The 57,671-nt window shown below is 40.6% G+C and carries 54 protein-coding genes and 3 tRNA genes (2 of these 57 cut by a window edge); 8 read left to right on the top strand and 49 right to left on the bottom strand.

Going from position 1 to position 57,671, the window contains the following annotated elements:
* A protein-coding gene (locus tag J3L16_RS10845) for an efflux RND transporter permease subunit (protein ID WP_207613002.1) crosses the window boundary here: on the top strand, positions 1-543 show its 3' portion. It extends 2,616 nt beyond the left edge of the window; 543 of the gene's 3,159 nt are visible here — the last part of the coding sequence; its start codon lies beyond the left edge, outside the window; its stop codon occupies positions 541-543.
* Positions 544-636: 93 nt separating this feature from the next.
* A complete protein-coding gene (locus J3L16_RS10840) occupies positions 637-2,229 on the top strand; it encodes a response regulator (RefSeq protein ID WP_207613001.1) in 1,593 nt (530 codons plus the stop codon).
* A gap of 34 nt (positions 2,230-2,263) precedes the next feature.
* On the opposite strand, the gene J3L16_RS10835 is transcribed toward J3L16_RS10840, so the two are convergent.
* The 27 genes from J3L16_RS10835 to J3L16_RS10705 form a co-directional block, all read right to left on the bottom strand.
* On the bottom strand, positions 2,264-3,889 hold the full coding sequence (locus tag J3L16_RS10835) for an ATP-binding SpoIIE family protein phosphatase (protein WP_207613000.1): 1,626 nt from the start codon (positions 3,887-3,889) through the stop codon (positions 2,264-2,266).
* A gap of 11 nt (positions 3,890-3,900) precedes the next feature.
* A complete protein-coding gene (locus J3L16_RS10830) occupies positions 3,901-4,176 on the bottom strand; it encodes an STAS domain-containing protein (RefSeq protein ID WP_207612999.1) in 276 nt (91 codons plus the stop codon).
* A 17-nt stretch (positions 4,177-4,193) separates the two neighbouring features.
* Positions 4,194-4,352: a YqaE/Pmp3 family membrane protein gene (locus tag J3L16_RS10825; protein ID WP_207612998.1), complete on the bottom strand. Its 159-nt coding sequence runs from the start codon at positions 4,350-4,352 to the stop codon at positions 4,194-4,196.
* 158 nt (positions 4,353-4,510) lie between these two features.
* On the bottom strand, positions 4,511-5,239 hold the full coding sequence (locus J3L16_RS10820; RefSeq protein ID WP_207612997.1) for a manganese efflux pump: 729 nt from the start codon (positions 5,237-5,239) through the stop codon (positions 4,511-4,513).
* Positions 5,239-6,981 carry a hypothetical protein gene (locus J3L16_RS10815; protein WP_207612996.1) on the bottom strand — a complete coding sequence of 581 codons (1,743 nt, stop codon included), beginning with the start codon at positions 6,979-6,981 and terminating at the stop codon, positions 5,239-5,241. Before J3L16_RS10815 ends, J3L16_RS10820 begins: the two co-directional genes overlap by 1 nt.
* A gap of 111 nt (positions 6,982-7,092) precedes the next feature.
* Complete coding sequence (locus J3L16_RS10810) at positions 7,093-9,627, bottom strand: alkaline phosphatase PhoX (protein WP_207612995.1); 2,535 nt, start codon at positions 9,625-9,627, stop codon at positions 7,093-7,095.
* A gap of 290 nt (positions 9,628-9,917) precedes the next feature.
* Positions 9,918-11,345 (bottom strand): DUF1501 domain-containing protein, encoded by a 1,428-nt coding sequence (locus J3L16_RS10805; RefSeq protein WP_207612994.1) that lies wholly within the window; start codon positions 11,343-11,345, stop codon positions 9,918-9,920.
* A gap of 64 nt (positions 11,346-11,409) precedes the next feature.
* Positions 11,410-14,043, bottom strand: a complete 2,634-nt coding sequence (locus tag J3L16_RS10800) for a DUF1800 family protein (RefSeq protein ID WP_207612993.1) — start codon at positions 14,041-14,043, stop codon at positions 11,410-11,412.
* Between the two features lie 256 nt (positions 14,044-14,299).
* Positions 14,300-14,842: a hypothetical protein gene (locus tag J3L16_RS10795; RefSeq protein WP_207612992.1), complete on the bottom strand. Its 543-nt coding sequence runs from the start codon at positions 14,840-14,842 to the stop codon at positions 14,300-14,302.
* A 10-nt stretch (positions 14,843-14,852) separates the two neighbouring features.
* Positions 14,853-16,763, bottom strand: a complete 1,911-nt coding sequence (locus J3L16_RS10790) for a carboxypeptidase regulatory-like domain-containing protein (protein ID WP_207612991.1) — start codon at positions 16,761-16,763, stop codon at positions 14,853-14,855.
* A gap of 129 nt (positions 16,764-16,892) precedes the next feature.
* The gene (locus J3L16_RS10785; RefSeq protein WP_207612990.1) at positions 16,893-17,966 is read right to left on the bottom strand and encodes a phospholipase A; all 1,074 of its coding nucleotides are present in this window, start codon (positions 17,964-17,966) and stop codon (positions 16,893-16,895) included.
* 87 nt (positions 17,967-18,053) lie between these two features.
* A complete protein-coding gene (locus tag J3L16_RS10780; RefSeq protein WP_207612989.1) occupies positions 18,054-19,085 on the bottom strand; it encodes a hypothetical protein in 1,032 nt (343 codons plus the stop codon).
* 325 nt (positions 19,086-19,410) lie between these two features.
* A complete protein-coding gene (locus tag J3L16_RS10775; RefSeq protein WP_207612988.1) occupies positions 19,411-20,673 on the bottom strand; it encodes a DUF819 family protein in 1,263 nt (420 codons plus the stop codon).
* Between the two features lie 174 nt (positions 20,674-20,847).
* On the bottom strand, positions 20,848-21,567 hold the full coding sequence (locus J3L16_RS10770) for a LytTR family DNA-binding domain-containing protein (protein ID WP_207612987.1): 720 nt from the start codon (positions 21,565-21,567) through the stop codon (positions 20,848-20,850).
* A gap of 332 nt (positions 21,568-21,899) precedes the next feature.
* Positions 21,900-22,391, bottom strand: a complete 492-nt coding sequence (locus tag J3L16_RS10765; protein ID WP_207612986.1) for a hypothetical protein — start codon at positions 22,389-22,391, stop codon at positions 21,900-21,902.
* Between the two features lie 100 nt (positions 22,392-22,491).
* Positions 22,492-22,905 carry a Fe-S cluster assembly sulfur transfer protein SufU gene (sufU, locus tag J3L16_RS10760; RefSeq protein WP_207612985.1) on the bottom strand — a complete coding sequence of 138 codons (414 nt, stop codon included), beginning with the start codon at positions 22,903-22,905 and terminating at the stop codon, positions 22,492-22,494.
* Positions 22,906-22,914: 9 nt separating this feature from the next.
* Complete coding sequence (locus tag J3L16_RS10755; protein WP_207612984.1) at positions 22,915-24,135, bottom strand: cysteine desulfurase; 1,221 nt, start codon at positions 24,133-24,135, stop codon at positions 22,915-22,917.
* Positions 24,135-24,959, bottom strand: a complete 825-nt coding sequence (locus J3L16_RS10750; RefSeq protein ID WP_207612983.1) for an XdhC family protein — start codon at positions 24,957-24,959, stop codon at positions 24,135-24,137. Before J3L16_RS10750 ends, J3L16_RS10755 begins: the two co-directional genes overlap by 1 nt.
* A complete protein-coding gene (locus J3L16_RS10745) occupies positions 24,956-25,582 on the bottom strand; it encodes a nucleotidyltransferase family protein (RefSeq protein ID WP_207612982.1) in 627 nt (208 codons plus the stop codon). Before J3L16_RS10745 ends, J3L16_RS10750 begins: the two co-directional genes overlap by 4 nt.
* Positions 25,579-26,385, bottom strand: a complete 807-nt coding sequence (locus tag J3L16_RS10740; RefSeq protein WP_207612981.1) for an XdhC family protein — start codon at positions 26,383-26,385, stop codon at positions 25,579-25,581. The genes J3L16_RS10745 and J3L16_RS10740 overlap by 4 nt, the downstream gene beginning before the upstream one ends.
* On the bottom strand, positions 26,375-27,610 hold the full coding sequence (locus J3L16_RS10735; protein ID WP_207612980.1) for a VWA domain-containing protein: 1,236 nt from the start codon (positions 27,608-27,610) through the stop codon (positions 26,375-26,377). Before J3L16_RS10735 ends, J3L16_RS10740 begins: the two co-directional genes overlap by 11 nt.
* Complete coding sequence (locus tag J3L16_RS10730) at positions 27,607-28,506, bottom strand: MoxR family ATPase (protein WP_207612979.1); 900 nt, start codon at positions 28,504-28,506, stop codon at positions 27,607-27,609. Before J3L16_RS10730 ends, J3L16_RS10735 begins: the two co-directional genes overlap by 4 nt.
* The gene (locus J3L16_RS10725) at positions 28,506-31,652 is read right to left on the bottom strand and encodes an aerobic carbon-monoxide dehydrogenase large subunit (RefSeq protein ID WP_207612978.1); all 3,147 of its coding nucleotides are present in this window, start codon (positions 31,650-31,652) and stop codon (positions 28,506-28,508) included. The genes J3L16_RS10730 and J3L16_RS10725 overlap by 1 nt, the downstream gene beginning before the upstream one ends.
* A 15-nt stretch (positions 31,653-31,667) precedes the next feature.
* The gene (locus J3L16_RS10720) at positions 31,668-32,156 is read right to left on the bottom strand and encodes a (2Fe-2S)-binding protein (RefSeq protein WP_207612977.1); all 489 of its coding nucleotides are present in this window, start codon (positions 32,154-32,156) and stop codon (positions 31,668-31,670) included.
* Between the two features lie 27 nt (positions 32,157-32,183).
* Positions 32,184-33,038 (bottom strand): xanthine dehydrogenase family protein subunit M, encoded by an 855-nt coding sequence (locus J3L16_RS10715; protein WP_207612976.1) that lies wholly within the window; start codon positions 33,036-33,038, stop codon positions 32,184-32,186.
* 365 nt (positions 33,039-33,403) lie between these two features.
* Entirely contained in the window at positions 33,404-34,096 is a 693-nt protein-coding gene (locus J3L16_RS10710; protein ID WP_207612975.1) for a putative 2OG-Fe(II) oxygenase, read from the bottom strand.
* Between the two features lie 167 nt (positions 34,097-34,263).
* Positions 34,264-34,479, bottom strand: coding sequence for a hypothetical protein (locus J3L16_RS10705; RefSeq protein ID WP_207612974.1), 216 nt, complete (start codon positions 34,477-34,479; stop codon positions 34,264-34,266).
* A gap of 196 nt (positions 34,480-34,675) precedes the next feature.
* On the opposite strand from J3L16_RS10705, the gene J3L16_RS10700 reads away from it, so the two are divergent.
* From J3L16_RS10700 to J3L16_RS10690, 3 genes are all read left to right on the top strand, one after another.
* Positions 34,676-34,969 (top strand): helix-turn-helix transcriptional regulator, encoded by a 294-nt coding sequence (locus tag J3L16_RS10700; protein WP_207612973.1) that lies wholly within the window; start codon positions 34,676-34,678, stop codon positions 34,967-34,969.
* Positions 34,970-35,165: 196 nt separating this feature from the next.
* A complete protein-coding gene (locus J3L16_RS10695) occupies positions 35,166-35,390 on the top strand; it encodes a hypothetical protein (RefSeq protein ID WP_207612972.1) in 225 nt (74 codons plus the stop codon).
* A gap of 16 nt (positions 35,391-35,406) precedes the next feature.
* Positions 35,407-37,311: an EAL domain-containing protein gene (locus J3L16_RS10690; RefSeq protein ID WP_242698795.1), complete on the top strand. Its 1,905-nt coding sequence runs from the start codon at positions 35,407-35,409 to the stop codon at positions 37,309-37,311.
* Positions 37,312-37,374: 63 nt separating this feature from the next.
* Here J3L16_RS10690 and J3L16_RS10685 read toward each other — a convergent pair.
* The 22 genes from J3L16_RS10685 to J3L16_RS10580 form a co-directional block, all read right to left on the bottom strand.
* Positions 37,375-37,465, bottom strand: a tRNA-Ser gene (locus J3L16_RS10685).
* A gap of 88 nt (positions 37,466-37,553) precedes the next feature.
* Entirely contained in the window at positions 37,554-38,585 is a 1,032-nt protein-coding gene (nadA, locus tag J3L16_RS10680; protein WP_207612970.1) for a quinolinate synthase NadA, read from the bottom strand.
* A 120-nt stretch (positions 38,586-38,705) separates the two neighbouring features.
* Positions 38,706-38,781 (bottom strand) — tRNA-Lys (locus tag J3L16_RS10675).
* 30 nt (positions 38,782-38,811) lie between these two features.
* Positions 38,812-38,887 (bottom strand) — tRNA-Lys (locus tag J3L16_RS10670).
* Positions 38,888-39,035: 148 nt separating this feature from the next.
* The gene (gene ybgF / locus J3L16_RS10665; RefSeq protein ID WP_207612969.1) at positions 39,036-39,824 is read right to left on the bottom strand and encodes a tol-pal system protein YbgF; all 789 of its coding nucleotides are present in this window, start codon (positions 39,822-39,824) and stop codon (positions 39,036-39,038) included.
* 13 nt (positions 39,825-39,837) lie between these two features.
* Positions 39,838-40,404, bottom strand: a complete 567-nt coding sequence (pal, locus tag J3L16_RS10660; RefSeq protein ID WP_207612968.1) for a peptidoglycan-associated lipoprotein Pal — start codon at positions 40,402-40,404, stop codon at positions 39,838-39,840.
* Between the two features lie 84 nt (positions 40,405-40,488).
* Positions 40,489-41,817 (bottom strand): Tol-Pal system beta propeller repeat protein TolB, encoded by a 1,329-nt coding sequence (gene tolB / locus J3L16_RS10655; protein WP_207613037.1) that lies wholly within the window; start codon positions 41,815-41,817, stop codon positions 40,489-40,491.
* Positions 41,818-41,858: 41 nt separating this feature from the next.
* Positions 41,859-42,635 carry a cell envelope integrity protein TolA gene (tolA, locus tag J3L16_RS10650; RefSeq protein ID WP_207612967.1) on the bottom strand — a complete coding sequence of 259 codons (777 nt, stop codon included), beginning with the start codon at positions 42,633-42,635 and terminating at the stop codon, positions 41,859-41,861.
* Positions 42,636-42,639: 4 nt separating this feature from the next.
* Positions 42,640-43,062, bottom strand: a complete 423-nt coding sequence (gene tolR, locus J3L16_RS10645; RefSeq protein WP_207612966.1) for a protein TolR — start codon at positions 43,060-43,062, stop codon at positions 42,640-42,642.
* Positions 43,063-43,082: 20 nt separating this feature from the next.
* Positions 43,083-43,769 (bottom strand): protein TolQ, encoded by a 687-nt coding sequence (tolQ, locus tag J3L16_RS10640; RefSeq protein WP_207612965.1) that lies wholly within the window; start codon positions 43,767-43,769, stop codon positions 43,083-43,085.
* On the bottom strand, positions 43,759-44,148 hold the full coding sequence (gene ybgC, locus J3L16_RS10635; protein WP_207612964.1) for a tol-pal system-associated acyl-CoA thioesterase: 390 nt from the start codon (positions 44,146-44,148) through the stop codon (positions 43,759-43,761). Before ybgC ends, tolQ begins: the two co-directional genes overlap by 11 nt.
* Before the next feature lie 266 nt (positions 44,149-44,414).
* Positions 44,415-45,416: a Holliday junction branch migration DNA helicase RuvB gene (gene ruvB / locus J3L16_RS10630; RefSeq protein ID WP_207612963.1), complete on the bottom strand. Its 1,002-nt coding sequence runs from the start codon at positions 45,414-45,416 to the stop codon at positions 44,415-44,417.
* 9 nt (positions 45,417-45,425) lie between these two features.
* The gene (gene ruvA, locus J3L16_RS10625) at positions 45,426-46,037 is read right to left on the bottom strand and encodes a Holliday junction branch migration protein RuvA (protein WP_207612962.1); all 612 of its coding nucleotides are present in this window, start codon (positions 46,035-46,037) and stop codon (positions 45,426-45,428) included.
* A gap of 40 nt (positions 46,038-46,077) precedes the next feature.
* Positions 46,078-46,596 (bottom strand): crossover junction endodeoxyribonuclease RuvC, encoded by a 519-nt coding sequence (gene ruvC, locus J3L16_RS10620; RefSeq protein WP_207612961.1) that lies wholly within the window; start codon positions 46,594-46,596, stop codon positions 46,078-46,080.
* Positions 46,593-47,033 carry a dihydroneopterin triphosphate diphosphatase gene (nudB, locus tag J3L16_RS10615; RefSeq protein ID WP_207612960.1) on the bottom strand — a complete coding sequence of 147 codons (441 nt, stop codon included), beginning with the start codon at positions 47,031-47,033 and terminating at the stop codon, positions 46,593-46,595. Before nudB ends, ruvC begins: the two co-directional genes overlap by 4 nt.
* Positions 47,034-48,800: an aspartate--tRNA ligase gene (gene aspS, locus J3L16_RS10610; RefSeq protein ID WP_207612959.1), complete on the bottom strand. Its 1,767-nt coding sequence runs from the start codon at positions 48,798-48,800 to the stop codon at positions 47,034-47,036.
* 153 nt (positions 48,801-48,953) lie between these two features.
* The gene (locus tag J3L16_RS10605) at positions 48,954-49,391 is read right to left on the bottom strand and encodes a TerB family tellurite resistance protein (RefSeq protein WP_207612958.1); all 438 of its coding nucleotides are present in this window, start codon (positions 49,389-49,391) and stop codon (positions 48,954-48,956) included.
* A gap of 10 nt (positions 49,392-49,401) precedes the next feature.
* The gene (locus tag J3L16_RS10600) at positions 49,402-50,385 is read right to left on the bottom strand and encodes an ABC transporter ATP-binding protein (protein WP_207612957.1); all 984 of its coding nucleotides are present in this window, start codon (positions 50,383-50,385) and stop codon (positions 49,402-49,404) included.
* Positions 50,357-51,976: an iron ABC transporter permease gene (locus J3L16_RS10595; RefSeq protein WP_207612956.1), complete on the bottom strand. Its 1,620-nt coding sequence runs from the start codon at positions 51,974-51,976 to the stop codon at positions 50,357-50,359. Before J3L16_RS10595 ends, J3L16_RS10600 begins: the two co-directional genes overlap by 29 nt.
* The gene (locus J3L16_RS10590; RefSeq protein WP_207612955.1) at positions 51,977-52,999 is read right to left on the bottom strand and encodes an extracellular solute-binding protein; all 1,023 of its coding nucleotides are present in this window, start codon (positions 52,997-52,999) and stop codon (positions 51,977-51,979) included. It abuts the gene before it with no gap.
* A gap of 65 nt (positions 53,000-53,064) precedes the next feature.
* Positions 53,065-54,738 (bottom strand): fused response regulator/phosphatase, encoded by a 1,674-nt coding sequence (locus J3L16_RS10585; RefSeq protein WP_207612954.1) that lies wholly within the window; start codon positions 54,736-54,738, stop codon positions 53,065-53,067.
* Positions 54,739-54,742: 4 nt separating this feature from the next.
* On the bottom strand, positions 54,743-55,048 hold the full coding sequence (locus J3L16_RS10580) for an STAS domain-containing protein (protein ID WP_207613036.1): 306 nt from the start codon (positions 55,046-55,048) through the stop codon (positions 54,743-54,745).
* 154 nt (positions 55,049-55,202) lie between these two features.
* On the opposite strand from J3L16_RS10580, the gene J3L16_RS10575 reads away from it, so the two are divergent.
* From J3L16_RS10575 to pheA, 3 genes are all read left to right on the top strand, one after another.
* Entirely contained in the window at positions 55,203-55,526 is a 324-nt protein-coding gene (locus J3L16_RS10575; protein ID WP_207612953.1) for a stress response translation initiation inhibitor YciH, read from the top strand.
* A gap of 36 nt (positions 55,527-55,562) precedes the next feature.
* Positions 55,563-56,363 carry a response regulator gene (locus J3L16_RS10570; RefSeq protein WP_207612952.1) on the top strand — a complete coding sequence of 267 codons (801 nt, stop codon included), beginning with the start codon at positions 55,563-55,565 and terminating at the stop codon, positions 56,361-56,363.
* Positions 56,364-56,529: 166 nt separating this feature from the next.
* Positions 56,530-57,671, top strand: partial view of a prephenate dehydratase gene (gene pheA, locus J3L16_RS10565; RefSeq protein WP_207612951.1) — the 5' portion only. The gene runs 37 nt beyond the window's last position; 1,142 of the gene's 1,179 nt are visible here — the first part of the coding sequence; it begins with the start codon at positions 56,530-56,532; its stop codon lies off the right edge, out of view.

The raw sequence follows: 57,671 nt of genomic DNA, 5'->3' as shown, positions 1-57,671 counted from the left end.
GCCATGCTAATGGTATTTATTCTTCTTGCTGTACCCCTTAAAAGTTATTCTCAACCTTTAATTATCATGTCAGTAATTCCGTTCAGCTTTACGGGGGCTGTCGCTGGACATTTCCTATTAGGGTTAGATATGAGTTTGTTCTCTTCTTTCGGACTTATTGCCGCTGCAGGTGTCGTAATTAACGACTCCTTGGTAATGACTGATTTTGTTAATCAGCGCAGGAAGCAAGGTTACAGTGTTAGGGACGCGGTTTCAGAGGCTGGACGGGCAAGATTCAGAGCTATTACCTTGACCTCCATTACAACCTTTGCTGGCGTACTTCCAATTATGTTTGAAACCAGCTTGCAAGCTGCCTTTGTTATTCCCATGGCAGTAGCATTAGGCTTCGCAGTTTTATATGCCACCATGGTTACTCTTGTTTTGGTTCCATGTCAGTATTTGATTTTGGTGGATATTAAACAATTTTTCCGGCTCTTGTTTACCTCAATAAGTCAAAAAAGCAAATCGAAAGCGACTCCCTCCTCTGAGCTCAAAGCAGAATAAACACAAAAGACCCCAGTAAAAAACTGGGGTCTTGGTTTTGTATTCCATCGAAGGTGATCTAAACTAATTAAAAAGACTTCCACATGGACTAATATGTCGTCTCTACAAGTTTTACGACAAGAATTTAGACAACACTTTTCTTATGTCATAATGCGTTGGGGAGTAGTTAAACAAAATATAAACTCAGAAGAACTCATTGCCATTCATGAGGTGCTTGGAAAATGGATTGAATGGACTCAAAAAGAAGGATTAAACCGCTTAGAGAAATTTTTAAATGAAATTTTAAATCTACTACCAAATGAATACCCTTTAAGTGCTTCGACAATCGAACAAATATCAGAAAAAATTGACTTACTGATTGAATCAGCAAAGCACCTAGAAAATCCTTACCTGCTAAAACAAGCACTAACTGAATCTAAACCTAAAATACATGGCGGGTCGCTGAATATAGCCCTCATCGATGACAGTGAAATCGCCCGTGTTACCATCAAAGCAATGCTCGACAGGTTTAATTATAACGTGTTGGTATATGAAAGCATTTTTGACTTTGAAGCAGACACTGAAGTTTTAAATACAGTTGACATCATATTGCTAGACGTTGTTATGCCAGATGTAACCGAAGATATGCTGTTTGATTTCGCTCAACGGATAAGACAAAAAAACATTCAAATCATTTTGGTGTCAGGCTCTGATTCATTGGACATTCGATTGAAAGCCGTTCGCGCAGATATAGGTGGATATGTAACTAAACCTTTTGATATCAATGTTTTAGTTGGAAACATTCGTTGGCTCTGTAATATTGATGTTAGACGACCTTATCAAGTGTCATTACTCGATGATCAACCCATGGTAGGGAGCTTTTTCGGTAAATACGCAAAAAACAACGATATTGACTTAACGTTTTACTCTAACAGCACAGAATTTTTTGAAGGCTTAGAGGTTGGTAAACCCGATCTCTTTTTACTCGATGTAAATATGCCTAAAATTTCAGGCATAGAAGTCTGTAAAATACTCCGTCAACAGCAAAGGTTTGAATATGTTCCTATTGTCTTCCTAAGTGCTGATACCAGCTTAAAAACGAAACTAGCGGCACTAGAAGCCGGCGCTGATGACGTCATTATAAAAGATAACCCCCCTGATATTATTTTTAAACAAATCGAACGAAGAATTACTCGAGGCCAACAAATCCGAAATATGGCAATTAAAGACAGCCTTACAGGTTTGTTGAATCATGGACAGATGATGGAAGCTGCTCACTCTGCACATCGTTTGGCAAAACGTAACAACACAAGTCTTGTTGTAGCTATGATAGATATTGATAATTTTAAACAAGTTAACGACAAACGCGGGCATATGATTGGCGACAATGTTATTGTCGGACTCGCTCAATTATTGAAAACATCTGTTAGAGACACCGACGTTGTGGGCAGATACGGTGGTGAAGAATTTTTAATCGTATTTCACTCAGACGATATTGAGAGTATTGAAAAGAAACTTAACGACATCTGTTTTACTTTTAGTAAGTTAAGTTTTAAAGACGGATATGATAACTTTCATTGTACATTCAGCTGCGGTGTCGCAGGGTCTAGCCACGCTGAAGAGTTAAAAGATATGATTCACCTAGCGGATCAAACTATGTACGATGTGAAAAAAGACGGGAAAAATGCTGTTAAAATATATAAATAATGCGGCCTATTTGCATAGGTAGGATTAATTTATATTAATTATCTCTCAATAAAATAGACACTTGATTACCTTTATCATTAATTTCCAAGTGTTCACTCAATTGTCTGACTAAGGCTATTCCTCTGCCGCTTAAAGAGTGCTTGTCAGGATCAACCTTACTGTAGTCATATCCTAATCCAGAGTCCGTTATCGAGGCTCGAATACCTTCTTCACTTCCACAGCTTAAACTTAGCGTTACACTATCTTCATTAGTTAAAGCTTCTAACGCCTTATCACGTTTATTCAGATATTCTTCAAAGCCTGAAAAATCGTTTTTTAAATCTGAATTTAAATTCAACACACCATGATCTAAACCGTTTTGGTAAAGCTCAGCGATAGCGGTAAATGTTTTTCCTGCAATTTTGCCATTAGTGTCAGTCGCATATAGAAACTTAGAAACAAATGCGGGTACATCTACTGTTTTTAAATAGTCCCCTTTAACTTCCAAATTAAAGGTAACTGTGCCATTTCGGCTATCTTGTTCATTCCCACTATCGGGATCCGCAATATTGAATTTGGAGAAATCAATAGCGCATAAAGTCACATCGTCAGATAACGGCATATCACCTTTGTGCTCATCAAATAAAATAGAGATATCATCCCAAGGTTTATTCAATAGAGCATAATCCATAAGGATTTGAGTTAACCCCTCTTTACCTATGGTTTCATTTGTATGGTTTTCTTGTTCAATCAGCCCATCAGTAAACATGAACAGACGAGAAACATCAGCAATTTTAAATGTATAAGGTTCAAAGCTAAAAGCGCTTCCTTCAGCAATGCCCAGAGGCATGCAATGAGATGAGCACGACTCTAGGGAACCATTTTTTAATAACACACATATATCGGGCAGTCCCGCATTAACCAAACTAATCATTTGTGAAAATGGTGATATTTCAAGCCCTGCTAAAGTAACGAAGCGATCATCAGGTAATTCAACATTCAACCTGCGGTTTACTTCATGGACGATAGTCGTAATAGGCATGCTTCGATGAGCCATTGCTTTTACCACATGGATAACAGGCATAATGCTAAGCGCTGCGGCTAAACCATGGCCCATTGCATCAGCAAGAAATACATAACGAATACCCGTTGGGCTGGACATTTCAAATATAAAATCGCCACAGAATCCATCGGCAGAGTGTTGCACAGAAAAGTAATCTTTTGCTTGCTCTAGCGCACCACCAGTTATTTTTTGATAAACATGTCGCGCGAAGCTCTCTTCTTGTCGAATACGCTCTAACACCGCATTGGATTTTGCTTTGTTTTGGGAGAGCTCTTTGTAGGTATTTAACGATGCAGCGAGGCGTTTAATTTTAAGGTTAAGCATATCAGCACTAACAGCTTGTGGTAAGCATTCATCAACACCTGCTTTTAACGCATCTAGAATATCACTTTCGAGTTCGGACTCCATTAGGACGAGTATGGCGATGTCTGTATGGCTATGTCTTAAATGACTCACTTCAAGGTTAAAATCAACAGACCATTTTGAAATCCAAATAACGACAATATCGGTTATTTCAGTTACATCAGTACAAAAATCAACTGCATCACTGATTTTATTTCGAACCGAAACTGGAACGCCATTGCAAAAGCAACTGGGTTTACTCAAAACCTTAGGCATAACCAAAAACTCTATTTAATAGAAAATAAATTCTGAAAATTAGCAATTTTTAAAACGTCTAACGCCGCCCCGTGGGCATTAATAATAGTTACTTCAGTATTCTGGGCATCCGCTTTCTTTTTAAGTAACACCATCATGCCAAGTGCAGCACTATCTAAATATTCAACGTTACTAAAATCTAACGTGATTGCCTTTGAAGGTGCACTTTCAAGGGCTTTTCCATACTGATCAGTGAAATTTTTATGATAACCAAAATTAAATTTACTCGGTAAAACAATAGTACTCATGGCAAATAACCTTATCTCTAACGTTTAGCGATAACCCAAACAGCATGAACAATACCAGGAATATACCCAAATAATGTCAGCAGTATATTTAACCAAAATGCTCCGCCAATACCCACTTGCAAAAATACACCAAGAGGGGGTAACAAAATGGCGACAATAATTCTGATTAAATCCATAGAGGACTCCTTATTCATTAATAATAACGATAGTTATAGTATTGATTATAGATGAAATGAAAAAATATTTCATTTTCACTGAGTCAAACTCTATAGCTTCATTGAAATATAACAAAAAGAATAGAATTACCTACCTGTGTTCTTCTGTATAAGTACATTCATGAATTTTGAATTAATTTAAGCTTATGCCTAACTTGTAGAGTTTCTAACACCAATAAGACTAACACTAAACAAAAAATAAGTACGTGTAACCAGTGCACATTAAGCTGTAGCGTATATCTTAAAATTGCTAGTACTCCGAAGTAAGAAATAACTGAGTACTGTATAAGTACACCGGCATAATGCCACTGACTTTGAATGGAAGCTGACAGTTTTGAAAGACGAAAGTAATTGGACATGACCAATCCGCATACAGCGCAAAAAGCAACGACAACACCGACGAAGATAAACGAGCCCCAAACGAATAATTCTGGCCATCCAATCACTTGCGCAGACTTGGCCGGTCCTGACCAGAGCGCATCCCAACTTACAGCAAGAATTAATCCCATACTCATCATGAGTTGGCGATCATCCGCTTTGGATTCTGGCTCTCCGTCACCGGTGTAATCAGTGAGTTCTAAATACAGAAACCGCGCAATAAAGGCAAATGCAACAACACCAACTATTGGGGTTAAGGCCGGTAGCGTTTCAACGCTAAAGTAGGTCAACACATACCCCAACATTGGGAAGACAGTATGAGTAAAAGACACACCAAACACCCAAAAAACAACGGTTTTTATTGTTTTCATATGTTTAGCTCTTAGCATGGTGGCGACTGCTACATCAGCGCCTATGCCAAGCCCCATAATGATACTTGCTAACGCAAAATCCAACATAGGTAGTGCCATTATGGTGCTCCTTCAGACTGGACTTCAATTAAGCTTAAAACCACTTTTTGAGTCGATTCATCGACATCAAAATCAGTTCCACGCCAATCTAAGAATATAGTGCCGTCTTTAAAGATTTTTTCTTCTGACAGACCAGCAGATATCTCAATTATATTTTTGTGTACGTTTTTAGGCATAGACACCATAGGGTCTCTGCCTTTATCAAAGCGCTGCTGTTTTACCAAAGCCATATAGGACTTGTTTAGCGCGTATGCCCTTTCTCGACTTGGTAAAATTAAATGGCGAATATCTTTGTCACCCTCTACCGATGCTCTGCGTACTTCTTGTTCGTTTAAATGACCATCAACAAAAAAACGTTCAATCATTTCATCGTTGTTACGAAATTCGTCACCGCCACCATTTCTGAGTAAATAGGTCATAATTTCAGGTAAAACATGTCCAAGCTGAGGTACATCCGGTATTCCAGCTAAAGTGAATTCGCCCCATCCATATTCGCCTGGCACTTTTCTTGGGAAACTAAAACTCTGGTCTGCGGTCACGCCAATATTGCCATGACAGCCCATGCAATAATAAGTCTCTTGGTCGGTTTGCGCTCGAAGCCGTCCTTTACCGTCTTCAATGAAACCTTGTAGTTTCCAGCCAATATCTGAGCGCATGCCAGACACTCCATTGCCTGCAAATAGAGGTAAACGCTCTTCTTCTTTGTTTTCTTCTTCGTGGTCGTAATAACGACTCATCGACCAGCGATCCGTTTCTAAATTTTTTACTGAATAGCGCACTTCTTTAATACGCTTAGACAAGAAGTTAGGGGAATCTGGGTCCACATATCTCACGGTATGAAGAAACTCTACGTCTCTCGGGTACAAATTCTTTTTCACCGGATACCTTGATGCACTACCTACATAAAATTTAGGCAGGTTCGCAATCGTAGTGACGCCTTGGGTTAATTTGCCATCTCCATTCAAATCAACATGGGCTATGGTTTCATCTAAGGGTTCAACTTTTCTATTAGTTGGTGTATTTGCGTTGCCGCCCGTGGTCATTGTTGCTTCAACAATAGCCAAATTAATTTTATAAACTTCTTTTGATAACTGCCCATTTTCATCAGTATAAAACGGCTTTGGTAGACGTATCATAGTGTCGTCTGTCGCGCCATTTGTGGGGAAAAAGGTACCTAAAAAGGGCTTATATACAAATGAACGCCACCAGCTTCCATCTAACGCAAAACCTTCGTTATCAAACCCTGCGTGTAGGTCAATGTCAGGTGTCCAGCCTGCGTAATTTACCTGTTTTTCCATTGCAGTTTTAAATTCTGAATAATTGTCTTCACGAATGTAGTCAAGCATCCCTTGATTGGAAATTTTCTGGGTTATACTGGAATGGTCGCTAAACAAGTTATCCCAATTGTTAGTTAACCCAAGGTCGCTAAACGCATATTCACGCTGTAGTGGCCAATCGCTTTTAAGGTTACGCGCGGTTTTGTTGGTGTGACATGCCCAGCAAGGGTTGTTCTTTCCATCTGTTTTGGTATAGCACTGAGGAGGTATTACCGCTTCTGCGTTATAGATATCACCCTGAGTTGCTAACGCTAGCGCCAGAGGTTCGTAATCAATAATCTGTTCATTACTATTAGAAACTGTTGTAATTAAACCAATTTCATCCGTTTCTTTTTTAGAGGAAAGGTTAGTCGCTAAATCACATCCGCCAACTAAAAGTAAAAACAGCAGCCATATTCTTTTCATTATTATTCCTGATACTTTTAAGTATTCGCATACATCAAAGGGAGCCTGATCACAGGCTCCCATATGTATTCACATCATGCTTTTTTCTAACTAGTATTTAATTCTCAATGGCTACAACGCGCCATTTGGGAATGTACTTGGATTTTGCTCTCCAGGATGTTGAACACCAAAGAATATGGTACTCATATCTGAGTTAAACGACGGACCTGTTGCTTCAGAATCACTTGGACCTGTAACAATACGGAAAGGTAATCCGTAAGTAGGGTTAACGATTCCAGGTTGTCCTGCTTGGTGAGCTGGGTCTAAATCGAGGAAATATAGGCCATCGGTTGTACCGCGAGTAGTACTGAAATTACCGTCAGTACCGAACCAAACACCGCCTTCAGCATCAATCATGATGTTATCTGGGTCTTCAAAGCAGAAGTCGCAGTTTCCACGTTGACCTTGCGCCGCAGCCCAAAAAGTAAAGGTATCAGAGGATCCTGGTGTTGCTTGATTGCCTTCTTCTAGAACGAAAATTGCTCCTTCAAAATCAAGACGCTCATCAATACCCGCTACACCACCAAGACCGTTATTTTTCATAACACCTTGTTGATCAAGTGCCGTTGGGCGACCATTATTTGTAAATGCAATATACAAGCGGTCATCAATAGGATTCCATTCAACATCTTCTGGACGGTTTAATTCCATTACGCCTAGCTTCATAGACGCAGTAAACAAGGCTGAATAAATGGTATTGTCATCAGTGAATCCACCAATGAAATTATAATCAACGTCCGCTAATGCATCTGCAACACTGGTATTAGCCGCTAATACAACTTCGCCTTCAGAGTTAGTTGCACCTGCATTTGGCGCTGTTTGCGCAGTATTTGTAGTAGAAAGTAATATCCACTCACCACTACCGCGATTGGCTTCAGTTGGAGATTCACAACCTAAAGCGAATATAGCCGCTTTATCTTCTACTTCACCAGACTCAGATACATCAGATGTTGCACATGTTGAAGTAGGGTCCGTCGGCGCTAAGGTATAACCGGTACGGTTATCCATATCGGCAAAGTGAGCGACGAAAAGGCTCCCTTCGTCCATCAAAGCACGTACTTGCACGCGGGTCATTCCTTCGTTGTATACGCTTTCAGAAACCCATTTATAAATGCGGCCACTACGACGGTCGTTTGCTGCGTACATAACAACAGGTTGGCCATCGACTAATTCGAATTGCTCGTCTGTCGCAAACGTTGCGTTTTCCCAGCGCGCACGACCAACTGAGCCTATTTTTCTATGACCGTTGCCATCACCGCCTTCTGTCACGCTAGAGTACGGCACATTACTGCGTTCACGAATATCGATTTCATTTAAGAATCCATAAACATCTCTTTCATGGTTCAATGATTCATCAGTGAAGGTAAATACTGCTGCACCCGCAGCAACAGGTGAATAGTTAATTGTTACGTTAGCACCTGGTCCCCACACGCTACCATCATTAGTTGGCGATGGGTCGAACTCTTGTCTGCTTCCCCACGCGTCTTCTAAGTCGCCATAACCGCCTTGAACATTTTCTTCAGCACTAATAATCGTGCCCCAAGGCGATGTTCCACCAGAACAGTTACCTAAAATACCACCGATTTGTCCGCTCAATAATGCAGTTCCATCGTCGTTGATATCTAAATTATTCAATGCAAAATCAGTCACTGTCGACAAGGTATTTGAAGACGCATCAAATCTTTCTGCATCGGCAGTTTGCTCTGTTCGCCACTCACCGTTCGCTTGCTGGCTCACGCGAAATACACTTCCGCCCACTTGAGCTTTATGAATAGCGATATAACGTTCAGCTCGCTCCACTGTCCAAGCTGCATCATTGGTCACATCAAAGTTAAGAATGCCTTGTCCCATCGCAAACAACGCATTTGATAAATGCTGACCTGTTGGAGCAGAACCAGGGAAAGGGATACCATTAGAAACAAATTCGTGGTTTGCCCACATTACACCAGAACGAGGATCGCCATTAAACTGTGGTGCACTGCCAACTACATCATCTTCGCCCCAATCAGAATCCCATCCATTACCAAAATAAGAGGTGTAATCTAGATTAGCGCCAAACAAAGGCCCATCTGATTCAGTACTAAGAGGTTGAAACCATTGAGTGACTACATTGTTACCAATACCAGAAATAGTGCGAACAGAATCTGTTACCGCTTGCGACAAAGGGAATCCAGTGGGTGTTGTATCTGACGTAGCAAATGTATTGACTTTATCTCTAACGAAATCAGGAATAGAACCACCTTCAGTGGTAAACGTAGCCACTAAAGACGACATAGGCGCAGGTTGTTGACTGGTTCCGCAACTCGTCACAAAAGAGTCAACTTCAGCGTCTTCTAGTACGCCATCACTATTGTCATCTTGCCCTGTTTGTGTAATTACGAACCCGTTGAAACAAGGTCTAACACCCGGTGCGTCTAATTCGGTTACAACTGTTAGCGTTGCTAAACCTGGAGCACCATTTTGCCCGTTGGCTCCGTCAGCACCGTTGACACCATCTACACCATTTGCTCCTTGAGCACCGTCGTCTCCATCACAGCCACTGAGAGCAACGGCTACCGAAAGTGCGAGCAAAGTTACTTTAACTTTATTTCTTGAAGATATTGCCATGGAATTTCTCATTCTTATGATCATGCGTTAAAAGATTATTAATTTTATGTCCCTCACTAGGGCGAATTAATAATGAGCAGATTAAATGACAAATTGGTTACTCATCTGCGATAAATAGATGAACAAATTATGACGATAAGAATGTTTAAAATGAAAATGACGAAGAAAAAACCACTTTGAAACCAATGCCTTTTTGAACAAGTGGAGATTAGAGTGATGATAAAGGGAATAAAGCGTTTAACGTTGAGGACGCGAAGTCCCCTCGAACTTAAGCCTTAAACTTAGGATTATTAACGAATAAAGCCAATATTAGCATCTTGCCCAAGCGGATCGTCAAAGTTCACTAGCGTTGGGAAGATAGTATTTAAATCAGATGGTTGGACCCCAAGCCAATTCGCCATGACTGCCGCGGTTTGGTATGTTGATGTTTGTGGGATCCAGCGTCCTCTGTCTCGGCTGTCTGCATCTCGTTCTCCCCCCAGGACAAGATCTGGGTAACGCCCAAAGAAGTGCCCTCCATTCACAGGCCCGCCCATAACCATCATATTGCCTCCCCAACCATGGTCGGTGCCCGAACTATTCGACGTAAAAGTTCGGCCAAATTCAGAGCCAACATGGGTTAAGGTATTACCAAAATCGCCTTGCTCCATTAACGTGTCACGAAACGCTTTTAACCCATTGTTAAGTTCTTGCATTCTTTCTGCGTGATCCAATAACAAACTGGTGTGTTGATCAAAACCGCCAATGCGTACAAAATAAATAGGTCTATTATTCGTACTGGCATCTTTACCTGCAATTAATTTAGCAACCGCTTTTAATTGATCGCCTAGGCTTGTATTCCCTGCCCCTGCTGCATCGAAAATTTCGTCATAATTCACAGAAGAATTATTTGCAATATCAAAGGCTTGACCTACAGTTGAATTTGCCAACACGGCGGAATCATAAACGTTGCGATAACGCTGGGAAAATAAATCAAATGAAGGCGCTCTCATAAAGCCATCGAGCATTGTCCGCCTTACATTAGTAGCATTGCGAAGCGCTGACGGTCCTTGTGTGTTTGTAGAGTATGTACTGATTAACCGGTTAAGTGTCAGCTGAAAGGGATTTAATCCAGCAGTTGATAGCAATGGAGAAAGTGAAGTGTCAGAGTTCAATTCTCCTAAAATCTCAGCAATACGGCCCCCCCATCCATAACGAATAGTGCTAGTCGGTTCACTGAGTAGTTGACGTGATTGGTCTGCATGAGAAAATAATTGCGGTGGTAACTGCTGAGATGTATTCGAAAAGCTAGTTCGGTTGGTTGGCTCAATAAGATTACCTACATTACTTAATATTCCCATTTCGCCATTATTAAACATATCGGCCAAATCACCACAGTTGGGGTGCATGCCAAAGCCATTGTAGAACTCGCCACTGGATATTAATGCATCCGAACGCAAGTTCAATGTATGTAATTCATCTGCTGGTATCGCAACCCTTCCTCGGCCACTTTCATAACGACTACGCAGTACACCATCATCCTTCGGCGCGACCATATTAAAGCTGTCATTACCGCCAAACAGGTACACGTATACTAGTGCTTTGTAATCCGACGTTTGTGCTAGCGCTTTACTCGCACTGAGCAAACCTGAGAGCCCAATAGTATTTGCTGCTAATGCACTCAAACCAAGGCTACCAAGGCGTTTCCCAAATTGTCTTCTGGTTAATTTATTGCTCATATTTATGTTCCATATAACAATTATTCGTAAGACACCAAACTGTGCTAATCGTATCCATATTGTGTTATTTCAACACTAAGGATTCTGGCGCATTAACTACGCCATACAATGCAATATCCAGTCGCTCATCATCATTTGAATTAACCACCGCATCAATAATAAAGCCTCGTGTACCGGAAATGTCTTCCGTCAGGGCAATTTGCGAAGCGTTATAATAAAAGTCTAAATAATCCACTAAGGCAGCCGCCTTATCTCGTGTACTACCTGGCGCATTATCATAGATTGCATTTAAATTCTGTCGGTTGATTACAACGGTTTGTTCTGTTCTGCTAAGACTATAGGCATCGGCTCTAGCACCAGAGTCAGCAGTTCCTCGGTCAATTAGCAAAAAGAAATCATTTATCGTGTCGAACAAAGACGTTTCTGTTAACAGTTCCATTTCAGGCGCTACCAAAGAACGATTCGCAAACTCACCTGGCGGAGAATAATCAGGCGAGTAAAAATTAAATACACTGGGTGCCGCTAAATTAATATGGTCAGTACTGAAAGCGCCAACTCGTAGAAAGGTACCATCACTATCAAAACGATCAGCATTGGCGAATTCAATATCATGATTACGTCCATCCAGATAGAACTGACTCGACACGTCTGTCATGCGCATAAATGATGTTAACTGAAAAAGAGGTGACTTTTGCTTACCAAACGATTCGACGTCGATGACATTCGGATTACGGGCTTCTTGATCAAGTAAAATCGCTTTAATCGTAGCACGCATATCTCCATTCTCTCCGAACGCGCTAGCAACACGTTGAATGTATGCTCCACTAGGATTTGATGTCACTAACTGTTGAATTAACAGACCGCTAATCCGTGGAGCTGTTGAAGAATGCCCGACTAGTGCGCTAATGACTTCATCAAGCTCTTGGTCTGCAGATACGATGGATTCAGAACGACCTTCAATAACCCGCTGTTGGCCTTGGTCAGTAAACAAACGTTTTTCACCAAAATCATGGAAATCAGGAAAAAACCGCATAGGATGTGTCCATTGCGCTTGGTTTCCACTTGAATTTCTGTCATCTGCATTAAAATTGGTGTTTTCAACATCCGTGTCCGTATCCCGTACTGACACTCTACTCACACTTAATCCAGTAAAAACACGGGCCATTTCACTAATCACTAGACTGTCATAGGTAGGAATAGGTGCGTTATTTGAATCCAGAACAAGGGATCCATCTTGGTTCAAGTGCACTAAGCCGAAACTGAACAACTGCATAATTTCACGAGCGAAATTTTCGTCGGGAAATATACCTTCTTCTGGATTTTCTTTTTGATTTTGTAAGTGGCTAAGATACGTTCCCATAGTGGTGTGACGCGTTACATTTCCAAGTAAACTTTCATAAGTTCCAGAACCACTAGAAGCAAGCATGTCCCAATAGGTTGTTAAACCAAGATAAGCATTGAAAATAGGATTGACGTCGTCACTGACTACCAAAATTTCACTTAACGATTGTGCCAAACGATGTCGTAACTGATCAGGGCTATTCACAGCAAGTGTCCAAAAGGTATGTAAACGTTCGAAACGCGTAGCGATACCTAACGCCTCGTTGCTTGAAATGCCCGTCATAAGATCTGTCATATTGGTTGGCTGCATATCTAGCTGGCTGTCTATCCACTCTTCATAAATTTGAAGGCGGTTACTTCCACTATCATCAATTTTTTCACGAATTTCGTTATAGGTCTTTTCAGTTGCGCCAAATGTCGATTGATTTAAAAAACGAATAACATCCCTATCTATCTGATCTATTGTTAACTTTTCTTCAAGAATTTCTTGCCCTTTAGATTCTCCAAAGCGTTGAATGGCAGCAATAATTTCCCCTTCGGGAAAATCATCTGACAAAATTCGAACAAAGAAATTACCATTAAATAAAGCGTCGAGTACTTCTTGGTTAACCGTATAAATGCCACCAGGTCTAATTTCAAAAACAAAATTTTCAACCCTATCCTCTTTAGGTAAATCAGCATAAGTAACGCCACTTGGAGCAATGTCTAAAAATTGGTCTTGTTTCTTAGAGCTTAAATTTTGAAAATTATAATTTAAAGTAGCGGTTTGATTGTCACCGCTAAGTGCTAAGCTCAATACGCCAGTAGCAGTTGTAGCTACCCCTTCTACAGGTCTAAATATGCCAACAAAATTCTGCTGATTTTCATCGGTATTTCGCGCATCGACTATCTCAACAGTTTGGCTATTCGGTGTATCAATAACGTAGCCATCGCCTTCTACTAAACGAATAGATAAACTCTGAGGAGCTTCAAAACGTTCATCAACATGAGGGCGAACTTGTATTATTCGTTGATCCTGCCCTTGAAGAAAACTCAAGGTACCAGTCACTACCTCTTTCGTGTCGAGGTAGACCAGATCATAATCGTCTGTGTTTGGCTCTAGTTTGGCAGGGTCTTCTCCCGCACCTAATTCAAAATTAACGCTTAACGCATTATTTGAACTGCTTCGAGTAAAAGTAAAACTCGCGGGTTCTTCTGTTTTTTCATATGCTATGGCTTGAGTAGCCACTAAGTTGACTTGAGGTAAAGGCGTTATTTGTTCTTGCAGAGTTACGGGTGCATTTTCACTGCCACCACCGCCACAACCACTTATTATCCCAATAAATAAAGATACCAAAACAGCTTTGTAGTATTTCAACTTATACAAACCTTTTCCCTCTGATGTGCGTTCGACTATAGAGAGTTTTTGTTTATATAAATAGCTATTGTTTAATTTTAGCTACGAATAATGTAGGTAACTGTGTCAATAAATAATGACAGTAAATGCATTATATTACTGTAAGGGTAATACGCATCTCAATGCATTTACGTCATTCAGATTTCAATTTATTTATATTCTTTTACTTAAAAAGGCGGAGTCATTGCCCGCCTTTTTATATAATAACTAACCTTTATTACTCGCCTTTTTCTGCTTTGTGAACTATCAACTTATTTCCAGATTCATCAACAATGATTTCACCACTTGATTCTAAGTTAACATTACCCTTGCCTACTTTTATAGGTATAACAAAAGGTTTAGATTGTACATTGCCGTCAACTTCAATAGAGGCAACCAAAGTAACATAGTACAAGCCGTCAGCTTGCGCCTTCAATTTTAGATTTGGTAACGATTCAAATTCACCCGATTTAGCTACATGACTTTGCCAACTTGTCTTATCGTTGACTAATGACATATTTTTGAGCGGGTTTAATTTTGTAGATATCGTTGATTTGACAGGTGAATCAAAACTCACTTCAATTTCTACTTCATCTCCCGCTTGAGCTGCCTGCGTTAATACTTTATATGTCATTTCAATCGGCGCACCCGGCTTTTGGTAGTTGTGTTTCAAATCTGCTTTTGATGATTCTTCTGAGCTTGCAACGTCAACACCTGAACCACAGCCCATAAGTAACGAAAACGCACCAAATATAATTATATGTAAATTAAAGTTTTTCATTAAAACGCTCCTAATTAGTGCTAATTGCAATATCAAAACAAAGGTCTGCAGTATTAGCTCCACTTCGATTTCCAAAGTGATAAGCTTCCATTACATACTCTCCACTGGCCAAAGTTTGTGACCTTGACTCATTGCCGGTAGCCTCACTTGTAAACAAACGTTGCCCTTGACGATACACGCTAAAATCAACATCTCCTGATGTTTGCGCTATTGCTGTAAATTGATAATTTCCATTGGTATTAATGCTAAATCGCAAATACTGGTTATTACCCAGCTTATTGAATGTTCCATTAGTACTGAAACTACATATTTCAGTAGGCGCTCCGTTTACAACCAATTGTTTATAAATAGGAAGGTTACGGGAGTCTCCACCGTCGTTTGTTTCTCCGGTCCCAAAATCATCGTTCAATACAATATTGAATGATTCAGCTAACGTATTCAGTTCAGATTCACTCTCAGGACTTTGTGACTTAATTGCAGCCATTAGGGTGTAAATGGAGGTAAAGGCGTTGGTACTGACTTCTTGACCTATTAGCGCCTCATAAATAGGGCCAAACCCTAATGATAACGTATCTTCGGTGGTATCTTGTTCATCATCAAATATATCGTAAAGAATAGATTGTACTGCAGCCTCAGAGTATGAGCCTCGATTATTATTGGCTTGCTCTACGTTTATAAAAAAGCCATTCGCTTGTGCATTACCAAAAGAGTCACGGTAGAAAGGATCAAGAGTCACCATTCCCGATAACGCATTACCAAAACCTTCACCTAAGGCAACTCTGAGATCAAGTAAATCACCACCAGAATGCAGGCCGCCAATTGAATCAGAACGGGATAACTGCCCTTCAAAATAGTGACCCCACTCGTGAATAACAACATGATCATCGTATTCATCAGTATCTGAATTGGCCGCGCCAAGAAGAAAAATCTCGCTTCCATCAAAAAAAGAAGTACCTATTTGCCCTATACTTGAGTTGCCACTAACGGCAACATTATTCACGCTCCAATTGAGTTTAAGTGCTGGGAAAATAACGTCTTCATCAACACCAACCACTGTCTGCAACGCTTGATACACTGAATTCAGAATAGCAAATGGCCCTGCGACTCTAGGCTCAGTATAGCTTGACCCAGTCCAACCTGATGGTGCGTTTAAATTCAAAACCGAGTTATCGTTAGTAAAATCAATATTTGCTTGCATGGTATAAAGCGCTTGGCCATTGGTATTATCAACCACTGTAAAATCCCATGTCGGCGCCACATCATCTTTTTTTAATTCGGCTCTGACGCGAACAGTATAATTGCCCGGTGCTGCCACACTTTCAAACCTGTACTCGCCTGAGGCATTTGTAGTCGTTGTTTGTACAACCGAATTACTTTCTAGTAACTCTACCCTAGCCCCTCTTATTGGTGCTTGTATCGTATTATCATAATCCAGAGCATTTGTTGCAGATAACGGAACCAAATCAAATGTAGCCAAACCGGTTAAGGTTTCGGGTGCGACAGCTACAGGCTCATTATTGGTAACGGTTACAACAACTGTTGCGGTATCGGATTCTCCCTCTGCGTCAATCACTGTCAGACTAAAAGTTAATTGAGTGCTTTCGCCAGCTGCAAGAGTAGGCGCAGTAAACGACGCTATTGATGAAGCTGAATCATTTAAAACAACCGTATCTCCTTCTGTCTGCTGCCACAAAAAGGTATCAATAGCTGAGTCATCCACGCTTGCTGAGCCATCTAATACAACCTCAGATGAAGACGGCGCTGACAGGGTTGAAATCACAACCGCTGTGGGAGCTTCATTTGCTGGAGGAGTTACAACGGGCGGAGTCGCGGAAGGTTCCGAATCTGAAGAGCCGCCACCACCGCAACTGGCAAAAGCCAGAATAAACAAACACGCCAAGTACACTTTATAAAGTTTCAATTTCAATCGTCCTTTTATTTAAACTACTATTTCATTTCCTAGTTTTCATTTACCATGAAATTCATTATTAAATCGTAAAACATTTTTGGTATTGTCTCTCATCTCACCGATAAGTTTTTATCATTAGAACTACAATACATTATTCAACGAAACACCTACACCAAAACGCGTTTGTTTATGATTGTAGTCGATAAGGCTTTCTCCATACCCAGTAAACGCAGTAGCAAAACCACGGAGCTTGCCCCAAAGAGGAAAGGTTAAACCCAGCTCCAACGCCCCCTTGTGAGTAGCAAAATTTTGCCGCCCCAAAAACGTAAATTCATACTCTTCCCAATCGTACGCACCTGAAAGTTCAAAGTGCCCTAAAAACTCGTCAATATCTGGGTTGTCATCGCCTCTCGGATCGTTCTCAAATTCTTTCTCTTCTTCCGGAATTCGATACCAAGGTCTGAATAGTAACGCCATGTTATCCTTTTCCCACAGCAATCCGGTATAGACCCGGTTCCAGCTTCTAGACAAGACTTGTGACCGACCATTTGATTGATGCTCAGCGCCTAAAAGCAATCGGGTGTTTCCTCCAAACGGAGACCAATTTAGGGGGGCCAAATAAAAAAGCTCTGGTTGATAATTTGTTTCCCGAAAAGGCTTAGAGATACTACTCACATAAACTTGCCACCATGCTTGTAGCGTGAAGCCTAAATACAAACCATCTCCCTCCACCAGTAGGCTTTCACGGTTCAAAGGCACCTTTAAACTGATTTGAAATTTAGCTTCAATGTCTTCTAAATTGTCGGCAAACTCTTCTACCGAAGAGTAGGCTTCTTGATTAATTCCACTTGTTACTGTTACAGGTAACGCGTAGTTTTTCTTGTGAGGAGTAATAACAAATTCATTAAACTGAGTTTCACTTTCTTGTCGGGTGCGATAACTTAATTGCAACTCCTGTTTCTGATTGCCATCAATGCCATTGCGTTCGACATCATCAGTGTTTGCAAGCTCTTTTCGGTTTTCACACCGCTCTCGTATTTCCGCTACCGTTAAATCACTATGACCGTTTTTTATTTCATCTAATAAACACAAATCCAATGCTGACTGCGCATAAGCATAATTACATAGAAATAGCTGCAACAATAAAAGAGCATTACGTAATTTAGCGATCTTTGAAAAGGAATATGCGTTAACAGAAATGAAATGAATCGTCATAAGAGATAGGGCTTCCTTGTCAAAACGCTAATGATAAAGCTTCATAGCCTGAATAGCCACAAACTACGACGACTGAAGATGCCAAACCTAACTCTGTTGGTTAACGGGCAATGTTAACGCATCAAGCATATCTATAACTGTACGAGTTACATCAAAAGTCCCTTGATAATGAACTAAACCCGTTTTATCTAAAACAATAACAAAAGGCGCCACTGTGAAACCGATTGTGTCACTTAACGTTTGCTCTTTGTCGTCTAGCAATATGCTGTTAATAAATCCCTTGCTAATTAATTTATTTTCCACTTCGAGCCAATCGGGCCTCAACTCCTTGTTTTCAGTAATTATATCAATTGACTTAAATATTTCAGGTTGTAAACAGGCATAAGCATAATAACGACAAAGAAAGTGCTCATAAGGTTGATTTGAACGGTATGCACCTAAAAAACAAATGGTGTGTAATTCCGTTCCTTTAAGAGATTCAAGCCTTTGGCTAAGGCTAACTATTTCTGTGCTTTTTAATATATTTGGTAAAGAATAATCAGCAGCGAGTACATTCCCGACTAAGTTTAAGTGATAGTCTTTTATCGGTAAATTACGTTTTTGTAACGCAGATAGATATTTAGGTGCATCGTAAAAGTAATACGCTTCATCAAAACAAACATACGCTTCCTTTTCTTCGCCAACCCTTTCGTAAAGCGTCCCCAATATAAAGTGCATCATGGCTCGAGAAACGGACGTGTGATATTTAGACTCTTCATTGATGAATGTTGTTAACAATTTTATCGCATTGAAGGGTTCACCTACCAATGCTTCATGAAACCCGCGCAAGAAAGTAATATTTGGCGAAGTAAATTTAAATGTAAATGCAAAAAGTAACAGGCTTCTAAGCAAACTAGGTTTGATCGCAGCTGTTATCACCTCAAGTAATTCCTCATCTTTCCCATGAAGAAAGAAATTTGCCAAATCCGCAAGCTGAAAGGTGACGCCTTTGGCTGACTTTACCAAAGCACTTGTGGTCAATTTAAAATCAATACCTACTGGCAGGTCTGTCACATAAACGGTAAAAACATTACCTTTCTCTCTCTGCCTAATTTTATAGCCTATAGTCTCATCTGGCACACTAATGTGATTCCCGTCTGTTGGCGGAAATGAATCAATATCAAGAAGGAAATCACCAACACAAACTCCTCGCTGAGCCGCAGGCGAGTCATTTGCAACATATGTAATTAAGGCTCCGTTATCATTAATAATATATTCTCCTCGCCGTAGTTAGCTAAACATGATTGTTTTTAACGTTATTGTCTTGCGTTTCCGTCTATTGGTGTGCTTGTATTCGCTTCCATATTTTCCTCTAAATAATAATAACTCTATCCTTAGATCACATTAAAACCGTGAGACTGCATAGATTATCAAATGTTAAAAAAGAAGAAAGGAAATCTTACACTCAGCCGACAGCTTGCAATATTTGCCCGCAAAACCACGCCATATAGGTACCGACCGTGTAACCCAAAACCGCAAGTAGGACTCCCACAGGGGCCAAAGACGGATGAAAGGCTGCAGCAACAACAGGCGCTGATGCAGCCCCTCCAACATTGGCCTGACTACCTACAGCCATATAAAACAACGGCGCTTTTAATAATTTAGCAACAAGCAGCATTAAACTGGCATGAATAAGCATCCAAATAACGCCAATAACGAAGTAAATAGGCGCATCGACTATCATGGTGACATCCATCTTCATGCCAATAGTCGCAATAAGAATATATAAAAATGCCGAGCCCATTTTCGATGCACCAACACCTTCAAGTTCTCTTGCTCGAGTAAAAGACAAAATAACCCCAACAGTACTGGCGAAAACAATCATCCAAAAGAACTTACTGTGAAAACTCAATCGGTCTAGGTTAGGAAAATGTTCAATAAAATACGGCGTGACATTGTCTGCAAATAGGTGAGCAAAGCCAGTTACACCCAAACCAACACCAAGAATAATCATGGTGTCGGTCAATGTGGGTATACGAGCATGCTTTTTTTGAAACGCTTCAACTTTGGCTTTAAGCAATTCAATTGCAGAGGTATCAGCGCCGGTTTTTGCGTCAATGGCTTTTGCATTGCCAGCCATAATAAGCAATACCGCCATCCAAAGATTGGCAACAATGATATCTACCGTCACCATAACCGAGAACATTTGGTCCCCTGCCCCGTAGATTTCCTTCATCGATGCTTGATTCGCACCTCCGCCAATCCAACTTCCAGCGACAGTCGTCATCCCTCGCCAAACGGCATTAGGGCCTTCTACGCCAATTAATTCGGGAACAAAACTCGATACAATTAACAGCGCAATAGGCCCGCCAATAACAATGCCTAAGGTGCCTGTTAAAAATAAAACAATCGCTTTTTTACCCAGTTTTGCAATGGCTTTTAAATCGACACTTAAGGTGAGTAACACCAAGCACGCAGGTAACAAATAACGAGAAGCCACAAAATACAGTTTCGAGTTTTCACCATCGATTAAACCAAAGGTATTTAACAACGAGGGCAAAAAATAACACACAAGAACAGAAGGAATGAATAGGTAAAACTTTTTCCAAAACGCCGACTGGCTGTTGGCCGTGTAAAACACTAGGGCTAACATTATGGCGATAATGCCCATAACAGTAGCGTCATTAGTAAACAAAGGAGAATGTGTTGATAGAGGATCTGATTGCATATTTAGCTCACTTTTTACCGTATTCCATTGCGGCGGTATTTATAATTATTATTTTGTCGATAATGCTGTGGTCATCCTAACACATTCGCTAATTTCCGTTATGTTCGTAAAGCTTTACTCCACTTAATATTATGTAGATTCATCTTTTTTTTACGTTATTAAGGTCGCGAAAAACTAGACTAGATTTAAATATTGTTTAACCAATGCCTGTTGATTTCGCCCTACTGGGATAGTGAGTTCTTTGTTTGTTTTCACTTTTAAAAGAATGTCTTTATTTTTTCTTTCGATTTCATTCACTTCGTCAAGATTAACAATAAAACTTCGATGTACTCTAGTAAAGCTATCAATATCTAACGTACCTTCCAAATCAGACATCGACAAGTTACACATGTATTCATTGTCTATTGTGTACAAAGAACAGTAGTGTCCTTCCGCTTTGATAAAAACAATGGATTTTAAATCAATTAACAGGATCCTGTTGTTCTTATAAACAGGAATTTTTCTTATTTTTAAGGGCTTATTACCGCTTAAACTATCACTGTTAACGCCCGACGCTATATCAGTCAGATCATAAAAGATCATACAGGTACCAACGACTTCCTTTTCTCCATACATTTTACTGACTTTAATCATTAATAAACGATCAATTGCATTGACCATCATAGAAACAGGCGCGGGAGAGTCCATCGGGCAACGGGATTCTTTCAATAATAGTTTAATTTTTTCATGGCTTTTTTCGGGATGGAAATTAAGTATATTTTCGCCAAGAGCTAACTCTCTTAAATTACCAAGTACGTCCATTGCAACTGAATTTAACGCGCTGATCTGATTGTTGTAATCTAACCAAACAATGCCAGGGTCAAACTGTTGTAGTTTATATTGTAAAGTTTCCATTCAGTATCTCTAATAAAGCACATGTACAAGTTAACTCATTATGAGTGCAAAACATTCCATACTATTGCGCCTAACAAAGGTTATTTTATTTCTACGTTACTGCCAACCCTTTTGATCAGAATCCATAACCTATGGTTATTAATCCAGCTAATGTGCGACTTAAAACGAATTATCTAAAGACACGTCTATTTCAGCATATAACGCAGAATCTAAGATACTAGTAGAGTTGCCATCAAAAAAAGTAGGAGCTCCCATTAATAATTAAGCTTCTTTATTTAAGTGGTGCAGACATAGCGGAACGTAAAAATATAGATGGGCGTAAAACAATAGCCTTACTTATTGATATTATTTTGCTTCCTTTTTAATAAAAAAGAATCAAAGCATTGCAACTTCAGCTTTGTGTAGTAAATTGATGACTCGTAAAGCATATGGAAAATATGCCCAGCGATGATCATCAATGTTAAATGAGCAAACATTTGCAATTGAGCATTAACTACATTTACATCGCTTTTAAGACGCTCAAAAATTAACATTCCAACAAGCATACCTAAATTCAAGCACACTAATTTCGCCCAACTAACTTTCGAACTTCCCGCAACCAACATTCCAAACATGCAGCCAACAAACATACCTTTTACTGTTATTGGAGCAACAACATACATATTCCCTTGCCCACAAAGCTCGTAAAAAATATCGACATTGGTTATTCCAAATTCTAGGTAAAAGCCAATGAAAAGGCCAATAAAGGCAAACGACATTTCCCAGGTAAATAAAATAAGCTTCTTAAACTGCAAAATATGAATGAACGCGATGGCCAGCAACAAAAAAATGCTCGAAAGAAAAAATATAAGCCCTTGTAAATTTGAGTTCAATTGCAATATAAATATACTCAAAAACAATAAACAAGAGGGCTTTGCGTAACCGTTAAAGTTTACATGCGTCACGTAGCGCCTCCCAACTAAGCAAGGCACACTTATGTCGTGATGGCATTTTACTGATATTACTAAGAGGTATTAAAAGCCTATGTGATTCTGCGCTCACGTCATTCTTTTTCAGTATATCGAGTAATTCTTCATAAAAAGAATTTACTTCAGACGTTTTTTTGTTGGTTAATATTTGGGTCATTATTGAAGAAGATGCTATACAAATAGAACATGCCCGTGCTTCAAATTTAATATCAGTAATTGTATTGTTTTCTACAACAACACCGACCCTAATTTCATCGCCGCAAAGTGAGTTAACACCCTTGCCAACAGTATGCTTTTCGTTAATCACACCCAAGCCGTGAGGCGATTTGTAGTGCTCCATTAATATGGCCTGATGTTCTTTGTTGCTCATATTCCCTCTTTAAGCAAAAATGTCAGCAGCAGCATTGATTGATTCAATTAGTGGCTGAATATCGTCACTGTGGTTATAAATGCCTAAACTCAAACGGTTCACTGCCCCGAATTTCAAATAGCTCATTAACAAATGGCTACAGTGACTTCCGGTTCTAATCGAAACATCATTGTCTGCAGCAGTTTGTGCCATATCGTGAGGGTGGACTCCTTCAACCACAAAGGAAACTACTGACGTAGTATTGCCCCCACCAGCAACAGGTAACAATGTGATATTATTTTGTTTTGCCAAAGCTTGGCGAAATTGTTGCCCCAAATTCCCTACATAACACGAAATAGCGCCTTGTGGAAAAGCCTGTAAGAAATCTACCGCTGCGGCAAATCCTAATGCTCCAGACAGGTTTGGGCTTCCAGCTTCAAAACAATGAGGCGCTTCGCGAAGTCGAATCTGTTGCTCACTAACAGATTCAATACTGCCTCCTCCTAATAACAAAGGCGACATTTCCAATTGCCTTTGAGCATCAATATAAAGTGCACCAATACCTTCAGGCCCATACATTTTGTGCGCTGAAAAAGCTAAAAAATCACACCCCAACGCTTTTACATCTATTGGAATATGAGACACAGATTGCGCTGCATCAATTAAGGTGTAAATGCCATGATTACGAGCTTTATCACATACCTCTTGTACAGGTGTTTCGCCACCTAAAATATTTGAACAGTGTGTTAACGCAATTAGAAATGTGCTGTCATCCCACAAACCTGTTTGGTCTATTTGTAAATGCCCTTCGCTATCTATTTCAATGATTTTCAACTCTGCGCCCGTTTCTTTGCACAGCTGAAGCCACGGTAGATAGTTTGCGTTGTGCTCCATTTGGCTTATCCAAATTTTATGGCCTGGCTTAATCTTTGACTTTGCCCAACCTAAAGCAACATGGTTGATTGACTCTGTACAGGATTTAGTAAAAATAAGCTGCTGAGCTGACGCATTGATGAATTGTGCAACCTTACTTCTAGCAGTTTCGTAAGCACTGGATGCGACTTCACTTAAAGGGTAACTCCCGCGATGAACGGGAGCACAAAAGTGGCGATAGCCTTGAGTAACAGCATCAATAACCGAATCGGGTTTTTGAGTTGTCGCAGCACTGTCTAAATAATGATTACCAGAATTCTGGTAATAACTAAATTGACTAATAGCTTTGCTGTGCACATCACGACCCACTCCTGCCATTATTTACTTGCCACACTAACGATTTGAGCGATATGTTGTTTCTCGTCAATTTTCATCAAATTGCCCGTAGCATCGCGACGGTGCATAACCACTTCAGCAATGACACTGAGCGCTATTTCTTGTGGTGTTTTAGCGCCAATATCAACGCCTGCTGGTGTACTAATATAGCTATTTTCTAATTGTTCAGGAGACACTTCTCGTAGGTATTCTAAAACCAATTTAGCCCGCTTTTTACTGGCAACTAAAGCTATGTATTTTGCGCCTGATTTTAATGCTTGTGTCATCGAAAGATGATCGCCTTTGTGCTGGGTAGCAATAATGACAAAATCTTCGTTACTGGGCTGGAGTTGACTGTAATTCAAATCGTCGTTGATGATACTGCTCGCATCAGGATATTGTTCAAAACTTGCTGTGGTGTCATTAATAATGACTTCCAGCCCTACTAGGTTGCCTAACATTGAAAGACTTTTAACAATTTCACCGTGCCCAATTAACCAAAGTTTAGGCTTAGGAATGTAGGGTTCTACATACACGCTCATCGCTCCTCCACAAGGCATACCCACGCCAAGCATTTCGTCGTCTAAATCAATATCAAATACTCGTGTTTCTCGAGCATTTAAAGCTTCTAATGACTGGAAGCAGGTTTCAGACTCAGCACACCCTCCGCCAATCCAACCGAAGATTAGCTCTCCTTTATCGTTAATAACCGCTTTAGAGCCAGTCTTAGCCGACACAGAACCGTGATTACCCACCACTGTTGCCACAATAAAATGCTTCCTTTCATCAATCAGCTGCTGAATTAATTGCTGTATAGATTGATTCATAACACACTGACCTCGCTGATAGCTTTATCTCCAAGTAATTCTTTTACTTCGTTGGCTGTGTCTAAATCGCATGTGAAATGGCTGTTTGTCGCCTCAAAACGAAATACCTTGTCGGGATAGCGGTCAATCAACTTTCTACATCCCAGTCGTATACCATCACTGTCTACGGCTAATGCTTGTTCTGCGGATAATACGATAGGGTTGCCTCTTACACCTTGATAATGAGGAACTAGCATACTTTTTTCAGATTGTTGTAGAAATGAACTTAACAGCTGTTGCAAATCACTCGCAGTTAATAATGGCTGATCGCTTAAGCCTATCAACACTGTTTTTATTTTTTCAGGAAGTGCTGTTAATCCACAGCGAATAGAGGTAATTTGGCCATCGCTAAAATTTTCATTAAATACAATTTTAACATCCAACCCATCCAATGCGTTACGAATCCGTTCTTGCTGATAACCCACAACCACAACAATCTCGCTGATACCTGCATCAACGTATTGTTCAACAACATGGCGTACCATCGGCTTATTGCCAACAGGAATAAGCAATTTATTGATTTCCCCCATGCGCTGCGACAAACCGGCAGCTAAAAGAACGGCACAGGTGCAGGGAAACGTCATTTAACCTTTCCTCCACAACACGAAGAAGTACTCGGCTGCACTTTAGTCTCAATTTTGTTTTCAGTATTTTTAAGCGACGTGCTATTTTTGAGTGACACCACTTTAGCCATAATAGACAGTGCTATTTCTGCTCCGCTTTTCGCTCCAATATCTATTCCAGCAGGCGCAATGATGTTCTCCACATCCTCGGAACACACTCCTGAGTCGATCAGCTTTTGTTTTAATGCACTTGTTTTTTTATGGCTTGCCACAAACAAAATATGCTCAATTTTTTCAGTCAACGCCTGCGATAGCGCCTCGAAATCGCCTTTTCCTTGCGTTGCAATAACTGCCATATTCGCCGGTAACTCAATACTATTATTCGGCTCTACTTCTTCACGCCAATCCAAACGTAAATTCAGCTCATTGCTATAATTCACAATACTTTTAGCAATGGGCGTACTGCCGTATAAGCGAAGCACTTGCTGATTAGCAATAGGCTCTAAAAAAATATCTATTGTGCCTTCACTAGGGCATGTTGATGGATAACACACTTTATCATCAACAAATGCGTTTTCTGGACATATTCTGATAACACATTGAGTATTTCCCTTTAGTAATTCAGGCGCAATTGACTGAACGACTGACTGACAACAACCACCGCCAATCCACCCTTTAATATCGCCATTAGCGTTGATTAACGCTTTATCTCCGACTCTTGCAGATGTTGAATTTTCTGTATAAATGACACTGGCCAACATATGTGGCGAGTGGGAATGAATGACGTCCATTAATTGGGTATAGATACACGATTTATTTAGCATAAGACAAAGACCTAGAATTCACGACAGATGAACGGCTTGTCATCAAAGATGTCAGTTCCCGCAAGCAGTTAATATTATGTACTGGTAGTAATTTATCAATATAAGGCATAGCCGCTTTTAGCGCCCCTGTTTCTACTTTATAGTTCATATCCTTTAGCAATGGCGATAACCAAAATATGTTTTTATATTGCTTTTTCAATATACATAACTGCCCTGCTAACGCCTCTGCTGGATCGGTATCGAGACCATCGCTATGAATAATGAAATGGTGATTTGCTCGTTGACTTAACAACCCTCTCTTACGCAATAGCCCTATACAATACGCAATACGTGTTCCACCGCCCCAACCTTTACTTAACAAGTCTAACTGTTGCTTTATTTTTTCTACCCGGTTGTCTCGTAGCGCGGCCGAAATATCAATAAGTTTAGTATTGAAAATAAACACTCGCGTTTCCGGTAACTCTTTAATCATGGCCAGTGCATAAATTAGGAAGGCGTCACTGTATCCCGACATTGAACGACTGACATCAATAAGTAATGTGAATCGCGGTAACACTTTTGGTTTACGAACCCAAACAAGATCTATTAAGTTTCCTCCGTTTTTCACATTGCTTTGTATGCTTTTTCTTAGGTCTATACGCTCACCTTTGGATGAATGCTGCGTTTTACGCAATTTTTTGGCCAAGCTCATGATTAGCTGTCTACAGCTTTCAGAAAACGCTATGCGCATTTTTTCGTCGTCTAAAAACGCAAAGTCAATGTTATCTATGACTTCATCAGCCGATGCCACATCTGCACGAGATTGACTACTACCGGCCTCATTTTTTGCACTATCGGCTTGGGCATTTTGTCCTTTGCTATTTTTCGATGTCCCTTCTTGCTGTGCGTTTATGGACGTTTTTGCTGGTTGAGGCGAGCGTTTAACCATTGCCATTTTGGGTTTGCGTAGCCAAAAATCACAATAAATTTGGTCAAAGCTACGCCATTGTTCATTATTTTTGCAAAGTAAAGTGCGTAACGAATGTTGCAAGTGTAACTTAACGCTGAAGTCGTTAGCCGCTAGCAACTGCTGAGCGATCACTTGAGAGTCTACATCGATATGAAACCCGTGTTCCACCAAATGGCGAACAAACAAAACCAGCTTTTCTTGCATATTATGAAGTTGTTCATAACCAAAACCGTTGGTTTCTTCGGGCTGTTCACATAGCCCCTCAGTGGCGTTCATAGTACCGAACCGACCATTTTTTTAACCGTCTCAGGGCCTAAGTTGTCCTTGTCTTCTTGGTACTTTAACAAGCAAACTAAAGAAGATTGCAAACTAACAAGGTCTTCGTCTAAGCTTCGAAATCCCAGACACATTAGGGCTTCTGCCCAGTCTAATGTCTCAGCAACACCCGGAACTTTACGTAATTGCATACTGCGTAATTTCTTAACAAAACGGACTAACTGTGAAGCGAGGTCAATATCCATGTTGGGCAATTGCATACGAACAATATGCAACTCTTCATCAATGTTGGGATAATCTATGTAGTTATATAAACAACGTCTACGCAGCGCATCACTGAGCTCCCGTGTTCCGTTCGATGTCAATATAACTCTCGGCTTTGCTTTTGCCTTAATGGAACCGAACTCGGGAATAGTAATTTGAAACTCACCTAATACTTCCAGCAGAAAAGCCTCAAATTCGTCATCTGCTCGGTCAATTTCGTCGATGAGTAAAATCGGCGATTCAGGCTGACGTATCGCTTCAAGTAATGGCCTTTGTAATAGATACTTTTCTGAATAAATTTCATCTTCAATAGTATCTACCGGCTTACCTTCTAGCAATTTAATACTGAGTAATTGGCGCTGATAATTCCATTCGTAAACACTCTGGTTAACACTTAAACCTTCGTGGCATTGCAGCCGAATCAATTTCGAACCATAAATTTTACTTAATGACTTAGCTAGCGAGGTCTTACCCACGCCAGCTTCGCCTTCAAGTAATAATGGTCTATTTAACCCGTACATCAATGACAAACTAAATCCCAAATCTGCCGAAGCCAAATAGCCAACTTCTTTTAATTTATCGCAGATCCCTGTTGCGCTATATGTTTGATCAATTGGGCTTTTATCTGTCATTATTTTTTCCTGCGAAATAAGCCTTTCACCATGTTCACGAATACTGAGAAACCAAAACTCAGTGCATTTACACTTTTTGGTTGTTGCTCTAATCGCGCTCTCGCAGCTTCAGCATCACTATTGCTACCAATGGCCAACACATGATCTTGGTAACGCACACCAAATTGATTTAGCATTTGATCTGCCACTTGACCAATCATTCGTCCACCAAAGGCGGCTAGCTTACCTCTAACTTTAAAAGTAGCGTCTCCTACCAAGTCAAACCCATCAGAAGTTTCAACAATTTCCGCCGTTAAATTCATTTCAGCAGACGATGTACCTTTTGAATCTTGCCCACTGCCACTTATCTGCATTGAACGAGTGTTATCATCCATTTTTAACACGGTAATTTTTCCATCAAACTTCATGGTGATTGGCCCGATAGAAATTTCAACCACTGCTATAAAGTTACTGTCGTCGACTTTCTCTGTTACTCGCCCACCAGGGAAACACCCTGCAAGCAACGAAATATCTTGAAGAATAGTCCAGCCATCATCAGCACTTGCTTTGATAGTGAACTCTTTATGAACCGCCATACCATCATCGGTTTCAACAATAGAATCAGATGCTTTTTTAACTCTTTTTGAAGCATTGACCGATGAGTCATTGCTTACTTCAGGAACAAACCCGTCTTTTGCCTTTTGTATCATTTCTTGAACAGAATCAGAGATACCGGACTCAGGAATATTTAGTTCATTTATCTGTTGCCACACTCGGTATGCTGTGTGGGGCATATCCAAATGTGTTACACCTAAATGAGCAAAGGCATCTGCAACCGCTGAGGTAAAACACGGAATACTTCCTACGTGTGGTGATTCTGCCACTCCTTTAGCACCAAGAGGATGGTGAGGAGATGGTGTCACTGTATAGTCTGTTTCCCACTTTGGCGTTTCAACAGCGGTAGGAATAAAGTAATCCATAAAGGTATTACCCAAAATATTGCCTTCCTTATCAAAAGGTAACTCTTGACCGAAAGCCACGGCAAACCCTTCAGTTAACCCGCCGTGTATCTGTCCATCGATAATCATTGGATTAATACGGGTTCCACAATCATCAAGTGCATAGAAACGCCTTACTTTAGTTTCCCCAGTGCCTTTATCAATATCAACGACGCATAAGTACGCACCAAACGGATAAGTAAAGTTGGGTGGATCATAGTAGTACACAGCTTCTAATCCAGGTTCCATATCATCTGGCAGTGAGTTATAAGACGCTGAAGCAATTTCAGCCATTGTCTTCTCTAAACCCGGAGCACCTTTCACACTGAATTTATTATCATTCCATTCAAGATCATCTTCAGCCACTTCTAATAAATGAGCAGCGATCTTTTTGGCTTTATCTCTAATCAATCGAGACGCTTTCGCTACAGCTGCACCGGCAACAGGTGTTGAACGAGACCCATAAGTCCCTAAACCATAAGGCGCTGTATCGGTATCACCTTCTTCAATGGTAATGAGATCAGAATGAATACCTAGCTCTGACGCAATAATTTGCGCATAGGTTGTCGTGTGCCCTTGGCCTTGAGTGATGGTTCCCATACGAGCAATTATACTGCCGTCGGGATGAACGCGGATTTCCGCGCTATCAAACATACCTACGCCAAGAATGTCGCAATTTCTTGTAGGGCCTGCACCAACCACTTCGGTAAAGGTACAAAGACCAATTCCCATCAATTCGCCTTTTTCCCGTTTTTCCTTTTGCTCTAGCAATAATGCAGGGTAATCAACTGCATCCATCACCTTGCGTAGAGCAGTATGATAATCGCCACTATCGAGCTGCCAACCTAGCGGTGTATCATAAGGAAATTGCTCAGGTTTAACGAAATTACGCATGCGAATTTCAGCGAGGGACACGCCAATTTTACGGGCCAATAAATCGATTGTACGTTCAATGACATAAACCGCTTCTGTTACACGGAAAGAGCAACGATAAGCAACCCCACCCGGTGATTTATTGGTATATACACCAACAACATTTAAGTAGGCTTGTGGAATATCATACGAACCAGTACAAATGCTCATAAAGCCCGCTGGCCATTTGGTTGGTTGAGCTTGAGAGTTAAATGCGCCGTGATCACCTAGTACATTCACTCGTAACGCTTTAATAATACCGTTTTCATCAGCCGCAAGCTCACCTGTCATAAAGTAGTCTCGAGCCCATGCAGTTGTTGATAAATGATCAGTTCTATTCTCAACAAATTTAACCGGCACGCCTAAAACAATCGACGCTACAACAGACAATACATACCCGGGGTATATCCCCACTTTGTTTCCAAAACCACCACCAATGTCTGGCGAAATAACGCGAACCTTACTTTCAGGAATACCTGATAATGAAGACACAATAGTACGAACCACATGAGGCGCTTGAGATGTCACATATAAAGTTAGGGTTTCTTTTACTGGGTCAAACGATGCCACACTACCACAGGTTTCTAATGGCGAAGGATGTACCCTTGGGTAATACATGTCCTCTTTAACAACCACAGGAGCCCGCGAAAAAATATCATCTGTGTCGTCTTTATCACCCACTTCCCATTCAAAGATTTTATTGGGATGATTGTCGTTTGACGCGTCCACCAAGTCATCTCTTACAATCGGAGCATCATCATTTAAACAATCATAAGGGTCGACCATTGGAGATAGAATTTCGTATTCAACTTCTACAAGTTCTAATGCATCTGCTGCAATGTAACGGTCGTCGGCAATAACGGCTGCAACTTCCTGATACTGAAAGTGTACTTTTTTATCGGCCAATACGGCTTGCATATCACCTGCAAGTGTTGGCATCCAATGTAAGTTTAATGGCTTCAAATCGTCTGCGGTCAATACCGCTTGAACGCCTGGAAGTGCAAGCGCTTTTTCTTTGTTGATCGATACAATATTAGCGTGAGCATAAGGACTACGCACCATGTCGATAAACAACATGCCCGGTAGTTTTACATCATCAACGTATTGCCCTTGGCCTCTTACAAACTTTGGATCTTCTTTACGCTTTCTTGAACAGCCTATACCCTGAACATTCTGTGTTGCACTTTTTGCTTCTGGCTCTGCTGTAGATTCTGGGTTCTCTGTTACAACTGCGGTGCTATCAGTACTTGTATTCATTAGTAACCTCGTATTTTATTCTGCTGCGGCAAGATTCTTTAAATTCTCACTTGCGGTCATCACTGCCTTAATGATGTTTTGGTAACCGGTACAGCGACATAGGTTTCCAGATAATCCCCAACGGATCTCTTCTTCTGTTGGTGATGGGTTTTCTTGAAGAAAGCGATACGCACGCATCATCATGCCTGTAGTACAAAAACCACATTGCAAACCATGCTCTTTAATAAACGCAGCTTGTACAGCATGTAGTCCTTTAGTGTCAGCTAGCCCTTCGACGGTAATCACTTTTTTACCCGCAGCTTGAACGGCTAAAACAGTACACGATTTAACTGATTGACCATCGATATCAACAGTACAAACACCACAGTGGGTAGTATCACACCCAATATGAGTACCTGTAAGGTTTAGCTTTTCTCGTAGTGCGTGAACCAGCAAAGTACGGTCTTCAACTTCAACTTCTGTATCTTTACCATTGAGATTAAAATTGATTTTATTATTCGACATTATTCACCTCCTTTATTCTGAACTGCATTATGCAATAGCATCACTAAGTGCTCGTTTTAGCATCTCACCAGCCATTTTTATCTTATATTCACTGTTCCCACGTTGATCTTCTGCAGGTTCACAGTCTTCCATAGCCAAATGTATAGCCGCGTTAATACTGTCGTCAGATAATGGCTGAGAATTGAGTAGCCATTCCGCTCGTTCAGCACGAAATGATTTTGGCCCTAGATTAGTTAACGCAATACGCACATCTCGACACTGTTTCCCTTCAAGAGTCAACGTCAGCGCACATGCAGCTGTGGCAAAATCCCCTGTTTTACGCTTCAATTTTCGGAAACCATAACGCTTCTTGGTTGCGGCACGAGGAATAATGATTTTTGAAAGTAGTTCCCCTGATTGCAATGCTGTTTCATAAGTACCAATAAAAAATTGGTCAGCTTTTAACTTGCGGTTTCCTGAAGAAGAAGAAAGTACAAATGTGGCATCAAGCGCCAGCATTATTGAAGGCTGATCATTCGCGGGATCGCCATGAGCGATATCTCCCCCAATAGTGCCTCTATTTCTGATTTGTGGGTCAGCAATTAATCTGACTGCCTTGTCTAAAAGCGGGCATATGTTAATCATATCAGGGTAGCGCAATAGATCATTTTCCGATGTCATCGCTCCAATGGTGAGTGACTCCTCTGTGACTTCAATCCCTTTAAGCCCTTCAACATTGCCTAAATCAATTAAGTGTGCGGGTTCGGCAAATCGAAATTTCATCATAGGCAATAAACTATGCCCTCCCGCTAACAATTTCGCGTCTGATCCAAACTCGCTCATAAGAGCAAAGACGTCTTGCAAGTTCATTGGTGCATGGTATTTAAAATTGGGAGCTATCATTGTGACCCTCGAAATTCCTTGAATTATTTATCTTATTAGCGTTTTAGCACTTACAAAGGTACTCATGTAAATAATTTAACATAACAAATACACAAGATTAACAATCTGAATAAAAATTTAGCAGATTTAAACTAACACCCTTATTAACAAGCATTCAAACTCTAATTCACGAACAGACCATATGGCAGCTTCAATAGTACCAATCAATACTTAAGTGCTTATTTTGTACAATCAAATTTTAAATAGGAGTACAAAGTCGTCAACATCGACTTCGCTTTTGTATTTATAAAGGAAATAAGAAATAGAGGTAAGTTTTCTTATTTATTCATGTCTTATTTTGGATTTTTTCTAAAATAAGACATGAATTAAACAAAGCTATAATCATATAAAGCATCACCTTTATCGCCATGAACCTGTGCATTAAACGACACAATGATTCGGTCTTTTTCGCCGATATAAGGTAAAGCCATATGTTTAAGGTGGGAAGGAAATATACACAGCACGCCAGCTTCAGGTTTCGAATCAAAGCTAGTTGACTGTAAATAATGATTACCTGAATCCATGTAGCCACCACCAATCAAATCCATATGGTGTCCATAAAAACGTGTCACGCCATTTTTTTCACCCAGTTCTTTATTGGCAATGCGTTTTTTTTCATCATCTACTTGAACATAATAAACACCGGACCAACTGCAGTTACCATGATTGTGAGTTTCATGAAACCCGTGTCCATTTTGTATTTGAAACCACGCCCCAACCACATTCATATTCATTTTTTTTGACGCGCTATGCTTCCACATATCACCATTCATTGTACTTGCTATTTCAAACATTGAATTCGAAATAAAGGCGAATAATTGATTCAGCGCTTCATTATTGTAACGCACTAACAAATCGTCTTTGCTCGAATAGACGGGTGCATCAGGAATATTGTCTGCGCGCATTTGATCGTAAAACAACTTAATTAGTTTAGGGTTAATTAATTCGTGCTTATCAAATTTCTTCCGTAAAATTGGCGTAGGCCAAAGCATGTGAATATGCTCATTCTCTTGTTTCATATTACCCTCTTTGAAGTATTAAATTACGTCCTAGTTTCCCTCATCAGAATTTGGACAAACCCAATTTTTCAGAGCTTAAATATGGGAATTAGAAAGCGCACATAACTTTTATCATCAAGTTCTAAAAGCCAATGTACATTGTCTTAATAAGGTATCAAATTAGGCGCTCAGTATCGTTCTGATGGCGGCTCTACATCGTTTTTAATTACTAACACCATTAAAAATACAATTGCAATTGGCGGAAGAAGTGCACTAAAAAAAGCAATAACGGCTGTTAGCACCGGCGTTTGAGTTTTTCTTTTTCCTAAATAGTAACCAAGCGAAACCATAATAATTGCAAATACGATTACAATTTTTCCGAGTAAACCATTACTGATTGGCATAGTGAAAACCCTTTCCCTCAAAAATGAAAAGCAACATGATATCAGGCAACTATACCGATAAAGAACCAAAAACCAACCTTGATCCCTATTATTTACGCCTAAGCTGTTTATCTTTGTCGCATCGCGCCCGTTTGGGACTAAAGTAAAAAACAATGAACAAACTTGCATACTTGCAAATATATGCAACAATAAACAAATGAAAACTGAACAAATACAAGAAACCGTGGATCTCTTAAAGGCCTTAGGAGAATTTAATAGACTTTCATTAGTTTACAAACTGTGTGAATGCCAAACACCACAAAATGCGATGTGTTTGTGCGACTGTTGTAACGTTGATTCTTCTGTTGTGTCTCGTCACCTTAAGACGCTCACACAAAGCGGCGTTTTAACCTTCAACAAAAAAGGACGAGAAAAGACCTATAGCCTCGACAGAGCGAATGTTGCCAAAGAGCTAAGAGCCCTTGCCGACAAAATCGAGTCCAATACCTAATAGTTTTTTAACCGGAGAGTACCTATGAGCGAAAGTAACTGTAAGTGCGATTGTAAGCAATCTGAATGTTGTCAAAACAAAACATGTGAATGTTGCAAAGAAAGTTGTTGCTGCTAATTTAGTTTAAAACGTTATCAACAACAGATAAAAAGCCTGATATTGCTAGTTTTATATCGGGCTTTTTTTATTTTCATTGGTGTCGAATTTATATGTATTTTCAGATATAAAACAACCTTTACAAAAAGAAAAAGCAAAAGCAAAAGCAAAAGCAAAGAGTATTTTTCAAAAAAATTCGCAAGATTTTGATTACTATCTTATTCTGATCATATCGTTTATTTTTATCAAATCTAATGTACTAGACTGGGGACGTATTCTTGCTGAGTGTATATCAAACGCTGAAGTCAGCTATATGGATTTTTGATGTAGACAACTCAACAATGGTTTGGGGGAATCAAGCTGCATTGGATTTTTGGGGAGAACCCGACTTAACGTCTCTACAAGATAGAGATTTTAAAACTAATATGTCTGAAGCGACTAGACAAACCTTAACTGCTTATAAAGATGGCGTATACAACAACGATACGTATCAAGAAATTTGGTCATTCATTCCCAATGGTGTAGAAATCACTGCATTTAGCCAATTCTCCAGATATCAGCTTGAAGATGGAAGAATGGCACTATTAGTTGAAGCTTTTAGAGTCAATGACGAATTCCAACGGCAATATTTAAGCAAAACCATTATCGTTGCGACTCTTACACAGTCTGGGGATTTAATTAGCTCAAACCCTACGTTTGCAAACGAATTTGGCCTAAATATAAAAAATATTGAGCAGCTATGTGATAACAAGGGAACTGCACTAAACCTTTTATCTAAAATGAAACGCGATGAGCCTTTTTTTGACGATATTATTCTTAAAAGTTTAGCGGGTGAACAGTGGTATCGTTTGCAAACAACCTTGTCTAATAAGGGAAAAGTAGATAGTTCTATATTAATACAGCTCCATAACGTTAATGAACGAAAATCTCTTGAAGTTTCATTAAGGAAACAAGCCTTAACGGATCCTCTCACCCAGTTATTAAACCGCAGAGGATTGACCGAGAAACTGTCAGATCTTATTCATCGTGGTAAGAGCCTTCCCAATTACAACTTTGCTTTGTTGTGTATAGATTTAGACGGATTCAAAATGGTAAATGACTCATTTGGCCATGATATGGGAGACAAAGTGCTATTAGAGGTCACGAAGAGATTACTAAGCCATTGTACTAATGGTTCTATCTTATCTCGTTTTGGTGGGGATGAATTTATTTTCTGTATAGAAGGGGTTTCTGAAAAAGCCCATGTAATAAATTTGTGTAATCAGATTTTAAAAGATTTGTCAGCACCGTTTGAACAAATAATAGGAGGTCAGTCAATTTTATCAGCCAGTATTGGAATTGCTCAATACCCCTACAACGGAAAAGACATTAATTTACTCATTTCTCGCGCAGACGCAGCAATGTTTAACGCGAAGCAAAAAGGGAAAAACAGATGTACCTTTTATCAACCAGGAATGGATGTTGCCTTAAAACGAGTCAGTGATATTTCTAATCGTTTAATGACGGCAATAAAGGAAGATGAACTACAAGTTTTTTACCAACCAATTACCGATGTAAGTTCAAATAAAGTGGTTGCTTTTGAAGCTTTACTTAGGTGGTTCGATGATGAATTAGGGTATATAAATCCTGAAGAGGCTGTAAAAATTGCTGAAAATATGGGGTCCATCGATTGTCTCGAATATTGGGTTTTGAATCGCGCCCTGTCCGACTTATCTGAATTCAGACTTTTTTTTGGTGAAGAACTCAAAATGTCAGTCAATATGTCAGGTATGCATATGAACCAAGAAGGTGCGGCTGAAAAGGTTTCAAATATTATCCAGTCCCACTCGTTACGACCTAATGATCTTACCATTGAGCTAACAGAAGGTGTTTTAGTTGATAATATCCATAACGCAAAGTGCCAAGCAAAAGAGCTTGTAAGTCAGGGTATCAACTTAAGCATTGATGACTTTGGTACAGGCTATTCATCACTGGCTTACCTTCATAAAATGCCTGCGAAAACCGTAAAAGTAGACAAAGCTTTTGTTGAAGATGCCACAAGTCATAGCACGACACTGAAGTGCATTAAAACCATTGCCAATGAGTTTCATATGAACTGCATTATTGAAGGTATAGAGTCCGCTGAACAAAGTGAATTATTGGCCAGTTTGGGCTATGTTTTACAACAAGGTTATTATTTTGGTAAACCTCAATCCCTAAATTACTATCGAGCACAAGAAGAATCTTTCAATAACTCCTTGTCGTAGCAAAGACCCATAATCCAAATACAAAAAAGCCCCGCTAAATCTAGCAGGGCTTTTTCTATAATATGGCGGAGAGAGAGGGATTCGAACCCTCGATACGCTATAAACGTATACACACTTTCCAGGCGTGCGCCTTCAGCCACTCAGCCATCTCTCCGAATTTGATACTTGGGCTTTTGAAGCCGCCGTATATTAGGGAAATTACGTGTTGTAATCAAGTATTGTGTGCTTAATTTTGCGAAAACTTAAGGTTTGTTAAAACTTAGCATTCTGTCAAGTGGAATAAGGGCTTGTTTACGCAATTCGTCGTCTACGTGAATTTCGTGTCCGGTGTCATGCATTAATGAATTATAAATGGCTTTTAAGCCATTCATTGCCATCCACGGACAATGTGCACAGCTTTTACAGGTTGCCCCATTCCCTGCCGTTGGCGCTTCAATAAATGTCTTTCCAGGTGCCAGTTGCTGCATTTTATAGAAAATGCCTTTGTCGGTAGCAACAATGAAAGTACTGTTATCTAAGGTTTGTGACGCTTTAATGAGCTGGCTGGTTGAGCCTACGGCATCGGCCATTTCCACTACACTTGCTGGTGATTCTGGGTGTACCAAAACCGCAGCGTCTGGATAAAGAGTTTTCATATCGTTCAAGGCCGTTGCAGAAAACTCGTCATGAACAATACATTCACCTTGCCACATTAGCATGTCGGCCCCAGTTTTATTGGCAATATAGCTTCCTAAGTGTCTGTCCGGTCCCCAGATTATTTTTTCACCTTGGCTATCTAGGTACTCAACAACTTCCAGCGCAATACTTGAAGTTACAACCCAATCGGCTCTTGCTTTCACCGCTGCCGACGTGTTTGCATACACAACCACAGTGTGGTCGGGATGAGCATCGCAAAAGGCGCTAAATTCGGTTATAGGACACCCTAAATCGAGTGAACAGGTAGCTTCAAGTGTGGGCATTAATACGCGCTTTTCGGGGCTGAGTATTTTTGAGGTTTCCCCCATAAAACGCACACCCGCCACGATAAGGGTTTGCGCGTCGCAATCTCGACCAAAGCGCGCCATTTCCAACGAGTCTGAAATAAAGCCACCGGTTTTTTCTGCCAATGCTTGAATTTCAGGGTCGGTATAATAATGCGCAACCAAGGCCGCGTTTTTTTCAATTAAAAGCCGAGTGATTTCTTTTTCGTACCATTCGCTGTCAGCTGCGGTCAAAGGAATAGGTTTTTGTGGAAACGGATACGCTATTGCATCAACGCGTGAAACTTGGGACATGTAGCATCTCGTGCTTGAAAATCTTTAATGTTCGATAATTATACCTAAAGTATAAAGTGAGTGCATCTGTGTGATGAAGTAATTATTAAATTGATATCGATTAACTGAGAGAAGTATATATGGTGGGTCGTGCTGGATTCGAACCAGCGACCAATTGATTAAAAGTCAACTGCTCTACCAACTGAGCTAACGACCCATATACATATTGTAACGCTTAACTAAATGATGGTGGGTCGTGCTGGATTCGAACCAGCGACCAATTGATTAAAAGTCAACTGCTCTACCAACTGAGCTAACGACCCATCATTTGTTACCTGTGCTAGGCAACGGGCGCATATAATACTCATTTACTGAGACTGCGCAACCTTAATTAGCACTTTATTGTCTTTTTTTCGTAAAAACCGGTTCAAGTGGTCAAAACACACACAAAAACCGGCTTAGCGATAAATATTATTGCTGGCGAGATCTTGCTAACTTAGCAGCAGAAGAATTTGGGTACTCACTAAGTACACGTTCAAACCAAACGTTCGCTTGTGAGCCCTGCCCTAAATTTTGCTTTATAACACCTAATTTGAGCATAGCATCTGCGCGTTTTGTTGAGTCGGCAAAATTATTCACAACTGTAGAGAACGACGATTCAGCATCAGCCCACTCTTTTTTGTTAAAAAGTAACTGCCCTAACCAATAATACGCATTATCGGCAAACTCACTGTTTGGATAAGCTTGCAAAAACTCACGAAATGCAGGTATCGCTTTATCGTATTCTCGCGTTTTCAAAATCAGATTTACGGCTTTATCGTATGATTCCGATTCACCTAACTGTGACTCAACAGACGCTATAGGTTCGTTAATAGTTGGAGTCGTTGTAGGCACTTGTATTTGAGTACTTTTAAGAGACTCTACGCGCTTGTCTATTTCTAAATAGAGCTCTCGTTGTCGCTGTAGTACTTTTTCAAGTTGATTGGTGTGTAACTCTACCGTGCCTCTCAGTTCGTCGACTTCATACTGCATGTCATCTAGCTGAGTTTGTAAGCTTTGTTGCATAACGTTTCTAGATTTAATAATACGCTCTAGTACCGCTACGCGTTCTTCTAGTGAAGAAACAGCTAGGGTTGAATTTACCGCACCGTTATTAGCAGCTGAAGTTTGATTAACATCAGACACTGGCGCTTGTGCGAATACGGATGTAGAGAATAAAAAGGCGAAGCACAATGCTTCGCCTTTAATAAAATAACGCATAAGCTGAGTTACCTTAGTTGTAACGAACGATGCCGCGACGGTTTTGCGCGAAAGCGTATTCAGTTGCACCAGATACTACTGGTTTTTCTTCACCGTAAGATACAACAGAAATTTGGCTAGACGATACGCCTTGGTTACGCAAGTAGGTTTCTACCGACTGCGCTCTACGTTCGCCTAGTGCAATATTGTATTCAGGTGTACCACGGCTATCACAGTGGCCTTCGATAACCACGGTTTGACTAGGGTTCTTAACCAAAAACGCCGCATGCTTATCTAGAATTGGATAAAACTCAGCTTTCACACTTGAACGGTCAAACTCGAAATATACGGTTTGGTCGTTAATCAAAGCTTGTTTTTCTTGTTCAACGATTTCTGCAGCACGGCTTGCTCGAGCAGCCGCTTCTACTTTCACACGAGCTTCTTCTGCAGCTTGCGCTTCAGCAGCAGCTTGTTGCTGAGCTTGCGCTTCGCGATTACGCTCTGCTTCTAACTCTGCTTCCGTAGGGCCTGACTTACACGCCACCATAGTAACCATAGGTATGGCGATAACGAGCGTTTTCATAATTTTGTTTAGCTGCATTTTTGATAATCCTTATTGTTGTACGTTCTTAATGTACTACATGATTCAATTGTTGTTACGAGTAGTAGCTTACCTACTTATATTTTAAAACAGATAGGGCGACCAACTGGGCGATTTAACTTGCCCGTTCGCTGCCGGTAACCTAGCCTTAAAACGGCCATCAAGTGAGACCAACGATAACACTTGGGTACCATTGTATAAGGTACTGTAAATAATCATACTTCCGTTGGGCGCAATACTCGGCGATTCATCTAAATCGGTTCGAGTAAGCACTTGTATCGCTCCGCCTTCTAACGCTTGCTTAGCGATATGGTACTTACCTCGGGTACGATTCACTAACACCATGTCTTGCCCATCAGGCGCGATAGTGGCACCAAGATTCATTTCGCCTTCAAATGTTTGGCGACGAATCTTCCCTGTTTCCAAATTTACGCGATAAATCTGTGGTTTACCACCCCGTTCTGATGTAAATAGTAAGCTTTTTCCATCTGGAGTCCAAGAAGGCTCAGTATCTATGTTTCTATTTCGGGTAATTCTACGTAATTGTTTCGATGCAATATCCATGGTATAGATTTCTGAATTACCATCTTTCGACAATACCATGGCTAATTGTTTACCGTCAGGTGAGAATACCGGGCTGCCGTTTATGCCCGGAAAATCAGTCAACTTTGTCCGTTTAGTTGTGTAAATATTTTGAATGTAAATTTGTGGTCTACGGTTTTCAAATGACACATAAGCCAAGCTTTCACCGTCTGGAGACCAAGACGGTGACATAAGTGGTTCAGGTGAGGACAACAAACGAGTTTCATTTTCACCGTCGTAATCAGCAATCACTAACTGAAAGGGTAAATCATAAACTTTGCTGTCTCTTACAATCACATAAGCGATACGAGTAAGAAAAGCGCCTCGTGTTCCGGTTAGTTTTTCGTAAATGACGTCACTAATTCTGTGACCATGCTGCCTGAAGTCTTGTGCATTAATAATAGCTTTACGAGAATCTATAATGTGATCTTCCGATAACACTAAATTTCCATTTTGTAAGGATTTACTCTTGCCATTGGTTACTTGTGCTCGCAATACATCAATAATTTCAAATTTGACTTCGTATTGACCTGAGGGTGTATCCGAAATACTGCCAACCACTATGGTGTCGGCTCCTGTGGATGCCCATGCACTGTAATTAACTTCACTGTCAGTAGACGGATATTGGGGCATATTCGCCGTGTTAACAGGATTGAATTTTCCACTTCTACGTAAGTCAGCATTGATAACATCGCTTATTTCACCCGGTAGCGCCCCTGAACCTTTCCATTTAAACGGCACAATAGCAACAGGTCTTGCGCTATCCACACCTTCTGTGATCACAATTTCCAGTGCTGCATTGGCCAAAAGCGGGGCGAATAACCCACACATCAGCACTACACCTTGTGCCACTTTCCTTATATCAATCATATTCACAACTTCACCGTTAAATTTATATTTTTTAATTTTTCATAGACAGCAGGATCATCTGACACAGGGAGTTTTTCTTCTCTGACTACTGCGTTTTCAGCTACTCGACACAAAGCAGGATCACCGCCGAGGGTACTTACCTTAATCACAAGACCCGTCGACGCAAGTTTAATATTAAGGCGGCATTCTTTCCCTTTAAATGCCGGATCGTCGATAATATGCCGTTGAATTCTGCTATATATCTCTGCGCGATAACGCTCTACATCATTTAAAATCTGCTGATTACGCTGCTGATTTCTCCGAGCCGCTTGTTCTCGACGCTCTGCTTCAAGTTGCTCTTCTTGTAAACGATCTAGCTCTTTTTGTTTTTTAGCGGCTTCAGCTTTGCGTTTGTTAGCTTCTTCTAACTCTCGTTTGCGCTTTGCTTCTTGTGCCGCTTTTCTCTTTAATTCTTGTTGGCGCTTTTGCTCTTTTAAACGCTTATCTTTCGCCGCTTTTTCTGCTTTTCGTTTTGCTTCAGCCCTACGTTTAGCATCAGCAGCTTTACGTTGTTGAGCTCGCTTTTGATCTTCGATACGTTTTTGCTCAGCTAAAATCCGTTCGTCTTCTTTCTTTTTATCTGCAATAGCTTGCGCATCAATAAAGGTCGCTTCAATAACAGGTACATTTTGAACAGGCATTGCAATAGGGTCTGCGGTAAAATTCACGCTAATCAAAAGCAATGCGATAATTACGCTATGCAAGCCAAAGGACTTAGCTAAAGCTGGGTCGAATTTCATTGCTCTAGCTATCTTCCGGGTCAGTCATTAACCCCACCGAGGGTACGCCAGCATTTTGTAAAAGCACCATTAAGCCAATGACATTTTTATAAGGCACAGCACCGTCGCCCTTTACTACCACAGGGGTATTTTCATTTTGCTTTAATTTAGATTGTACTAATAATGCAAGTGCCTCGGCGTCTAATGCTTGCTCTTGGTTATCACCTACATTTAAATAGTACAAACCATCCGCATCAATAGACGCAATCATGGGAGGGTTATCATCTTGTTCAATTGGTTCTGCACTGGCCTTAGGCAACTCAACTTTTACACCTTGAGTCACTAAAGGCGCGGTAACCATAAAAATGACGAGTAGCACTAACATAACGTCAATGTAAGGAACTACATTAATCTCTGATACAGGACGGCGGCGTTTACGTACAAACATAAGATCCCCTTTTCGCTAAATCAGCTATTTGACTGCTGCGCGGCCATTGCTTGACGATGAAGAATTGCAGAAAATTCTTCCATAAAGTTGCCATATGCGTTCTCGATTTTTTCCACTTGATTGCTAAAACGGTTATAAGCAACAACCGCAGGTATTGCAGCAAACAAACCAATTGCCGTAGCAATTAGTGCTTCAGCTATACCGGGAGCGACCATAGCTAACGTAGCTTGCTGAACTTGCCCAAGTGCAATAAAGGAATTCATAATACCCCAAACCGTACCAAACAACCCCACATAAGGGCTAATAGAACCAGCTGTAGCGAGAAAAGGAAGGCTTGTTTCTAAGCTGTCGATTTCCCGTGACATATTTACACGCATAGCGCGGTAGGTTGCATCGACAATAGCATTGGAAGGTGTACCTGCCTTGCGAAGACGTACAAATTCTTTGAAACCTGAGCAGAAAATATTAGACATACCATCTAAACGAGCACGGGCTGATAGTTCTTGATACAAGGTGTTTAGATCTGCACCAGACCAGAATTTATCTTCAAATGCTTGCATCTCTTTTCGCGCATAAGATAAAGCTTTCGTTCTTTGAAAGATAAAAGTCCATGACGCAATAGATACAGCGACCAGTGCTAACATCACTAGTTTAACAACGACACTGGCTTCCAGAAAAAGACCAAAAAAGGTTATTTCAGATGACACGTTTACATTCCCCTAAAATTGAAGCTGGTATACGAGAGGGCTTTAAAGTGACAGGGTTAATACAGGCTATTTTAACCTCTGCGCAAAAACACTCTTCGTTTTGACTATTAGTTATTATTTGTTTGAACTTCATACTAGCGCCTTTCAATTGTACTATGTGCGTATGAATACTCAATGTTTCGTTAAACCTTGCTGCTTTTACAAAGTCAGCAGTAATCCCTTTGACGACAAAAGCGAGGTTTTGTTCCAATAAATGATCTTGTTCAAAACCCAGTTCACGCAACCACTCTGTTCGCGCACGTTCGATAAACTTAAGATAATTTGCATGATAGACAATTCCACCTGCATCTGTATCTTCGTAATAAACTCTTATCTTCATGTTATGCAAGGCACTTTCAGTTCCTATAATACAGTTTATTATTACTTATTTGCGTTAAAATCGACATTCAATTTGCATTAGTTTTTCTAATGCAAATACAGTACTTTTATTCAGTTGATACGATTCCTAATATCTCTATAATTCGTTTTGTCGCAGTAGGAAGTTATTTAGTTCTCTTCTGCTGATATTAGACATTATTTATCCCTGATATTTCCTACAACATTTTATGTTGCTTATGCCCACACAATTTGTGTGGGCTTTTTTATTTATTCCGTTTGAAATCCAAAATGCAAATAAGCTCGTTGTGACGCAATACGCCCTCTTGGTGTACGTTGCAAAAACCCCTGCTGGATAAGAAAAGGCTCAATCACATCTTCAATGGTGTCTTTTTCTTCACCGATTGCCGCGGCTAGGTTATCTAATCCCACTGGTCCACCGTCAAACTTGTCAATTATGGCCGTCAGTAACTTTCGATCCATAAAATCAAACCCTTCAACGTCAACATCTAACATATCCAAAGCTGCAGCTGCGGTGCTATCATTCACTTTACCTTGAGTTTTAACATCGGCGTAATCCCGGACTCGGCGTAATAATCGGTTCGCAATACGAGGCGTGCCTCGAGAGCGTTTAGCGATTTCTCGTGCGCCTTGTTCGCTAAGATCCACATTTAAGTGATGAGCACTGCGTTTAATAATTGTGGTTAAGTCGTCGATTGAATAAAACTCTAACCTTTGCACTATTCCAAAACGATCTCGTAGCGGTGATGTTAGCGAGCCGGCTCGGGTTGTCGCACCAATTAAGGTAAACGGTGGTAAATCCAGCTTAATTGAACGAGCAGCAGGGCCCTCACCTATCATAATATCGAGCTGATAATCTTCCATTGCGGGATACAAAATTTCTTCAACAACAGGACTTAAGCGGTGTATTTCATCAATAAACAAAACGTCGTGCTCTTCTAAGTTGGTAAGCAGCGCTGCAAGATCACCGGCTTTTTCTAATACTGGGCCTGACGTTGTTTTGATGTTTACGTCCATTTCGTTAGCGACGATATTCGCTAACGTGGTTTTCCCTAATCCGGGAGGACCAAAAATAAGTAAATGATCCAGAGCATCACTGCGTTTTTTAGCCGCTTCAATGAAAATGGCCATTTGTTCTCGAACATGGGGCTGCCCAGTGTAGTCATTCAGTAATTTAGGACGAATAGCGCGATCGACTACTTCTTCGTCTTTCGTTTCATGTGGCGCTATTAGTCTGTCAGCTTCAATCATAACGCTCTCTTACATGCTACTTTTTAATGCATCGCGTATTAACACTTCGCTAGTTGATTCTGGCTTAGCAACCAGCTTCACCATTTTCTCTGCTTGTGCAGGTTTATAGCCTAGCGCAGTGAGTGCTTCAATGGCTTCTTGTTTCGCGTTATTTTCTGCATTTAACGGTAAATCACCATGAGCGGTATCAGGCATAGGAACATCGGTAGATTTAGCAAACTTAGCTAATCTGTCTTTTAGTTCTACAACAAGGCGTTCAGCGGTTTTTTTCCCCACGCCCGGTAACGTCACCAGCGAACTAATATCGCTTTGTTGCACGCAGGTCAGCACTTGTGAAGCCGACATACCCGACAAAATAGTTAAACCTAATTTGGGTCCGACGCCATTGGCTTTGATCAGTTCGCGAAATAGCTCACGTGAAATTTTATCGGTAAATCCAAACAATAATTGCGCGTCTTCTCTCACCACGAAGTGGGTATGCAGAACCACTGACTCACCTTGTTCAGGTAGGGAATAAAAACAAGACATTGGAATTTGTATTTCATACCCTACACCGCCCACATCAATTAATACGTTTGGTGGGGTTCTTTCAATTAAGGTTCCAGAAATTCGGCCTATCATAATTATTTTATTCTCTTATTTTATGGCAGTGCATCATTGATTAACGCAAACGACCTCTTGCTGTACTTTTGGCTTGTCCTGCAAGTTTTAAAAGTGATTGTCTAGAATGTGCATGGCAAATGGCAATTGCTAAGGCATCTGCGGCATCGCTTTGTGGGCGCTTTTTCAAATCGAGTATGTGCATTACCATTTGTTGCACTTGACTCTTTTGCGCCGCACCTTGACCAACAACAGCTTGCTTAATTTGTCTTGCTGCATATTCAGCAACAGGTAATTTGGCTTGAGTAGCCGCGACAATAGCTGCACCTCGAGCTTGTCCTAGCTTTAACGCTGAGTCAGCATTTTTTGCCATGAACACTTGCTCTATCGCAAATTCTTCAGGTTTGTAATCTTCAATAATAGAACTTACACCATCAAAAATAACCGCAAGCCTACCCGGTAAATCATCAGTGGAAGTGCGAATACAACCGCTACCTAAATACTGATAGCGATTAGCATTGTAATCAACAACACCAAAACCAGTAACACGACTACCTGGATCAATACCCAGTATAATCATAATTTAGGTTCAGGTACAAACGAAGCAATCGCCTCTTGATTACTCGGTGACCACGCTTTGTTAATTGCATCTGGTTTAGACAACCATTCAAAGGCCAAATGTTCGGTCAACGTGAGTGCTGCTTCTTTGTCTATTTCCACACAAAAAGCATGTTCAGTGTTCACCGTATGTTCCGGTGCGTATCTATGCTGCCATTCGGGACGAATATGATATTGGCGCACAGTATTACAGTCGACAATGGTGTTGTTGCCACCAGAAAAACTCAAGCCAGTTTCTTCTTCTACTTCTCGATACGCCGTCATTAACGGCGTTTCGTTTTCTTCCATAGTGCCTGTCACTGACTGCCAAAAGTTGGGGTCGTCTTTTCGTTGCAACAAAAGAACATCGGAACCCGAGTACAATACAACTAAAACAGATTCCGGTCTTTTATATGGCATTTACGCCTCGTCTTGTTTTTTAACAGTGGCAATCGCAAGATCAGCCAATTGCTGAGGGTTCGCTGCGCTCGGTGCATTAGTAAGTGGACACGCCGCTGTGGTTGTCTTAGGAAATGCCATTACATCGCGAATAGACGTAGCACCTGTCATTAACATGACCATGCGGTCTAAACCAAATGCTAAACCGGCATGAGGCGGCGCCCCGTAGCGCAATGCTTCTAATAAGAAACCAAATTTAGCTTCAGCTTCTTCCGCTTCAATACCCAATAAATCAAATACTGTCGACTGCATAGCTTGGTCGTGAATACGAACCGAACCACCACCTAGTTCAACACCATTGAGTACCATGTCGTAAGCATTAGACAATGCCGTAGTCGCTTGTGACTTTAACTCTTCAGGGGTTAAGTCGCGCGGTGCAGTAAATGGGTGATGTAATGCGTGCAACTGACCGTCAATTTCTTCAAACATTGGGAAATCAACAACCCAAAGTGGACGCCATTCACCTTCGTTTAATTCGAAGTCTTCGCCTAATTTCAGACGAAGTGCACCCATAGCTTCAGTAACGACATTGATTGAATCGGCACCAAACAGCAGGATATCGCCATCGTTTGCACCGGTAATTTCAAGTAATTGAGCCACAACCTCTTCGTTTAAAAATTTCAAAATAGGCGATTGTAAACCGTCAAGACCATTGGCTTTTTCATTCACTTTAAGCCATGCCAACCCTTTTGCACCATATATACCCGCAAACTTAGTATATTCATCTATGTTTTTACGAGACATTTTGGCCCCGCCAGGTACGCAAATTGTCGCTATACGTCCTTTAGGATCATTGGCAGGTCCGCTGAATACTTTAAATTCCACGTCTTTTAGAATGTGATCAACATCTACCAATTCTAAAGGGTTGCGCAAATCTGGTTTATCACTACCAAAGCGACGCATTGCATCCGCATAAGTCATTGTAGGGAACTCACCTAAATCTACGTCAAGCAGACTAGTAAACAAGCCTCTTACCATACGCTCAGTAATATTCATTACTTCATCGGCATTTAGAAAGGTGGTTTCAATATCGATTTGCGTAAATTCTGGTTGGCGATCAGCGCGTAAATCTTCATCGCGGAAACATTTTACGATTTGGTAATAGCGATCCATTCCCGCCATCATCAATAATTGTTTAAACAACTGAGGTGACTGAGGTAAGGCAAAAAATTCACCTTTGTGGGTACGGCTTGGGACTAGGTAATCTCGTGCGCCTTCAGGTGTAGCTTTGGTAAGAATAGGCGTTTCAATATCCAAAAAGCCTTCTTCTTCTAAGAATCTGCGAACTTGTCCAGTCACTTTTGCTCTGAACTGTAGGCGTTGACTCATAAGCGGTCTACGCAAATCTAAATAGCGGTATTTTAAACGCTGCTCTTCTGAGTTTTCTTGATTCCAATCAAGAGGCAATGGCGCTGAACGGTTGAAAATAGACAAGCCTGTTGCCACTATTTCCACTTCTCCCGTTGCCATACCTTTATTAACTTGACCTTCTGGGCGCAGCCTAACGGTTCCTGTTAATTCAATACAAAACTCGTTTCTAAGACTGTTTGCAAGCTCATGCACATCAGCAACATCGGGTTCAAACACAACTTGAACTATGCCCTCGCGGTCGCGCAAGTCGATAAAGATGAGTCCACCTAAATCTCTACGTTTATTTACCCAACCACATAGCGTGACTTCTTGTCCCGCACGATCTGCATTAATATTTCCACAATAATCCGAGCGCATGCCCACCGACCTTCTTTTACATTATTACTCTATTTCAATGGGGCATAGTATAAACAAATGCACTTGAAACCCCAATGGCAAATACACAGGAATAACAGGCAAATATGAATTAAATAGAAATGAAAGAAGTGAGTTAGGTAACGACCGAGCTAACTAATCTTCGATTACCGCTAATTTAGCCTGAATGTATCGGCTATGAGGAATGTACAATAAATCAGATATTTTGCGAATAATATACTCTTCGTATTTATCTATATTGCCATCAGCAAGAGCAACCTGCCACAGGCTCTCAAGTATTTTCACTCGCTGCTCAAGCTCGAAGGTATCATTGATTACCGATGTAAACTGTATTAAATCAACAGCATGCTCAGATTGTTTTTGTCCGTCGTTTAACAAGGTAGAAAGCTCTTCCTTACTGAGTGAAAAGTGCGTTGTTATTTGTTTTTTCACCGCCTGTAATTCTTGCGCGTCAATCTGATTATCGGCACGGACGACTTCGCTTAACAATGCCGCTGTGGCAAGTTCAACGGTATGTTCGTTTGTTTCACTTGCTTGGCTATTTTCAAATAACGTTAAAAATGTCTTCAGCATGTTTTACTCTTTATTGGTGAATTTTTATTGCTTGGCTAAAATTAATATCAAGTTGTAGCGAGTCATCTATGTCGTAGAGTGTGTCAATACCATGTTGGGCAATAACATGGTGCTCTTCGCCATCATTATTAACCACTTGCATAGAATACATAAAGTGACTGCCTCTGAATTGTCTGGATTTCACAACCCCTTTCCATTGCCCACTCGTTCCCATCACAATATGCTCGGGTCGAACTAAGTAACATGTTGAATTTGCGTCTTTAACAAGGGTTCCTTCGCCAATAAACTCAGCCACAAAGTCGGTTTTTGGAGCGTGATATAGCCCATTAGCATCACCCCATTGATGTAGCTCTCCGTTATTCAAAACCCCTATACTGTCGGCGACTGAAAAGGCTTCTTTTTGATCGTGAGTCACCAATAATCCGGTGATATTTTCTTCTTTTAGTATACGTCGAACATCGGCAGACAAAGACTCTTTCAATGAGACATCTAATGAAGAAAAGGGTTCATCGAGTAATAGTAATCGAGGCTTTGGCGCCATAGCTCTCGCTAACGCCACGCGCTGTTTTTGCCCCCCAGACAATTCATGGGGCATGCGCGAAGACAAGTCATTCAGACCTACCAATTCTAAGCATTTAGCTGCTCTATTCTTGCGCTCATTTGCATTCATCAGATGCAGACCAAAAGCCACATTTTCAAATACGTTTAAATGAGGAAACAAAGCAAAGTCTTGGAACACCATACCTATGTGTCTGTCTTTTACTGCAATGCTTTTATCAACATCCGATACCACTGCATCATCAATGACTATCTTTCCTGCTTGTACAGAATTAAATCCGCAAATTGCCCGTAGCAAAGACGTTTTTCCGCAACCTGAAGGTCCGAGTAGGCATCCAATTTCCCCAGTCGCTAACGAAAAACTGATATCTTCTAATAAACGTGTACTGCCATACCCCAGAGCTAAATTAGTCACGGTTAACATACATGGTCTCATTCTTTCTAATTTGTTTAATTAACAAAAACACTGGCGCAACACCACATAACACAATAGTGATAGAAGGTAATGCTGCCTGCTGTAATCGTTCGTCCATAGCAAATTCATACGCCTTTATTGCCAACGTATTAAAATTAAAAGGCCGTAACACCAAGGTTGCAGGTAGTTCTTTCATAATATCGACGAAAACCAGCAACACAGCCGCAATAATACTGTTTTTCATTAGCGGAAAGTGTATTCGTCGAATAATCTGAAAGCGAGAATGACCTAGGCTTTCAGCGGCATTATCCATACTAGGCGTAATACTCGACAAGCCGCTTTGAGTATGCTGTAACGCCACCGCAAGAAAACGCACTAAATACGCAATTAATAAAGTAAATAAGGTACCTGATAAAATAAGGCCAGGTTGATAATCAAACCAAGCAACTGTGAGCGCATTCACATATTTGTCAAAAAAACCAAAAGGGACTAGTAAACCAACCGCAATAACCACTCCTGGTAGTGCATAACCTAAACTCGCAAAATTCAACGTCCACAATGGTGTAGAGCCTGGATTAAAACGCCTTACGTAACTCAGCAAACACGCAGCTGCGGTAGTAACAACAGCTCCGATGCTCGCAATCATAAGGGTTTGCCCAACTAAGGGTAAATAAGAAGAAAGCTGCCATTCATTTTGACGTAAAAAAGCCCAGTTTATTAATTGGAAAACAGGCAATATAAAACCTAGAACCACAGGCAATAAACACAACAAGAACAATCCCGCACTTTTAAAGCCTGTGACTTTTCTAGGTTGAGTGGCATTTACCTGAGCCTCTTTTAGCATTTTCCTACGGCTGACTTGCTCGACATACACACAACTAAAAACAAACACCACTAGCACTCCAGCAAGCTGTAATGCGGTAGATTGGCTGCCCATACCAAACCAGGTTCTAAAAATACCTGTAGTAAAAGTTGATACGCCAAAAAAGGCAACCGTGCCGTAATCTGCTAATGCTTCCATCATAGTTAGCATCACACCGGCCAAAATTGCCGGTCTAGCCACTGGAAAAATGACCTTCCAAAACACTTGTTTATTATTCATGCCTAGGCTTTGTGCCGCTTGAATTAAATTCGGTGGGGTAAGCACTAACGCATTACGGGCAAGTAAATACACATAAGGAAATAGAACCAATGACAGCATGGCAATAGCGCCGCCAATAGAGCGTATTTCAGGAAACCAATAGTCTCCGTATCCCCACCCAAATAGTGCTCGTAAAGATGTTTGAATTGGGCCACTAAAATCTAAATATCCCGTATAGGTATAAGCAATAATATAGGCCGGAACTGCAAGAGGAAGTACAGCGAGCCAAGCTAGCCATCGGCTCCCAAAGAATTGATAGCGAGTCAAACACCAAGCTAACCCAGTACCTATAGTGCCCGTACCTATCCCAACACCGAGTGCCAGTAACAAGCTATTGGTGACATACTGAGATAAAACAGTGTCGGTTAAGTGTTGCCATAAACCATAATCTAAATGAGTATAGTTAAAGGCAATGACACCAAGAGGCAAGGCTACTACAACAAGCAGTAGCCAAAACAGAATACGTGCCAACTACTTCCAGCCAGCTCGGTCCATTAAACGCAACGCTTCTGCATTTCGCTCGCCTACCAGTTGCAATGAAACTGACTCGGCTTTAAAACGCCCCATCGCTTCTAGTGTTTCACTCCAAGAAACACCTTCTACAACAGGGTACTCACCATTCACTTCTGAATACCATTCTTGGCTACTGTTAGCGAGCATGAAACTGATCAACGCTACCGCTTCGTCGCTGTTTTTTGCATGTTTGGCTAAGGCTACGCCAGAAATATTGACATGAGCACCACGGTCGTCTTGATTTGGCCAAAACACCTTGATTTTGGATGCTACCTCTTTCGTGTCAGCGTCGGCTGATTCACGCATTCCCGCTAAGTAATAAGTATTTGCAATGGCAATATCACACTGCCCTGCCACGACCGCTTTGATTTGATCTCTATCGCCACCAGCAGGAGGGCGAGCAAAGTTTTTAACAAAGCCTTCAGCCCAGCTTTGCGTATTGCCGGCGCCTAATTGCTCAATTAACGATGCTACCATAGACTGGTTATAAATGTTATTGGATGAGCGAATGCAAATTCTTCCTCGCCACTGAGCATCAGCCAACGCTTCTAGTGTTGAAAGTCCGGTTACGTCCACTCGTTCTGGAGAGTACATAATAGGACGAGCTCTTAGCGTTAATGCCGTCCAATGACGGTCTGTATCGAACAAAGCATCATCGACGCGGTCTAGATTAACCAGCGCAGGTATAGGCTTAGTCAAACCTAGTGTTTTAGCCCGAACCAATCGTCCAGCATCTGTGGTAATTAGTATATCTACTGGACTAAGCGCACCTTCGCTTTGCATTCTAGATATTAACCCGTCAGCTTTCCCCGTTACTAAGTTAACATCAATACCGGTTTGCTCAGTGAATTTGTCGAGCAAAGGCTTAATCAATGCTTCTTTACGTGCCGAATACACGTTAATTTCTTTAGACACTGCTGTAAAGCTAGTAACCGTAGTTGCGAACAAACAAGACAACGCAATAACACGAAAGTAGTTCACCCAATAACCTCCAAATAATTAATAATACGTCTCATTTGGATAATATCTGATTTGTGCCAGCGGGGCTATACCGAAAGTTCTACAACAATGCGATTACCGTTTCCTTCAAACCAAACCGAATCACAGATTTCAGACAATAAAAGTAACCCTCGGCCCGAGGACGCGTAATCATGCACCACAGAAACAGACTTATAGTCAAACCCGTTACCACTATCGGTAACGGAAATAGCAACGCTATTCTCAGACGGATATAAATTAATTTCTATTTTAATAAATCCGTCCGTCAAAACATCTAACCTTTGCTGACGTAAGGTGTAATATTCCATAAAGCCATCGGGCGATTCTTTCAATTTTGAATCTAATTTCAAAACGCCATGATCTAATGCATTAGTATACATTTCAGATAACACAGTAAAAATATCAGAGCGAATAGACGCCATACCCTGTTGACTAGCAATCACCTGTAAAATTTGCTCTACACACCCTTCTCCGCGAAATTCATTGGGGCCTAACGCAGTAGAAAAAGAAAAGGGTAAACGGGTTAATACTTGGCTTTTTCGCAGAACACTCAAATCTTTTGAGGTGAATTTTATCAGCGTAACGTCATCGTCAAATTGAGTCCTCGACAAGGTAGATTTGGCTTTATTTACGATATCTGTAACCGATATATCATCACCTTCACCAATCCAAGCTCTAAGTGTATCTTCACCCAACATATCCTGAATTGATAAGCTATCTAGCCCATCTTTAATGGGCGTTGCTTCAATTATGCCATCAGATGAAAGGTATAAACTATCGCCTGATTCTAAATCAATCACAGTGCAGTCTGTTTCAAAATCGTCAGGCTGTAAAATACCCAAAGCCATGTGTTTTGCGGAATATGATTCGACGTCTCCACTAACTCTGCGTTTCAAATAAATGTCGGGAAGCCCGCCGTGCCAAACAATTGCTCGCTCTCCAGATTCATTTATGTGACAAATAATGGCAGAAAAAAAACGGTCTGGTGGCAAAATATTAATCAACGAAGAATTCAATTCAGTGGCAATTTCAACAACGGACATACCATCAGCGGTCATGCTAGCAAATGAACGAAAAACAGGAATTGCACCAATTGTTGATGCTAAGCCATGCCCTGTAAAATCTCCTAGTAGTAAATATACTCCGCCGTTAGGGTGTGGCTGAGTTAAAAACAAGTCTCCGCTAAAGTTATCAGCGGGTGTTTGGTTAACATCAAAAAAAGACAATGCTGGAGCAGGATTTTTTAACGCATGTTTATAAATGTGTTCAATAATCGCGTGTTCTCTATCAACACCAATGCGGTAATTTGATAATTCGAGGTTTTGCATGGCAATTTGCTGAGCCATGGTTCGAATTCGCAAATGCGCTTTTATTTTTGCAGATAGAATAAACTTATCAAAAGGTTTTAATGCAAAGTCATCGCCACCAACGTCTAAGCATTTAATTAATTTACTGCGATCATCTGATGCAGTAATAAAAATAATAGGCAAGTAAGTCTTTGCTCGTGCCTTTAGATATTTAGCAACATCAAACCCGTCCATGCCAGGCATTACTATATCCAAAAGGACAATGTCAGGTTTACATTGCTGCGCTAAATCTATCGCTGATTGACCATCTTCAGCTTCGAAGCACTCACCATACCCCTGCTCCATTAGCATATGTCTTAGAAGCGTCCTATTAATTGGATCGTCATCGACGATCAATATTTTCTGAGACGGCATAACGTTATTTAATATTAAATTTTTTGTCGAAACGAGATATTGTTAAAATACGAAAAATCTGTTGCTGGCAATTTTTAATGTCAAACGTTACCTCTTTACCATCAAAAAACCTCTGCATATTCAAAAGCATCCCCAAAGCAGAGCTGTCCATGTATTCGGTTTTCTGTAAATCAACGACAACCTTGCGAACTTCACTAGCGGTTTCTGAGTAAGCCATTCTAAATTCTTCTACTTTGGTGAAGTCGAATTTACTATCTATTTCAATGGTTAATTCAGTGTTATTTGATGACGTCTTAGCTTCTATAGGCATAGTGTTTTCATTCTCATTATCTAAGTTAGCGTTATTGAGTATAGATCTAACTATAGAAATAACGCTAATTTCGATAACAATTACATCGTCTCTTGAGCTCTGCTTAAGACGTTGCCATAATTCCTTATCAGTGTGTAACAAAGAATAATCAACAATGAGCAACCCTCTAGTCTATTCAACTCAATCTGGAAAAATAGCAACGACTACCAAAAAAAATAATGACATCTCGTTTTCAGCAGACGGTTTTGCACGCATTCACCGAGAAACAAAAGGAAGGAAAGGCGCTGGTGTTTCCGTCATACGAGGTCTAGAGTTAGGGAAGGACGACTTAAAGCCTCTTTGCAAAAAGCTAAAACAGAAGTGTGGATGCGGTGGTGCAATAAAAGAAGGCACAATTGAGCTACAAACTGACGACAGAGAAAAAATACGTTCTATACTAGAAGGAGCTGGTTTTAAATCAAAAATTGCGGGCGGCTAAAAACCGCACCAGAAAATAATAAATTCAGGAAGTTGGATGGAAAAGTTACTTATACCCGATCTAAACATTATGCTGGTGGAACCTTCAGATACGCAGCGTAAAATAATAACGCAGTTGCTTATCAAAGAAAATGTTAGCGAAGTTGACCCTGTGAGTAATTTGGCTGAAGCTAAAGCAGCTCTTACAGCTCATAGTTCAGATGTTATTGTCAGTGCTATGTATTACGATGACGGAACTGCAATAGATTTGCTTAAATTTATAAAAGAACACACTGAGCTTTCAGCAGTTCCTTTCATGCTTGTTTCCAGTGAAAATCGTTTAGCTAAATTAGAAGAATTTAAACAGGCCGGTGTGGCAGCTATTTTACCTAAACCTTTTGAACCATTACATTTGTCTAGAGCTTTAAAAGCCAGTTTAGATTTAATTAACACTGATGAATTAGACTTAGAGTTTTTCGATATCCATACAGTAAGAGTACTATTAGTTGACGATAGCAAACTAGCTAGAAACCACATACGTCGAGTATTAGAAGGTATGGGACTTAAACTTATTACTGAAGCTGTCAATGGCGCAGAAGCATTAACTTATATTAAAGAGAGTGAGTTTGATTTAGTCGTTACCGATTACAATATGCCGGAGATGGACGGCAGAGAACTTGCTGAATATATTCGTTTTAATCCTCAAACAGCCCACATTCCAATCATTATGGTTACCTCTGAATCAGCAGACAGTGCCCATATGACCAATATCCAACAAACTGGTGTCAACGCATTATGCGATAAACCTTTTGAATCCGCTGAAGTTAGAAAAATGCTTGCTGCTTTGTTAAGCGAATAATTCGTTGGAATAAAAATGCGCTTTTTATAATCAATTACGTTGACATAACAAGCGCGACTTCTTAAATTCAGGTACAATATCAAAATATGATAATTGCTAGTAAAACAGCACTCCCGTTACACTAGCAGAATACTCCCTTAGGGGACTTTTTTTTACTAGGCGCACCATGTCCAACCCGTTACACTCAGTTAGAGACGAAATAACCAAATTAGATTCAGATTTGCTTTCCATGCTTGCCAGAAGACGCGAGCTAACAACCCAAGTTGCTGAAACTAAAATTGATCACGGTATTCCTGTTCGCGACCAGAAACGCGAAGAAGAGCTACTAATAAGATTAATAAAAAAAGGCAATGACGTTGGCTTAGATGCCCATTATGTCACTCAGCTTTTTCATGTCATTATTGAAGACTCCGTTCTCAATCAGCAAGCTTTGTTAGCAGCGCGAGCTAACCCTGGTAGCACTTTATCTTTAGCTAGAGTCGCTTTTTTAGGTGATAAGGGCTCATATAGTTATTTAGCGACCCAGAAGTATTTTTCTCGCCGTGCCAGTGAGCTGGTTGAAATGGGTTGCCAAAGTTTTAATGAAATCATCACTAAAGTTGAAAGCGAAGACGCTGATTACGCGGTGTTACCAATCGAAAATACAAGTTCGGGCAGTATCAATGAAGTGTACGACCAACTCCAACATACTCACCTGAGTATTATTGGTGAACTTACTCACCCTATTCGCCATGCGTTACTTGTTGCTGGTGACTGTGAGATTAAAAACATAAAGACTTTGTACGCTCACCCTCAAGTGTTTGCTCAATGTAGCCATTTCCTCGCAGATTTAGGGAATGTTGAAGTAAAAACCTGTGACAGCACATCGTCTGCCATGTTAACGGTAAAAGAATCCAATGATAACACCATTGCTGCAATAGGCAGTGAAGCGGGTGGTGGTTTATATGGCCTAACAGCAATTAAGTCTAATTTGGCCAATCAAAAAGAAAACCATAGCCGTTTTATCGTAGTGGCTAAAGACGCAGTGAAAGTTCCCTTACAAGTACCGGCAAAAACGACACTAATTATGTCAACGGTGCAAACACCGGGTGCCTTACTAGAAGCGCTAACCATATTACGTGATAACAACATTAATATGACAAAGTTAGAGTCTCGTCCTATTACAGGTAACCCTTGGGAAGAAATGTTTTATTTAGACGTTGAAGGGAATGTCGAGGATGGGCCAATGCAAAACGCCCTTGAACAGCTGAGAAAAAGCGCTAGAACCCTCAAAGTACTAGGTTGTTATCCAAGTGAAGAAATTAGCCC

This window comes from Alteromonas sp. 5E99-2 (assembly GCF_017368475.1).
GTDB lineage: Bacteria > Pseudomonadota > Gammaproteobacteria > Enterobacterales > Alteromonadaceae > Alteromonas_F.
Note: the sequence above shows the minus strand (reverse complement) of the source record. Positions and strands in the feature narration are given on the sequence as shown.

What these genes read in the sequence shown, in the direction of transcription:
- J3L16_RS10840 (WP_207613001.1), top strand. Translation starts at nt 637, where the DNA reads ATGTCGTCTCTACAAGTTTTACGACAAGAATTTAGACAACACTTTTCT.
- J3L16_RS10835 (WP_207613000.1), bottom strand. Translation starts at nt 3,889, where the DNA reads ATGCCTAAGGTTTTGAGTAAACCCAGTTGCTTTTGCAATGGCGTTCCA.
- J3L16_RS10830 (WP_207612999.1), bottom strand. Translation starts at nt 4,176, where the DNA reads ATGAGTACTATTGTTTTACCGAGTAAATTTAATTTTGGTTATCATAAA.
- J3L16_RS10825 (WP_207612998.1), bottom strand. Translation starts at nt 4,352, where the DNA reads ATGGATTTAATCAGAATTATTGTCGCCATTTTGTTACCCCCTCTTGGT.
- J3L16_RS10820 (WP_207612997.1), bottom strand. Translation starts at nt 5,239, where the DNA reads ATGGCACTACCTATGTTGGATTTTGCGTTAGCAAGTATCATTATGGGG.
- J3L16_RS10815 (WP_207612996.1), bottom strand. Translation starts at nt 6,981, where the DNA reads ATGAAAAGAATATGGCTGCTGTTTTTACTTTTAGTTGGCGGATGTGAT.
- J3L16_RS10810 (WP_207612995.1), bottom strand. Translation starts at nt 9,627, where the DNA reads ATGGCAATATCTTCAAGAAATAAAGTTAAAGTAACTTTGCTCGCACTT.
- J3L16_RS10805 (WP_207612994.1), bottom strand. Translation starts at nt 11,345, where the DNA reads ATGAGCAATAAATTAACCAGAAGACAATTTGGGAAACGCCTTGGTAGC.
- J3L16_RS10795 (WP_207612992.1), bottom strand. Translation starts at nt 14,842, where the DNA reads ATGAAAAACTTTAATTTACATATAATTATATTTGGTGCGTTTTCGTTA.
- J3L16_RS10785 (WP_207612990.1), bottom strand. Translation starts at nt 17,966, where the DNA reads ATGACGATTCATTTCATTTCTGTTAACGCATATTCCTTTTCAAAGATC.
- J3L16_RS10775 (WP_207612988.1), bottom strand. Translation starts at nt 20,673, where the DNA reads ATGCAATCAGATCCTCTATCAACACATTCTCCTTTGTTTACTAATGAC.
- J3L16_RS10770 (WP_207612987.1), bottom strand. Translation starts at nt 21,567, where the DNA reads ATGGAAACTTTACAATATAAACTACAACAGTTTGACCCTGGCATTGTT.
- sufU (WP_207612985.1), bottom strand. Translation starts at nt 22,905, where the DNA reads ATGAGCAACAAAGAACATCAGGCCATATTAATGGAGCACTACAAATCG.
- J3L16_RS10755 (WP_207612984.1), bottom strand. Translation starts at nt 24,135, where the DNA reads ATGGCAGGAGTGGGTCGTGATGTGCACAGCAAAGCTATTAGTCAATTT.
- J3L16_RS10750 (WP_207612983.1), bottom strand. Translation starts at nt 24,959, where the DNA reads ATGAATCAATCTATACAGCAATTAATTCAGCAGCTGATTGATGAAAGG.
- J3L16_RS10745 (WP_207612982.1), bottom strand. Translation starts at nt 25,582, where the DNA reads ATGACGTTTCCCTGCACCTGTGCCGTTCTTTTAGCTGCCGGTTTGTCG.
- J3L16_RS10740 (WP_207612981.1), bottom strand. Translation starts at nt 26,385, where the DNA reads ATGCTAAATAAATCGTGTATCTATACCCAATTAATGGACGTCATTCAT.
- J3L16_RS10735 (WP_207612980.1), bottom strand. Translation starts at nt 27,610, where the DNA reads ATGAACGCCACTGAGGGGCTATGTGAACAGCCCGAAGAAACCAACGGT.
- J3L16_RS10730 (WP_207612979.1), bottom strand. Translation starts at nt 28,506, where the DNA reads ATGACAGATAAAAGCCCAATTGATCAAACATATAGCGCAACAGGGATC.
- J3L16_RS10725 (WP_207612978.1), bottom strand. Translation starts at nt 31,652, where the DNA reads ATGAATACAAGTACTGATAGCACCGCAGTTGTAACAGAGAACCCAGAA.
- J3L16_RS10720 (WP_207612977.1), bottom strand. Translation starts at nt 32,156, where the DNA reads ATGTCGAATAATAAAATCAATTTTAATCTCAATGGTAAAGATACAGAA.
- J3L16_RS10715 (WP_207612976.1), bottom strand. Translation starts at nt 33,038, where the DNA reads ATGATAGCTCCCAATTTTAAATACCATGCACCAATGAACTTGCAAGAC.
- J3L16_RS10710 (WP_207612975.1), bottom strand. Translation starts at nt 34,096, where the DNA reads ATGAAACAAGAGAATGAGCATATTCACATGCTTTGGCCTACGCCAATT.
- J3L16_RS10705 (WP_207612974.1), bottom strand. Translation starts at nt 34,479, where the DNA reads ATGCCAATCAGTAATGGTTTACTCGGAAAAATTGTAATCGTATTTGCA.
- J3L16_RS10700 (WP_207612973.1), top strand. Translation starts at nt 34,676, where the DNA reads ATGAAAACTGAACAAATACAAGAAACCGTGGATCTCTTAAAGGCCTTA.
- J3L16_RS10690 (WP_242698795.1), top strand. Translation starts at nt 35,407, where the DNA reads ATGGTTTGGGGGAATCAAGCTGCATTGGATTTTTGGGGAGAACCCGAC.
- nadA (WP_207612970.1), bottom strand. Translation starts at nt 38,585, where the DNA reads ATGTCCCAAGTTTCACGCGTTGATGCAATAGCGTATCCGTTTCCACAA.
- ybgF (WP_207612969.1), bottom strand. Translation starts at nt 39,824, where the DNA reads ATGCGTTATTTTATTAAAGGCGAAGCATTGTGCTTCGCCTTTTTATTC.
- pal (WP_207612968.1), bottom strand. Translation starts at nt 40,404, where the DNA reads ATGCAGCTAAACAAAATTATGAAAACGCTCGTTATCGCCATACCTATG.
- tolB (WP_207613037.1), bottom strand. Translation starts at nt 41,817, where the DNA reads ATGTGTGGGTTATTCGCCCCGCTTTTGGCCAATGCAGCACTGGAAATT.
- tolA (WP_207612967.1), bottom strand. Translation starts at nt 42,635, where the DNA reads ATGAAATTCGACCCAGCTTTAGCTAAGTCCTTTGGCTTGCATAGCGTA.
- tolR (WP_207612966.1), bottom strand. Translation starts at nt 43,062, where the DNA reads ATGTTTGTACGTAAACGCCGCCGTCCTGTATCAGAGATTAATGTAGTT.
- ybgC (WP_207612964.1), bottom strand. Translation starts at nt 44,148, where the DNA reads ATGAAGATAAGAGTTTATTACGAAGATACAGATGCAGGTGGAATTGTC.
- ruvB (WP_207612963.1), bottom strand. Translation starts at nt 45,416, where the DNA reads ATGATTGAAGCTGACAGACTAATAGCGCCACATGAAACGAAAGACGAA.
- ruvA (WP_207612962.1), bottom strand. Translation starts at nt 46,037, where the DNA reads ATGATAGGCCGAATTTCTGGAACCTTAATTGAAAGAACCCCACCAAAC.
- ruvC (WP_207612961.1), bottom strand. Translation starts at nt 46,596, where the DNA reads ATGATTATACTGGGTATTGATCCAGGTAGTCGTGTTACTGGTTTTGGT.
- nudB (WP_207612960.1), bottom strand. Translation starts at nt 47,033, where the DNA reads ATGCCATATAAAAGACCGGAATCTGTTTTAGTTGTATTGTACTCGGGT.
- aspS (WP_207612959.1), bottom strand. Translation starts at nt 48,800, where the DNA reads ATGCGCTCGGATTATTGTGGAAATATTAATGCAGATCGTGCGGGACAA.
- J3L16_RS10605 (WP_207612958.1), bottom strand. Translation starts at nt 49,391, where the DNA reads ATGCTGAAGACATTTTTAACGTTATTTGAAAATAGCCAAGCAAGTGAA.
- J3L16_RS10600 (WP_207612957.1), bottom strand. Translation starts at nt 50,385, where the DNA reads ATGAGACCATGTATGTTAACCGTGACTAATTTAGCTCTGGGGTATGGC.
- J3L16_RS10585 (WP_207612954.1), bottom strand. Translation starts at nt 54,738, where the DNA reads ATGCCGTCTCAGAAAATATTGATCGTCGATGACGATCCAATTAATAGG.
- J3L16_RS10580 (WP_207613036.1), bottom strand. Translation starts at nt 55,048, where the DNA reads ATGCCTATAGAAGCTAAGACGTCATCAAATAACACTGAATTAACCATT.
- J3L16_RS10575 (WP_207612953.1), top strand. Translation starts at nt 55,203, where the DNA reads ATGAGCAACCCTCTAGTCTATTCAACTCAATCTGGAAAAATAGCAACG.
- J3L16_RS10570 (WP_207612952.1), top strand. Translation starts at nt 55,563, where the DNA reads ATGGAAAAGTTACTTATACCCGATCTAAACATTATGCTGGTGGAACCT.